Source organism: Flavonifractor sp. An10, from assembly GCF_002161215.1.
Lineage (GTDB): Bacteria > Bacillota > Clostridia > Oscillospirales > Oscillospiraceae > Flavonifractor > Flavonifractor avistercoris.
In genome coordinates this window covers 57672-112780 of record NZ_NFMB01000001.1, presented here as the reverse complement: position 1 = coordinate 112780, position 55109 = coordinate 57672, and the positions used below count along the sequence as shown (strand labels likewise).

Below are 55109 nucleotides of genomic sequence, written 5' to 3'. Positions count from 1 at the left end.
CTTGGAGATAGTCGCGCCCCCAGCGGGTAAGGTCTTTCATAATGCAAACGCCGATTTTCCCGTTTTCAACGTCCTCCATCATGCGGGAGTAGGCAGAACGGTCAAAAAATCTGCCGCTTTCATCGTCGTCGATGTAGTGCCGGATATTCGTCAGCCGCTGCCCTCTGGCGTAGTTCTCCAAAAAGATTTTCTGGTTCTGTATGCTGTTGCTCTCGCCGCCGTCCCTGTCCTCGTCCCCTACGGAAAGACGGGAGTAAAGGGCTGTGATTTTGTTGTAATCATTCATGTGCATATCCTCCTGTGCGTCCATGTAGAGTTCCTTTACACTTAAGATTATGCACTCCAACGCGCGGAACCGTATTCCATGCCTTTTCGGTATTTCTTCGCGTTTTTGCCTTTCATGTAAACGGCAAGCCGGATAATGACCGCCCCCGCAACGCCGATAAGCAGATCGGCGGGGTGCAGGCTCGGCGCGATACTGGAAAAGGCAGCGGCAAAGCCTGTACCAAGCTGCAAGAGTTTTTCGCTTGCGTCTGCGCCGGGGGTAAGGCGTATTGCTGCGCCTATCTTGTCAAAGAGATAGACAAAGAGCAGATAGGGGAGATTTGCCAGGATCAGTTTTTTCATGTTCATCGCTGCACGCTCCGATCCCTGGTTTTGACTTTCTCCCGGTCCAGTGTCCGGTGCTCCGGTTTCCGCTCCGCCTGTTCCTTCGCCTGCTCCAGCCGGTCCCGGATGGCGGGTTTTTCCTCCCGGCCCATCCTGCGGCCGGCAAACTCCTGGAAGGCCGCCGTGATGGCGTCCGCGTCCCGGCTCTTGAAAAAGACCAGGTAGCGGGGCTGCTCGGCGGCGGTGTCTTTCTTCAAGGCAAAATCCACATGGTATTTCTTCGCCACATGGGTAAAGGCCTTGATATTCTTGTCGCTGATCTCGATATTGGCAAGCCCGGCGTTCTGGGAGGCCAGCTGTTTGAGGGTCTGCTTTCCCCGGTATATTTTCGGCTGCCTGCTTTTCTGGATTTCCTCCAGGAACTTCTTTACCGCCTTTTCAAACACCTGCTCGCTCATTTTGGCCCCGTTGACGATTAGGGTCACGGTTTTGCCGGTTACTTCTTCCTGCATTTAACCCCTCCCTCGCTTACCGTCCCCGTACATGTCATGCTGTACCAGGGAGGAATAGTAATTGCTGATGGTGGACGGAGCGTTATACAGGGCCGCCAGCAGATACTTCTTGATGTTGCGGACATAAGTGGTGTTGTCCCGCATACAGTCCATGACATACCGTACATGGGAACTGTCCAGCTTCATAAAGCGGGATTTGACCACCTCCGCCGGGTAATCATCCCCGGCAATGCGGATCGTCTTTCGCGCGGAGCATACCGTATCCACGATCAGCTCCGCGATCTCGTCCAGCTGCTCCCGGTCGATGTGGTTATCCTGGATCAGATACTCATACTCGATGTTGTCCAGGATAATTTCACGATAGACCTCTCTGGCTCCCATCCCATCCGTTCCCATCCCTGTCCCTGCTGGGGGATGCCCCATAAGGGGCTGGGGATTTGATTGGATAGGATTTGATAGCTCCGTATTTGATAAATCAGTTATTGATCCATAGTTACTTGATTCTTTCGTATTTAATTGTGCGGGGTTTCCCTGTTCAGGTTTTCCCAATACAGGGTTATCCAAGACTGGATTTGCCTGAACTGGATTTTCCCGTCCAGGTTTTTCCCGTTCAGGTTCCGGCTGCCTGGGCTGCTCCAGGATGGTGTATTCGATAGCCCCAAGCTGCCCGTTGGCGTTCCGGACACGCTCCCGGATCACATAGCCCTGTTCCTCCAGCTCCCGCACCCCGGCGCAGATACTGTCCACGCCATCTTTGCAGATACGGGCAAGGCCCTTTGTGGTATAGTCCCATCCTTCCGGCAGGGAGAGCATGAGGGATAAAAGCCCTTTCGCTTTCAGGGACAGCGCCGTGTTCCGCAGATGGTGGTTTGACATGACCGTGTAATCACGGGTCTTTTCGATACGGAAAACCGCCATGCCGTTTACCTCCTTCCTCATGGATTGAAAAAGTGTTGATTTTCGCGGAAAATACCCTCTGTAATCTGCCGCCCTGTCCATCAGGGGAAAGAATATGGGCGGCTTTCATACCGCCGCCCACAGAAGGAAAAACAGAGGATTTTCCACCCCTTTTGACACATTTTTTAAGCCCTACAGCTCACGGTCACGCCGGTCATAGAGCAGATCGCCCCCGCACACCTTCGCATGGTTCCTGATCTTGATAAATCCCTTCTCCTGGTTCTCCAGGGCTTTGCCATAACCGGCTTCGGTTAGGAACAGACGCATTTTTTCTCCTTTCCATCCCATAGGGGACTCATGGGAGAGGACGTCAAAGACGATCATGTGCCGGGTGTCCGGGTCAAACCGTTCCAGGGCCATGATATCGTGTCCGGCCAGCTTCTGTGCCCCGGACTTCTGTCTGGCCTCCGCCAGCATTTCCCCGATGGTCTGGGGCTTCCCCGGCAGACGGTAATTTGCCTGGACCTCCCGGATCAAATCCATGCACTCGCTGTTTGACAGGGTGCGCAGCTTCGCCATGAGGCTTTCCGCCGTATCCCTGGTGGCCTGGTTCCTTGACAGGCGCCAGGTCATATAAATTTCATTCAGGACAGCGTTCGGGTCTGTACTCTCGATCTGGTACGCCATCCTCATTTCTGCTTCATTCAGTTTCATCTATCCGGCTCCTTTCCAAAAATGGGCACAAAAAAACGCCACAGGTTTTTGTACCTATGGCGTCAGTGTGGAGCAACAGAAAAGGGATACCATTGACGAAAACGGTATCCCTGCTCTGTAAACTTATTCAGTTTTAATTGTCGCATTGCCTGTTGCTGTCCACAAAGCCTTGATTTTACTGGTTTCTTGCTACCATCCTTATCAAAGCCTTGTATTTACAGGCTTTTTCGAGATAATCAGAGTTGTTGAAAATAATTGTGAATGCAAATACGGCTTTGTGATCCTATACGCAACAAATATCATCAGTACTCCAATATTTATTGCACATCATTCAAAGTAGAATATTTTGATATAGAATTAGCCAAAGCTCGTAGGCATACTCATTCTAATAATTATCAGAATAGATAAAATACCAATAGCGAAAACTGCTGACCAAACCCATAACTTTTTGGATTTCCAGTCAATCGTGCTTTTGGTGATTTTTTCAAAGATAATACCCATTACAATGGAGAATGTAAAGATACCGCCCCAAATAGCCCAACCGTAATGACCGTAACCGTATGCTGCTCCTGCGGGGTTTTGGCCCCCTAATTCACCAATAAGTAGTCCAAGCGCAAATCCTGCCAGTGTTGTAAATGAAAAATACTTTTTCCCAAACAATGCAGGGATTACGGATACCGCCATAGCAATCCAAAATATATTTTGATGTAGCAGCCAACCATATAAATAGCTTAACTGTGCTGGATCATCTCCAAATAGCCACCCTATTACACTTGTTTGCTGCCCAGTTGTACCGAAAATGCGTCCAACAAGATAGACAATGACATACCCAACGGCAACAACCAGTGTAAAAAATATATTCTTTTTTATTTTTTTACGGCGTTCTTCACGTTTCTTTTCTTGCTCCATTTTGTAAAGATAGTAAATCTGTTCCGCCGGTGTGTCCTTTTCTTCTTCATCGGAAGCTAACAGTATATCTACTGTCGTGCCGAATATCTCTGCCAGCTTGAAAAGATTCTCTGTGCTTGGGGCGGATTGACCTGTTTCCCACTTTGTTACTGCTTGTCGGCTTACACCGACAAACTCAGCCACTTTTTCTTGTGATAATCCAGAGCTTTTTCGTTGCTCCTTAATCCTTTCGCCTAATGACATATTCTTCACCTCCACCTATATTGTAGCGAAAGCGGCACTCTCATTCTACCAACTATTTAGCAACTATCGGTTGCATTCCAAAATTCGCATCAATTTATCACTTTAACCCTCTGACGGATATGTTTTTGAGCATTTTAGGATTAAGTTTATTATACCAAAGGGCTCATGAACAAATCTACATCATTTCAGCCTGTCAGCGGCATTGTTATCTCTGGCACACTGCCGCGCTGCTTCCCGCCGTTCCTCACTGTATGGGGCAGTTAGGCGGAAAGAGAAGCGGCCTTTCTCAATGCCGAACTCCTTTCTGTTCTCCTATTACTCAATAGTGGCATTTTCGAGTGGTTTCGGCCCTTGACTATCAGACTTCGATTACACAAATCTAGAATTTCATTTTGGATTTGTATAATCGCCATCGCTAAAAAGAATTGGCACAGGATTGCCCATACATTGGCGCAGTCCTGCCCTTTCGCCGTAAATCCAAATCTGCTATACTTGGTACAGTCAAAACTTTGTAATGCAGCCGTTCCGGTCGGGACGGCTGTTTTTCATTTGTAAGTAAAGGTGGTGGTTCACATTCATACTTTCCTGCAAAAAGTCCGCAGGACATTGAAGAGCGAACGGGGCGAGGCCAACTATTTCTCCACGGTGGTGTTCATCTTCATCGCCGTCATCCTGCTGGCCTTTATCATTGACCTGTTCGGCATCATCTCCACAAAACAGGAGTTAGACCATGCGGCAGATCAGATGGTCAAACAGATCCAGCTGTCCGGCGGCATCAACAGCGAGACCGACTCGCTCTTTGACTTTCTGTGCTCGGAGATCGAGGGGGCGGAGAATATCACATACTCCATCGATGCCACATACAAGACGCCTACGCCGTCCGGGATGTCCCGGGCCATCCAGCTTGGGACGCCCTTCTATATCACCATTGAGGGCGAGGCCAAACTGGGCGGCTTCTGGAACCTGGATCTGGTCAACATCACGGTGGTGGCCCGCGGCTCCGGCGTCAGCGAGCACTATTGGAAGTGAGGTGGCCTATGAAGCGTTTTCTTTCATGGCTGCGCCGGCCGCTTCGCAACGAGCGGGGCGAGATTACTTTCTTTGCCTGCTTCTTTGTAGTCGGGGTCGTCATGCTCATCTCTTTCCTGCTTCTGTACGCCTCGGTGCGGATCACCTGCATCAACATCCGCAACGGCGCCAAAATGGAGCTGAACAACCTGAGCGCCACCATCTATGCGGACACCTACCGCTCCCAGCGGGAGACCAACTTCGAGGAGTACCTGCGCACCCTCTATTCCAGCAATGACTATACGGAAATGCTGGAGGCCACTGTCGCCGGCGGCCTGGCAGAAAAGATCCCGCTTTCCACAGAGGACTATGAGGTATCCGACATCAGCCTGGAGTTCAATGTGGTGGGCGACCGGGTGGAGTATATCTTCTATTGTGATGTGGAGTTCTATGTGCGCATGTTCGGGCACAGTTACCCCACCATCACCCAGCGGGTGGAGCTGACCGGCTACCACAACACCAAATTTTAGCGGCGCTGTTGAAATTCCAGTCAGCTCCGCAGTATAGGCTTTATATAACAGCAAAAAGGAGTGTGGACACACATGAAGAAGTTTTTCCAATCCAAAGGCTTTATTGTTTCAATCCTGGCCGTCCTCTGCGTTGCCATTCTGGGCGTCTGCTGGTTTGTGAGCCGGGACCGCACGGAAGAATTCCAGCCGGATGAATCTCCTCCCAGCAGCACCAGCAGCGACTGGTCGGATGGCGGCGCACAGTCTGGCGACGGGAGCGGGGGCGCAGACGCCTATGCACCCGGCCAGTCTTCCAACGCCGAAGAGGAATATCCCAAGGTGACCTCAGAATCTGAGGGCGAGGTTGAAATCGACTTTACCGATACGGAGAAGCCGGATGAAACACCGCCCCCTGTGCCGGAAGGCAAGACGGAGATCGAAGATCCCGGCGAAGAGCATGAGGTCAATCCCGACCCGGCAGTACCGGAAGTCACTGCCCCTCCTGAAGAGGAATCCACTTCCAGCAATGAGCCGGCCCCCGGCTCCAGCAATGGCAGCGGCGCTGTTTATGATCCGGTGTTTGGCTGGGTAGTCCCCGGCGATGTGCAGCAGTCTACCGGCGACAGCGACGGTGATCTGAATAAGCAGGTCGGCAACATGGGCGGCTGACCACCTACAACTGAATATGGACTTGAAAGGCCGTCACAGGATTGTGGCGGCCTTCTTATTTTCAAAAAGAACGGAGCGTGATGTATTTGAAACGACTTCTCGCCCTCTTATGCAGCCTCGCCCTGGTGTTCTGCCTCGTTCCCTCCACGGCATTTGCATCGGGAGGCAACGGGAACATTGACGGTGGCGGCGGCGGGATGGGGCAAGGCACATCCTCAAACTTCTGGAATCCCGGCAACGATGGCGTGCGCATCACGGTTGTGGATGCGGAAAGCGGCGCTGCCGTGTCCTCACCGCTGGACTTTTCCAACCGGACACAGAAAAGCAGTATCCTCCATTTCGGCAAGGTCAACAAGCTGCAGTACCTGAGCGGCTCCGGCCTCTCCCTCCAGTCCGGGGTGGCCTATTCCTGCATCAAGCCCGCGCAGTCAATGCCCACCATCGTCAGCAGCAAAGGCCAGAGCAACATTGACGCCATCAAGCGGTACTTCTGCTCGGAGTACGCCTGCATGATGGTTGCCCAGGCTGCGGGCGTGGACTACGAGCGGATGATCGCCGGCGAATATAAGCTGCTGATCGAGCCCATCGCCTACTTTACCCACAACGGCCAGTATTACTGCATGACAGCCACTGAGGCTGGCCTTTACGATCAGATGTCCGGCGGCAACCTGCGCCGAACCATGACCTCGCTGACCCATAAGAACCTGCCGCTGTCCATGTTTCTGGAGTTCAGCGATCTTGGCATTTCCGCCTGGACCGGCAACACCACCGGGACGCAAAACAATTCCGACATCATCAATACACTTGGCGTCGGCATCGTCTGGTTTGATGAAGCCCCGCCCGAGGGTGAGATCGAGGCCCCTGATGTGGAGTACCGGGTGGATACCGATGTCATCACCTCTGTCACCCTGCGGACGGATACCGACCTGACGCCGGATAATCCCGCTTCGGTGACCTTCCATATCCTCGGCACCACCTATCGCGTCAACGATATCGTAATCCCCGCTGGCGATAGCCAGGTAGTCTGGGTCAAGTGGCATACCCCCACTACACCGCAGACAGTCACCATCACGGTATCCGTCAGCGGCGCCTATACTGCCCAGGATACCTTTGTGGCAAAGATCGTGGACCTGAACGAACATATCCCGCCCGACCCGGTAGCCACAGACACCAATCCCTCCTATACTGTGCCGTCCCTGCCCAATGAAACGCAGAAACTCACGGCCAACTGGGGCGTCTGGAGCTGCTACTGGGTGCCGGTATGGGTGTGGTGCGATCACGGGGAAGACGGTGGGCATTGGGTGGATGAAGGCTACTGGGAATATGAGTACACCGGCTATTCCGCCTCCATCAGCGGCGTCATGTCCCTGATGCCGGACGATATTGTGCCGACGGCCTCCGGAAAGTCCATGAAGAGCGGGTACGGCGTCAAGCAGGATGTGACCGCCACGCTCTCCACCGACGCGCCCACCAGCCACATCACCCATCCGCAGACGGCCTTTTCGGTGTTCCCGGAGTTCCAGTATGAAACCTATCTCCGCCTGCTGCAGCGAGTGTCCTGCGGCCGGAGCGCCAAATTCACTTTCCAGCCCAATGAGTTCTCTACTTACAGCCGGGAAGTGCACTTTACCCCCATCTGGTTCCCGGATGCGACGAACTACACCGTCTTCACCCAGGTCTGGGATACCTGGACGCCGGACGGGATGCTGAGTATCAACCTGAATGACTATGTTTCCATTGACGGGAGCCTCTATGATGACTGGTACACCAATCGAGAGTAATGTGTGGATGGCCTACCTGCTCACTGTTTTTCTGGTGGTGACGGGCTTTGCCGTCTATGACATCCTATACAGGCGGGTGCCCGACCGGGCGCTCGTCTTTTTTATCCCCCTGGCCGCGCTGGCCCCGCTGATCCAGGTCTGCTTCATTCTGGAGTATGACCGGACGCCTATTTTTATCTGGCCCGTTGTGGCCGAGGCTCTGGTGGGTGCGCTGCTGGGCTTCTGCATTCCGCTGGCCGCTGCTATGGCGACCGGCGGCAGCGGTATGGGAGGCGGGGATATCAAATTCTGCGGGGTACTGGGTCTGGTCTATGGCCCCTCCGGCATGGCCCTGGTATTTTTGGTAGCCGCCGGCTTCGCCATGCCGGTGGTGCTGCTGTATCGGCGGCTCTTGCGGGACAAACAGCCCACCGCGATCCCGTTTTTACCTTTTCTGGCCTGCGGCTGCTCTGTGGCGACGCTGGCTGAACTATTTTTATGACAGGAGAGATGCTTATGAAACTCAACAACCGATTTATCTTCGGCATTCTGTCCCTGGTTCTGGCGGCGGTCATCGCATTTGTGGCACTGCCCACCATTGCCCGGCAGACCAACGGCAAGACGGAGATCGTCCGCATCACCCAGCCGGTGCTGAAAGGCGAAAAGATCACCAGCGACAATGCCGAAGTCGTAGAAGTGGGCGGGTACAATCTCCCGTCCAATGTGGCCCACAGCATGGAGGATGTGGAGGGCCTGTATGTAACAGCCGACCTGGCCGCAGGCGACTATATCCTCACCAGCAAGGTCAGCACCGTACCTGTTTCCTCGGATGTGGCGCTCAACGATATTCCCTCCGGCAAGGTCGCCATCTCGCTGACTGTAAAAACGCTGGCCTCCGGCCTGTCGGATAAGCTGCAGCCGGGCGACATCATCCGCATTTATCACTTCCTGGAGACGGCGGAAGAGGTGCCGGAACTGCGCTTTGTCAAGGTGCTGTCGGTCACCGACTCTGACGGTATCAATGTGGACAACACCAAGGAGCCTACCGAGGACGAAGAGCCGCAGCAGTCTGCCACCATCACTGTGCTGGCAAGCCCGGAGCAGGCCCGTATCATTACCGAGATGGAAAATGACGGCGTGGCCCATGTGGCGCTGATCTCCCGCAACAACGACCAGCTGGCCGAGGAACTGCTGGCTGAGCAGGACAAGACGCTTCAGGAGATCTACTTCCCCGAAACACTGGTTGAAGAAAATGCTGAAAGCCAGGATGGCGGAGAAACTGCTGAAGGCGCCGCAGATAGCGAGTCCACAGGCGAAGCGGGCACCGAAAATACGGAAGGCGGTGTGGAAACAACTCCTGCGGACAGCATCCCGGAAGACGGCGAATAAAAATGGGCGGTGAACAGATTCACCGCCCGATTCCTCACTGCTGGGTAGAAAGATGATCCTCGTTAATCAGGAAAAGCTGTGGATTTTCTTTGCCCAAGTCAACAAGACGCTGGGTAAAACCGCTTTTAGAAAATATCCCAAAAATAGGCTGATAGCCTTTCCATACCTTTTGGATTTCGCCAGAAGCCTGCACCTTATCGCGGAGAGCAAAAAAGACAGGCGCATCCACCGGCTTATTGTGGTATTTGCACTCGCCGGCAAAGAATCGCTTGTTTTGATGGTCCACCGCCATCACATCAATTTCCGTATCGCTGTCCAAATCATTCAGCCAGTAAGCTCCGATCCGCGAGGGAACAAAGTCAATGGCACCTTCCCTGCAAAGGTCTGCAAAAATGGATCTGCAGACATCTTCATAGGCGAAGGCCACAAACTTCTGTACGAAGTCTTTTCGGATTTCATCCAGAACAATCTGCGTATTGTCCAGTTCCAGTTCCCCTTTATATGGATAGACATACCGGAACCAGAAACGCACAAAGTTATCAGAGATGAAATAAAGGCCTTTACGGGACTTCTCCGGATTTTTCTCCGTAACCGGCGTTTCCTTCACGACAAAGCCAAGGTCGCTGAGCGTGGAAAGATATGGCGTCAGCGCGGAAGTTTCTGTCCCCAGAGCTCCCGCAATTTTCCCCAGCTTGTGGTTTCCATCCGCCATCACGCGGATAATGGAAAAATAGTTGACAGCGGATACCACTTCATCTTTCAGCAGAAAGTTTGGTTCTTCATACAGAAAACCGTTCTTCGAGAGAACCGCAGACTCCACCTGTTCCAGCAGTCCTTCCTGATCGTTGAAAAACTCCAGATATTTGGGTACGCCGCCGGTAATCGCATATTGCTCCACCGCACGCTCAAAAGAAAGATGCTGAGCGGCATACACATCCGGGAACGACAAAGGCGCCAACCGGATCTGTGCAGTCCGGCGGCCATACAGGGGGCTGTCATAAGACAGCGCGTGTTTTTGCATCATTCCAATCAAGGAGCCGCAAAGAATCAGCATCACATTGCTGTCCTTGAGAACTTCGTCCCATGCGTTTTGCAGAATAGACGGGAACGCCGGATTGGACTTAACCAGATAGGGAAATTCATCAATAACCAGGACTTTCTTTTCCTCCGGCCGGAATTCCGCAATGATATGGAACAAATCCAGCCAGTCGGAAAAGGCTGCACGCTGCAGCAACGGATTCCGTGTTACCCGGGACACAACACCAGACAGCCGTTTTATGCTTTGTGATTCCACTTCCTCCGTTGCGAGAAAGTAGAATGCCAGCTTACTCTTGATAAATTCTTTAATTAGTGTTGTTTTTCCTACACGCCGCCTGCCGTAAATCACAACAAAGCTGCTGTCTTTTTGGTATTCCCTTTCAAGAGACTCCAGTTCTCGTTGTCTGCCGATAAACTTCATGTTAACGCCTCCTTTATCATAATTCATTTTATGATAATCTATCTTATATTATACATTTGTTTTGCAAAAAGTCAAGGGCATTCCACCCTTGGGAAAGGAGTTTCCTATGGGAAAAGTCATTACTGTCTGGGGCAGCCCGGGGAGCGGGAAAAGCATGTTTTCCTGCATCCTGGCAAAAGCCCTGACCCGCGACAAGCGGAAAGCCATCATCATCAACGCGGAGATCAGCGTCCCCATGCTCCCGGTCTGGCTGCCGGAGCAGATCATCCAGACCAACGCCTCGGTGGGGCAGGTCCTGAGCAGCGTGGAGATCGACACCACACTGGTGGCAAGCCATGTTACGGTGCTCAAAAGCTATCCTTTCATCGGCCTGATGGGCTATTCCGCCGGTGAGAATCCGCTGAGCTATCCGGAAGTCAAATATGCTATGGTACTCCAGCTGGTCAACGCTGCCGCAAAGCTGGTGGATTTCGTCATTCTGGACTGCAGTTCCAGCATGACCAATGTGTTCACTCCGGCAGCAATCGAGTCCGGTGATCTGGTCATCCGCCTGCTTACCCCCGACTTAAAGGGCGTCAACTATCTGAAGGCCCATCAGCCCCTGCTGGTAGATGGCCGGTTCCATTATGACCGGCACATAACTTTTGCCGGCATGGCCCGCCCCTTCCACGCTCTGGATGAAATGGGCTATATCATTGGCGGCTTTGACGGCCTTCTGCCCTATGGTAAGGAGATCGACCGCTGCGCCACCGAGGGCGGGATGTTCCAGGCCATCAAATACTGCAATCCCAAGTACACCGCCTCACTTAACAAGGTGCTGGACGCCCTGGAGCAGATGGAGCTGGCCGAGCAGGCGGCAGAGGATGCGGACGACGAGGACGAGTTCGAGGAGGATGACGCCGATGAATAATCTCAACGACATATTCTTCACGCCGGCGGCCAACCAGGACCTGACCTATGACCAGGTGCTGGAGGATGTGCAGCGGTATTTTGCTGAAAATCACGCCTCCACCATTGCCGAGGCCGGCGAGGGAAACGCCGAGCGGGCCACCACACTGCTCAAAGAGCTGATGGTACAGTACATCGTCAAGCGGAAATACGCCATTGAAGGGCTGACCACCGAGGAACTGTGTGAAAAACTCTACGAGGATATGGCCGGTTACTCCTTCCTCAAGAAATGGATCTACAAGCCCGGCATTGAGGAAGTCAACATCAACGCCTACAACGACATCGAGGTGATCGAGGCCGGCGGGCGCAGCATCAAGATCCCGGACAAGTTTTCCTCCCCGCAGCACGCCATTGATGTGGTGCGCCGTATGCTCAACGCCTGCGGCATGGTCATTGACGACACCATGCCCAGTGTGGTGGGATTTCTGGACAAAAATATCCGTATCTCTGTGGACAAGACGCCCATTGTGGACCCGGATGTAGGGATCAACGCCTCCATCCGTATCGTCAACCAGCAGACAGTCTCCGAGCAGAAGCTGCTGGATTCCGGCAGCGCCACCGCCGAGATGCTCCACTTCCTGATGGCCTGCATCCGGTATGGCGTCAGCGTGTGTATCGCGGGCTCCACCGGCTCCGGCAAGACCACCATCATGGCATGGCTGCTCTCCAATGTTCCCAACAACCAGCGCCTTATCACCATTGAGGAAGGTAGCCGCGAGTTTGATCTGGTCAAGCGGGATGAAAACGGAAATATCTTGAACTCCGTCATCCACCTTCTGACCCGGCCCAGCGAAAATCCGGCGCTGAACATCAACCAGGACTTCCTTTTGGAGCGGGTGCTGCGCAAACACCCCAATGTCATCGGCGTCGGCGAGATGCGGTCCGCCGCAGAGAGCCTGTCGGCCGCCGAGAGCTCCCGCACCGGCCATACCGTCTGCACCACCATCCACTCCAACTCCTGCAACAGCACTTACCGCAGGATGATGACCCTCGCCAAGCGCAAATACAGCATGGACGACGCCGTGCTCATGGAGATCATGGTGGAGGCCTATCCCATCGTGGTATTTACCAAGCAGCTGGAAGACCGTTCCCGTAAGATCATGGAGATTCTGGAGGGCGAGGACTACCGGGACGGACAGCTCATTTCCCACACGCTCTACAAATTTGAGGTGGAGGACAATGTGACCGATGAAAAAGGAGAGATCCATGTGGTGGGCCATCACCGGAAGGTGGGCCTGATCTCGGATACTTTGAAAAAACGGCTCCTTGACAACGGCATCTCCAATAAGGAGCTGGCGGAGTTCATGGACGCCCCGAAGGAGGTGGATTAAAGGTTGCAGTGGATCTACATCATTTGCTTTGCGCTGATCAGCGCGGGCCTCCTGGCCCTGTTCGGTGTGCGGCCGGGGGATTTTATCGACGCCCTGTTCCGCTCCCAGCGCAAGGCAGCTACCTTGTCTGACGAACTCAATGTCCTGATGGGTACGCCCGCCAAGGGCTTCTTCAACCAGGACTATGAGCTGAAACAGATTTTGAAAGGCACCGGCCGCTCCGACCGCTATGAGGCGGTCAAGCGGCTGTCGCTGATCCTGTTTGCGGTGGGCGCTGTGCTGGCGCTGCTCATCAACAATGTGTATATGGTGCCGATCCTGGGCATTGGCTTTTCGCTGGCCCCCATCTGGTATCTGCGCAGCACAGCCGCCAGCTACAAGAAGCATCTGAACGAGGAACTGGAGACCGCTATCTCCATCATCACCACCTCCTACCTGCGAACAGAGGACCTGATACGGGCGGTCAAGGAAAACCTGCCCTACATCAATGAGCCGGTGAAGGCCAACTTCGAGGCATTTGTGTACGAGGCGGAACTGATCAACGCCAACCTGACCAGCGCCATCAACTCGCTGAAGATGAAGGTCCCCAACCGGGTATTTCATGAGTGGTGCAACATCCTCATTCAGTGCCAGTCTGACCGCTCCATGAAAAACACACTGCCCACCATCGCCCAGAAGTTCAGCGATGTGCGAGTGGTGCAGTCTGAACTGGAGGCCATGATGCAGGGCCCGCGCCGTGAGGCCATCACGATGATGTTCCTGGTGGTCGCCAATGTGCCGCTGCTTTACTTCCTCAATGAAGACTGGTTCCATACGCTCATCTTCACCACACCCGGCAAAATTGCCCTGGCGATCTGCGCAGCCATCATTCTCTTTGCCCTGACGCAGATCATGAAGCTGAGCAAGCCCATTGAATACGGAGGTGACGGCGCATGACCCTTTTGGCACTTGTGGCGATCATCTTCTTTGGTTTTGCCACCTACAACCTGACCTGCGCCTTTGTGGATATTCCCACAAAGAAGACCTCCCGCATGATGATGCTGGCCCGCAAGCAGCAGGGCGTAAAGTCCGAGAAACTGCTGGATGTCTACATCACCAAAATCGCCGGACTGATCGCCCCGTACCTGAAACTGGATAAACTCAAACGGAACAAGCTGCAGCGGGCGCTGGATATTGCCGGTCTGGAACTGACGCCGGAGGTCTACACAGCCCGGGCTTGGGTCACGGCAGGCGCCGTCGGCCTCAGCTCTATCCTGATGGTGTTTCTGGTGCCGCTGATGGTTCCCGTGCTGATCGGGCTTGCGGTGGCGCTGTGGTTCTCGACCTATTACAGCGTCTTCGATTTCGTTAAGAAGCGCCGCAAGCTCATTGAAAGCGAGATCCCCCGGTTCGCCCTGACTATTGGGCAGAACCTGGAGAACGACCGGGATGTGCTGAAGATCCTTACCTCTTACCGCCGGGTAGCGGGCAAGGACTTCGGCGCGGAGCTGGACCAGACCATTGCCGACATGAAAACCGGCAACTATGAGAATGCCCTGATCCGTTTTGAAACCCGCATTGGCAGCCCCATGCTGTCCGATGTAATCCGCGGCCTGATCGGCGTGCTTCGCGGCGACGACCAGCGGATGTACTTCAAGATGATCTGCTTTGACATGAGGCAGATCGAGCAGAACAATCTGAAAAAGGAAGCGGCCAAGCGCCCCAAGAAGATCCAGCGTTACTCCATGATGATGCTCATTTGCATTATGATCATCTATCTGGTGGTCCTCTGCACCGAGGTCATGAGTTCCCTGGGCGCTTTCTTCGGCTGACAGGTATCCGCCCACGCCTCTGGTGTGGGCTTTCCATATACCCGCTCCCATCCGGGGGCGAATCTACGATGGAGGTGATGTTTTGTACCGCAGTGGGTTCCCATAGCAGCCGCTATGCCGGCTGCCTTCCATCCATTTCCCCAGGGCCGACCTGCTCTCAGGCCGGTCCTGAACCTATCGTCTGAACAGGAGAAATCCATGTCGAAGAAAAAATATATTCCGCCTGACGGCGAAGATGTGCGGCGGCGCCGGTTCCGGTGGCTTTTGCGCCAGAAGCCGAAAGCGTATCCGGACAGGCCCCGCTCCAACAAAAACAGCCTGCTCAAGCCTATCCGCCGGTCCTGACCGGCCATAACCATACCCAAATCCAATATCACATTTACAGGAGGTATTTCCATGAAGAAGTTTACCAGCTGCATCTGCAGCAAAGCGAACGGCCTCGCGCTTCGGGCCCGTATGGCGCTCTCCAACCAGCGCGGCGATTTCTACATCTCTGATGCGGTCAAAATCATCATCGCCGTTGTGCTGGGCGCCCTGCTGCTGGCGGCCCTGACCCTCATCTTCAACGATACGGTCATCCCCCGGATCACGCAGGAGATCGAGGGCCTGTTCGGCGCGGCCAACTAAGGGCTTGTTCGCTTAAATGCCGTCAGCGGGGATCAGCTTGTGGACATCCACAGCTGGTCCCCGCTTTTTTATTTTCTCAAAAAACGAATAACGGAGGTAGAGGATGAAAACATCCTGCAAATTTTATTCCTTTCTGCGGGCCGTCCGTGGGAACTGGCGCAATGCCATCTTTGTCAGCTGTGGCTGCGATGCCTGTATGTATGGCCGGGAGAAGCCCTGTTCCGGATTCCTGCTGACAGTGGATGAGTGTGGGCAGGTCATGCTTCTGCCTGCGGAAACCGTACATGAGCTGACCGGTGAGGAAGTAGAGCCCACCGAGTGTAGCGATGTCCTGTCGCACCGCTCTTTTGACGCCGCTTTTTCCAAGTACATCGAATGGCATGCGCCGAACTCTTCCGCATGTACGCTCAGGCAGCTTTGTCTGGACCCCAGCTGCAGCCAGAACAGCTGATTTTTACACAGAAAGACGCCATCGCGCCGCCTTTGGCGCGTCTTTGGAGGTGATGATTTTATGATGAAGCAAAAACAGATCAAATGTCCTTATTGCCATGCCAATGCCTCTCTCCGCCCTGCCAGCGTGGTTTACGGCTTGAACCGCCGGTCCCAGGGGAAATTTCTCTATCTCTGCGACCGCTGGCCCGCCTGCGATGCCTATGTGAGCGCCCATGACAGGACGCACCGGCCTATGGGAACTTTGGCAAATGGAGATCTCCGACACAAGCGCATTTTGGCGCACCGGGCATTGGAGCAGCTGCAGCAGAGCCGGCACATGGAAAAATGGGAGGTCTACATCTGGCTCCAGGCAAAGCTGGGGCTGGATGAACGGCAGGCCCATATCGGCCAGTTTTCCGAATGGATGTGCGATGAGGTCGTCCGCCTCTGTAGGCAGGCCTCAGCTCCTCCCGCCGCCGGACAGGCGGCAGCCTGACGGGAGGTGAGCAAATGACCAGCCTGACAAAACAGCAGCAGGAACTCGTTGCTCAAAACCTGCCAGTGGTGCATTGGGTGATCTGCGACTATATCCATGTGAATCCGACTATCTGCGGCCTGGAGTACAGCGATCTGTTCCAGGAGGGGTGCGTCTGGCTCTGCAAAGCCGCGGCCACCTATAAGGACGATGGGCGGGCACAGTTTGCCACCTACGCCAAAACGGTCGTAAAAAACGGGCTTCTGTCCTATTGCCGGACGATCTGCAACAGGGGCAAGATGTTCAGCCGGCTCATTATTGGGGAGCATGGGGAACTGGCCGCCGACGGTGAGGCCCTGGAGCCGCAGTCCGACGCTTTTGACGCCCAAGTGTCCCTGATGGAAACGCTGTCGCTTCTGGAGACCAGCAAGCAGGACTATGACGGTGTGGCCCGGCTTGGGATTGAGGCTCTGGCGCTCAAGCTCCAGGGGATGCGGGTCACGGATATTGCGGAACTCTACCAGGTTCCGCCCTCTCATGTGGGTGCATGGATCTCGCGCTCGGTCGCCAAACTGCGCAGCGACCCCCGCTTTCTGGCAAGCCTGCTTTGAATCTGTTGAAAACCACGGCCTTCCCGCAGTAAAGGATATATAAAAGGAGGCATTGATCAATGGAACAGAAAACCTTATATACTGCTATCGGCCGTCTGGAGCGGGAAACCAATGGCTGCGGCCGGTCCTGCCCGGTCATCCGCCTTGGCGGTCAGCCCTACATGGTGGATATGCAGGAGCTGGTTGTTTGGACTGCCCTGAATTGGCGGATCTCCAAGTGGGAGGATATTTCTTTTCAGTGCGATAAGCTGGCCTCATCTATGGGCGGTGCTGTCAGCCGGCCCTGGGATGACTGCGTGAACCGCCTGCTTACCCGCGGCCTGCTGGTTTCCGGCTGCGGGGAGACCGAATACGATGCGCTGTATGATCTATTGAGTTCCCTGGGCATCATTCCTACCAGCGGCTCTGCCCTGGTGCGCGGCGTATCGTTTATGAAGCTGGTATTCAGCCGTCGGGTTTCAGTCGGGCAGGCGCTGAAGCTGTTTCGCAAAGACCGCCGGACCGACTATGAATCCCGCGTCATGCGGCTTTCCCGGCAGGCCCTGCTTTCCACTGCTGAAATCATCAAATGTGTGGAGCAGGATGTCTTCTCCCTCCCCAGTGAGCGGGTCCTGATGGAGAAGGTGTATGGCGACAGCGAGACCACCTGCCAGAATATCGCCAGCCTGATGAAGAACAGCCGGAGCAGCCAGGCTGTAACGCTGGCCGTTGCCAACCTGTATCTGCGCCAGCAAATCATTTTTGAAAGGATCAGCACATGAAAAACCAATGGAGTCAATTTCCCTTTGTCCTGCGCCGCAAGATCCTGCTGACATTTCTGGCCGGAGTCGCCAGCATCGCAGTCAGCCTTGTTATCTTCACTGTCGCCGCAGACCGCATCCTTCTGGTGCTGGGTGGATTCATTTTTGCCGCTTCTCTGGTGCTGGGCAGCAGCCTGTGGCGCACCGCCGCCCGGGGCCGGTACGAAGTGGTGGAAGGAATCTGCGCCGGCGTCAGCACCCCTATGTTGCGTCGTTACCGCAAGATCCAGCTGATTGATGAACAGGGTGCGGAACGCACCTTGCTGTTGAGCAAAACTGCCAAGTTCCAGATTGGCGTCCGCTACCGCTTTTATTTTCAAAAAGGGAGCCGGCCTGCCGTCGGAAACGACTATCTGGACGCTGCCCTCTCCACCAATAGTTTTCTTGGATACGAGGTACTGGAGAACGCAGCATCCTGTGATGAAGAGCTGGAAAGCAGGGAGCAAACACCCCATGAGTAAGAAATAGGGATACGGCACCAAAGCCATAGCTTCAGTGCCGTATCCCTCTATTTTTGACAGTCTTATAAAAAAGCAAATGATCTTGCAGAAAATTGATTTCTTTTTCCTATTTAATAGGCGGAATACTTAAAAGGAGGTCCATCCCAATGTATAAGCCCCACACCATTGAGCAATACAAAATCCAGCGTTTTCTGGACGACACCTTTGCAATGGAGCATTTCCTGGTCTCACCGCTGTCCCGCACCTCGCTCTTGCTGGAGGATGAAACCGGCGAGCAGCTTGCTTTCGGCTTTTTAGATGACGAAGTGCGTGAGATCCCGCTCCCTCCGCCGGCCGACCTGGAAAAAATCAAAGATTTCATCCGGCGCTTCCGGGCCCTCAATCCCAAACCGCGTCTGCGTACTTTTGAAGATATTACCCGCTGGTGGCTGGACCACCCCAATCCCCTGACCTACCAGCAGGCCCTTGGGCTGTCGGAGGAGCTCTACCGCCATTTTCTTTCCCACCCCATGATCGACGAGGAAGACGCCTATCGTCTGGCTTCTTCCGGGCTTGTCAGTGAAGATGATTACCGGGATATTCAGCTCTGGTATCTCGATGGCAACACCATCTCCCACTGGCTCGGTCCCTTCGGCGTGGATGGGACAGGCAATCTCTATCGTCTGATATTCAGCTACGGGACGCCGGCAGCCCGAGCACTCAAATTCTATCTGCTGGATGATTACTACCGCGACATGAACCATATATTGTGATTCGCCTCGCTTAAATATCTATATATAGTATAATACCACTTGACAAACACAAGATATAGTGCTACACTTATCCTGTAATTGATTTTTGTGCGTTTCCCCTTGTGGGATACAGACTTAGCTTCTGTACCGCAGATTAAAAATCTGCATTGCACACGCAGTCAAGGTTGTATGCTGTATCAAGTGTCAGTGGTATTGCCGCGCCCTTTCGGGGCTGGTATCCGCTGGCACTTTTTATATATAGATATTAACGCCAGAGGCGAAGAAAGGAAGTGTTATGGCACAAATCGTTGTATTTGGCCGAGTCATGCACGAGCTTGTCCCGAAAGAGGGCCAGTCAAAACAGCAATATGTCTGTTTCGACCTGATGGAGCGTTCCGGCAACACCCCGCCGGACTACTACCAGGTATGGGCCCGCGGTGACGATGTTACCCGGCTCATGCGGCTCAAGGTCAAAAAGGGAAGCATGATCTGGCTCACCGGATCGCAAAAACTGGTGGATGTTCGCCAAAAGGACGGAACCACAGTCAAGAAGCTGAAAATATGGCTGACGGACTTTGGATTTCTCCCCGGGCAGTCCTCCAAAGCAAAATCCGAAAGTGGACAGCATGACCCTGACGACGCGGCGCCTGTTCCGTCACCTCCCGAGGTGATGAACGGCGACCGTGAACCCCTGCCGGAATAGCTCCCGGCATCCAAGAGGGACCGTATCAAGTTTTCAGAATGATCTGAAGCTTGGTGCGGTCCCTCTTTTTTTGTTTTCAGGCAAAATTCTAAAGGAAGGACGGTAAAGAAATGAGTAATGACAAAGGACTTTTGAGCGGCAGCATCACCATTTTGATCGGTGCTGTCATTGCCATCATGGCTCTGGTGCGCGGGCCGTGGCAGGCGTGGCTGCTGATTGGGGTATTCACCCTTTGGGGGCTTTGGGTCGTTCTGATCCTCCTGCTCCCGTATATGCAGCAGGCCAAACGCCGCCGGCAGCGCCAGCAGAGAGAGCGCCGGCTGCACGCTGAAGGCATTTCCCAGAGCACATTCCAGGTCCCGGAACTGGAGGAACCTGTTTCAGACGACCTGCTGCTCCGTTATGCCAACCATCGGATTCTGGCCTATCTGCGCTCGTCGTATGCTGACGCCTGCTTTGAGTGGTGTGAAAAACGGCCGGCAGAGCTGATCCGCACCAACGGAACTGGGCGTATCCGGCTTCATAATGTAGATGGATTCGACCATGCAGACATCACATTCGGCCAGGACGCGACTATCAAGTGTGACCTGCTCAAAATCGTGCCTCTGTCCAAGGCTGGCACAGAACAGGGCGATGAGGCCAATATCCCACCCAACAAGCAGCCCATTGACCCGCGCATCTGGTACGAAAACTGTGGGCGCGAAGTCATGGAAACACTGATCGCCGACCTGAATTCCCGTGGACACAGCAAGCTCACATTGCGGGAAAACGGCGACATCTGCATCCAGCAGGACGATGAACTGGTGCCGCAGGAACATCTTGCGAACTTTCCCGCGAAGGTCTACTGGCCCCGCTTGGTGGAAGTGTTTGAAAGCAAGGGCCTGTCGGCTGAAACCACGGCGCAGGGCATCCAGGTCTCCTGGTGACCGCCATCACCCAGAGAGGGGAGTGAAATCACAATGAAATCAGGGATCAGTCTTGTAGACATGGCAAAGGAGATCCAGCGCCAGGCTGATTTGAAAGCCGACTATATGCTGGACACCCGCAGCCTTCGTCTGGAGCCTTTTGACTCGAAGCTGTACCTCAACGCCTATGACCAGTCCGGTGTCCCGGCGCTTGAACCGCTGGAGGTTAATTCCATTGCCCACCGGCAGATCGGCACACACCTGAAGATCCCGGCAGCCTACTATGACAAGATGATGGAGGAATATCCCCAGCTGCTGGCGCAGAATGTGAACGCCTGGTTCCAGCGGGAGCCCTCTGTCCGTATGATCCGCACCATTGAGGGTACGGCACGGGCATTTTTAAGCAACCGCTACCGGCGCATTGACAACCTTGATATTGCGAGTATCGTCCTTCCCGTCCTTCAGGATATGGAGGGAATGCACTTTGAGAGCTGCCAGCTCACGGAAAGCCGCATGTATATCAAGGTAGTCAACACCCGCCTGGAGGCCGAGGTCGTGCCTGGCGACATCGTTCAGTCCGGCATCATCATCAGCAACAGCGAGGTGGGACTCGGTTCGGTGAACATCCAGCCGCTGGTCTACCGGCTGGTATGCAGTAACGGTATGGTAGTCAACGATGCCCAGACGCGCCGCAACCATGTGGGCCGCGTCAACGAGGCTTCGGAGAACTATCAGCTGTATTCGGAAAAGACGCTGGAGGCCGACGACAAAGCCTTTGCCATGAAGATCCAGGACACGGTGCGGGCCGTGGTAGACGAGGTGCGCTTTACCCGTGTAGTCAACATGATGCGGGAGGCCAAGGAGGCTCGCATGAATACCACCGATGTCCCCGGCATTGTCAAGCTGGTCAGCAGGGACTTCCATATCACTGATGAGGAAAGCTCCGGTGTGCTGCAGCGGCTGATCGAGGGCAACGACCTGACGCTCTATGGTTTATCCAATGCGGTGACCCGCCACAGCCAGGATGTCCCGGACTATGACCGGGCGACTGCACTGGAGGGCATCGGTTACAACATTCTCTCCATGCCGGCAAGGCAGTGGAGCCGTATCAACCAGCTGGCCGCCTGAGTGGCTGCCAACCATCCAATTTTAAGGAGGAACGAACTATGTACGAACAGAACACTTCTATGATGAACACTCCTGAGCGGAACACTTTCCTGCTCCCTGCGATGGTGGAGGGTGATTTCAGCAGCGATGAGATCGCGGAGGATGCGGACGGCCTGCAGATGATGAGTTTCCAGCGGGTGAAAATTCCCGCCGGCGGCGCCCTGCAGTTCGAGATCCCCACGGAAGACCCCGACAATCCGGATTATGCCCGGACCCTGGAAGGAGTCATTCTCTACAATCATTCTGCCTATACCCTGTGGTCGGAAGGCAGCGAGTATGACGAGGACACCAAGCCTCTCTGCTCTTCTGTGGACGGCAAGACCGGCATCGGGGAACCGGGCGGCGCCTGCGCCACCTGCCCGATGAACGCATACGGTTCGGCCAGAGACGGCGGCCGCGGCAAGGCCTGCAAGAATATGCGGGACATCTACCTGCTGCGCAGCGGCGAGTATATGCCTCTGCTGATTTCTCTGCCGCCTACCAGCATCAAGCCGTTCAAGGAGTTCCTGAACCGGGCCTTTGTCTACCGCCGGCGCGCCACCTATGGCAGCCTGATCCAGATTGGGCTCAAGAAGGAGAACAATGGCAGCAACGACTACAGCGTTGCCACTTTCCGCCTTGTGCGCGACTTCCAGGGCGAGGAACTGGCTCAGATCCGCGCCTATGCCAATGGCTTTAAGGAGCAGATTAAGGCTATCAACATCCAGCGGGCCCTGATCAACGAGGAGCAGCGTGCCAACGACTGCGACTATGTAATCCCGGAGTCCGCTACGGCGCCCGGCAGCCCCGATGGGAGCTATGTGGTCGGCGAGATCAACGGCAGCTACGAGAAGCTGCCTGCGTAATGAGTTTTGTTGCGGCCTCAGCTGCATGACATGTCATCAAGGGATACCTTCGGCTCTCGCCGGGGGTATCCCTTTTTTGCTTTAGACTGGAGGAAATATATATGTTATGTGAAGTACCGTTAACGAAGGAGCAACAGGAGTTTGCCGCTGAACATCACGGCTTGGTCTACAAATTTTTGAACGACAACCACCTGCCGGAAGACGAGTTTTATGATGTCGTCATTTTCCCTTACCTGAAGGCAGTACGGGATTACTGCGATAGCACATCTGCCCAAGAGTATTCTTTCAGCACAATCGCCATAAGGCAAATGAGGTTTCGCCTCTATGACTATTTCCGTAGTCAAGAACGCCGCAAGCGCAACGCTGAAATCCTCAGCATTCACATTGGCCTGTACCCGGACGGAGTGCCCCTGGAGGAACTGCTGCCGGCGCAGGATGATCTGATGCAGGAATTTGAGATGAAGCAGCTGCTTCACGACCTGGCTGGCCGTGTCTCCAGACAGCAAATGAACATCGTCCGTATGAAGGGCTGCGGCTACGGCATCCGTGAGATCGCCAGCCACGAAAAACTCCCCATGAAACGTATCAAGGAGCTTCTGGAAGAGGTTCGCGCGGTGTTCCTGGAGTTGTGCTATGAGTAGATGCCTGTCGTCCCTGGCAGGTCAAAGTTAAAATTGAATGGAGGCTGATTATTATGACGAAATCGAAAAAGTCCATTGTAATGCACGGAATGCTTTTGTGCCCGCTGGTTCTCGGCCACTGCGCCTTCCTGCGTGCCAACGGCTCCGACTACCGGACCTCGCCCGTTGTGGCGATCCATCAGCAGTCCGGGGATCTGGTGCATTTCGAAACGCTCAACTCCAACTACTTCCTTTCGATGGATCCTTTCCCGCTGGCGGCCGCCAGCCCGCTCCCGACGGTTCTGGCCGCGTGCGCGTAGAGAAGTCAAAACAATAAGGGGTAATGCCCCATAGGTCCCGGCCGTGGCAGGCACACTTGTCTGCCGCGGCCTTTTTTATGGAGGAATGTATGGAACAATCCAAAACCCTTGCTGTTTCCGTAAGCGCCAAGGAGTTTGTCACATACCAGTGCAGCCAATGCGGCCATTGCTGCCGCCGCATTGAGGGCTGTGTCATGGTGGAAAGCCTGGACGCCTACCGGATGGCAAAACACCTTCGAGAGCAGCATTGCGGTGTCCGCAGTACGGATGATGTGCTTCTCCAATACTGCGAGCCCACACCGCTCACCGATGAAGGGTATCCCATTTACACACTCAAAACGGTTGGAGCAGAAGCATCCTGTGTTTTTCTGCAGGGCAACCAGTGCAGTATCTATGCCGCCCGCCCTCGAACCTGCCGCCTTTACCCGTTTTCGGCGGGGCCCGGTGAGCGCGGCCGGGATTTTGAATACTGCCTCTGTTTTGATGATAACCAACAGTATCACTTCAGCGGCGGGAAGGTGCTTGTCAAGGACTGGCTGTACCGAAACTTTCCCCGGGAAGATAAGGAATTCCTGAAACAGCAGTACCGGGCCATCCCGGAAATCGGCAAGCTGATGCGCCGCATACCAGAGGAACTGCGCCGGGCATCTGTGTTCAAGATCTTGTTCTATCACTATTACAACTTCGACCTGGATCAGCCGTTCCTGCCCCAGTATGAACAGAACAACCGCAGCCTGCTGCATGATCTTCGTCAGCTGGCGCTTCTGGACTGAGGCGGCGCCTATGATGTACGCACTGGAACACTTTTCAGCGCAGGGAACCGGCGGCCGCCCATGTCGATGCTGGATACAGTACGCTATCTGCGGAAAATATGAAATTTTAGAAAAGGTCTGCCAAAACCAGCGCCGGCCGGAGGAATGGCGGGTAATTTCTCTGGCAGCAGGCGTACCAGAAGAAAGGAGTGCCGCATGAGTACCAACCAATACCAAGAGATGCGCAACCGCCAGCAGGCGGAAGTAAACGCATTTCCCATGTTCTTTGCTTTTAATAAACAGCAGTTTGCTGAAGGAATGCGCAAGCTGGGCTTGTCCCCCTCGGACACCCGCCAGGTATGCAGCATTTTTGGAGGCGGCTACTGCCGTAAAAGCGATGTCGCAAAACTGAATGAAATGTTCACCCTACACCGAAAAGAGCTGGAAGATGCCATTGCCGGCGACAAAACCGGGCAAGGTTTTATCTGTGATATGTTCCTCCAGGAGTTGGAGAACCATGAGTACAGTTATACCGGCGATGTGCAGGAAACTCTTGATGCTTTGGGCATTACGGCCCAGTATATGGAGGCTGTTCCGCAACTGCTGGATGGCCTGGCTCTGGCCTGTGAAAAGGCTATGCAGCACGATTGTTTCGACTGACCCAGAAAGAAACCATGCCCCACCGGGGTCCGAATCAACAGCCGCCGCAGCTCATATGCCGCCGGCGGGCTTTTCATTGACAGGAGGTGCAATCTTTGAATTTTCACGAAACGATATGCGGCCGCCGCTTTTTTGACGCCCAGCTGCCCCATCTCACCAAGGCCCTGGAACGCATTGCCGATGGCCTTACCCAACCAAAAATGTCTTTGCCGCATGGCATGACTATTGAGCCCAATTTCCTGCATGACCTCTATTACGGCGAGTACGAACCGAGTGTTTTTAAGGAGCAGGACAAAAAGCAGCAGGTACTTAACCACACAGTATCTGCGGCTGAGACCGCCCTACGCGGGGAACTCTCCAAAACTCCTGCAGCTCTGGCAGCTTTCGAGGTGTACCAAACGGCCGCCGGTGAGCGCAACAGCGCTGTGATTGAACAGGCTTTTGAGTCTGGATACCGTACTGCCATGCAAATGCTTTTTGCTGGGCTGGTATCTGCTCCGCCGGAGGACCACGCCAATGGATGAACAGCAGCACAACGCTTTAGAATTGCCAAAAGGATTATACGAGCCTGTGCTCCGGCAGCCGATGGAGTTAGACTTCCTGCTGGGGCAGGAACTCTCCCTTTGCTTTCATGATTTGGACGGCTCCCATGTGTTCAAGACCTGCTATGGCGATATCTGCAAAGCAGTCAATGCCTTACGGGACTATGCACGGCTGCTGGAGATGGCCTGTGAGCAATGGGACCTGACTGGTTTCCATCGTGCCCTTTATGAGTATCATGCGGAAAAAATGAGGGAAATTGCAGGCAAATTTCAGGCCGGCATCGGCTATGACTATGACGCTGCCATGGAAAAATGCCGCAGGAAAAAGAAACGCAAGAAGAAGGAAGATGATTTTGGTGAGGATGCTCTTGTTCTGGCCTTCAAGCGGACAAAGCAACCCGCCGAGCAGATGAAGGAGGCAGATACTGATGTTGATGACTCTCCCTGGGAAGAGGACGAAGACGAACAGGAAAGTGACGACTGATCACAACACGACCCGCCCCAGCGGGTATCGGGATCGCCAGTCTGGTAAGCTGCAAGCCTACCGCTCTTTTGCTGCCACTCATTTGCATGTGTATGAGCGGTGCCGCCATTTTCGTCGCGGATAACTGAACGATTTTTTGATCTGCGGGGCTAGGGCATTGTACCCAGCCCCACCCCACAAAAAGGAGGGAGCAATGATGATTTATCATCAGCCTGGAGAAGAATTTTGGCATGAGGGTGTCTGCTACAAAGTCGGCGGACGCATTGTTGCCAATGAAGCGAGCGATTACGCAGGGCTCTTCGGAAATATCCTTGAAATCCGCACCGAGGATGACCGGGAGACTGACAACGACACGCCGGACATCTACTGCGCGTTTGAAGCGCCGGTGCTCTCTGCGGACCGTCTTGCGCTGGAGCAGACCTTTTCACAGCTTTACCGTGAGCAGAAACACATCGAGGATCTTGGCCTGGATATGGTCATTATGGGGCCTGAAATGATTGTTCCCCTTGAGCATCCTGCCCAGGTATATCCCACAGGGACGCTCTATGTAGTCGCCGTCCACTGGGCTACCGATGGGGAGTATGGTTCCTATGAAGCGATCTTCACGGAGCGCACCGATGCCCTACATCAATTTCACAATGATCTTCGGGAAGAATTTCTGGCTGGAAGCATTCCACGCTGGAAAGAAAGCAGCCAATTCGTCGAAGAAGAGTCTGACAACAGCTATGAGTGCTATCTGGACGGCGAATACTGTGAGAACCATTTTTCGATTGCGCTGGAACAGCGGGCGCTGCCTCTTTCCCCTGCATTTTGCCGCAGCACGGCAGAATTGTACCGCGCAGAATGCCTGCGGGATGATTTCAGGGAGCATATTGAGAACTGTGACGATTTTCAAGAGCTCTCTGACACACAGAAAGAAGCACTACTGCGTTCCCCCAATTTGCCGCAGCGGATCGCCAACCAGCTGGAACACAGCTGCGCCTACGGTGAGGCTTACTGGCAGGCGGTGTCCGATGTGGCACGCACTCTGCTGAAAGAGTTGCGCCAGCAATCCGCAGGACATAGCCCCTGCTGACGCTGTGACACATAAATCATAATAGATTGGAGGTTTGACTACATGGACGAAAAAGAAAAGAAACTGCGTGAAGACCTGGAATTCCATCTGGATACGCTCCGGCGCAACCTGGAGGTCGTTTCGATGGAAGATCTGAAAGCGAAATACGCAAAGCCATTCAAAGACCTGAAAGATAACATCTGTAAGACTGCCACCGCATACACTCAGTACATTTCCCTCGGTGGTATCCGCGTCAAGAGCCACTACGGCGACGAGGCCGTGAAATACATAAATGAGGCAATCAAAGATACTCCGTACCTGAAAAAGATCTCCGAGGCCGCCTTTGAGCGACAGGACATGGATGAGATCGCGGCACTGGCAAGGCAGCTCCGTGAAGTAGTTTTGCAGAGCCTGCATGTGTTCAGCCTGCCGCTTTTCTGCCTGTATGTTCCTACGGAGTGTATGAATGACTACCACACTCCCCCGGAGATCTATAATGATGTCACTTCACAGGTCTTGCGGAACGGGGAATGGCAGCTTGCGGAGCATATCCGCCCCGGAGAACTGATTCCTGTGCAGATTATTTATGAGGTGCCTGCGCCGTCTGAGGAAGCGGCATGAAGCGGCCGCAAAAATACTTGAGCAGCGAGGCTCACGGCTATTTACAGGAGGCGGAGGCCTGCTCCCTGATCCTCAAAGACCTGGAGCGCATATCCGCCAAACTGCAGCGGCGAATCGATAAAGAGGCCGCCGCAAGGCAAGCTGACTTTGAAGCCGCCATGCAGTACCACAGCGAGGCGGAAATTCAGGATGCTTACGGCTGGGAGTTCATCACTGAGGCACAGTATCATGCCTATTTAGATCTGTTCCGCCGTGGCAGAGAAGCAATAGAAAACCATCCTCCCACCATCTCTGAAATGGCGCTCGCCATTATGCGGAAGGTCATTCGTGATTTAGAATCAGACAAACGGGAATATGAGTTTTCCGCTCTCACACCGGAGCAACAGGTCGTGGAACTGCAACGCGCAGAACAGGCCCGAAAGGAATGGAAGGCACATATTGCCCAGCTGCGGGAGAAACAGGGCCGTGTACTCAAATCCGAGGATTTGGAGGCTTCACATCCTTAGTTTTCCTGCGCCAGCCAAATGCTCTGCCAAATAGGCAGAGGCCATCATTACAAAGGGATCGGCAAACCGTACCGCTACGGTCTGCCGGTCCCTTTCTTTATAAAGGAGTAGAATATGAAGAAAAAACCATCTCACCCAATGCTGAGGAAATACACCGTAACGATTGAAGAACAGATCGTTCAGGAGTTTCCCGTGGAGGCTTATGACCTTTCCCATGCGCTGGAAACAGCCGAAGCTGCCTACAAGCAAGGGGAATTGGTGGTACAGCCCTCAGCACCGACTACCCGCCTGATCATGGCACGGCACAACAAGACCGGAAAAACAACCGGATGGAGAGAATTTTAACCATTACCACAAGGGAGAGATAAATATGAACTTATGGCATGACAAGTCCTATATTTCGCCTTCAGGACCGGAATGGGTCGAACGGGGCTACGCTATGTACGATGTTCATTCCGTGCGCTTTCAATTTGTCTATACGGAAGAACAGAAGAAAGCCAACCGCCGTGCGCATACAGCGGCTGATGAGGGCCAAGCCCTGGTTATGGCTGCTGAGGTACGAAATTCTATTATGGAGCCCGTTATGGACGCCATCGCCCAAAATTTCGTCTGCTATCAGTATGAGGATACCGAGCCGGCGCCTTTCGGGAGCTGTCAGTGGGATCTCTTCTTCTGGTGCAATGATTTCAGCAATACGCTCCACGGCTGTGGCCTGTCCGGACGGGATTACTCCTACTTTACATTGAGTTTCAATGAGAATCAGACCGTGGAAAAGCGTGCCGAGGTCTGCTGGCGGCTGCTGCAATTTCTGGAACACCGCTGCCGGAAAAACCGCAATCTGGATGTTGCCGTCCAGTACAGCATCTGGTACGACCATGAGAAGATCGAAAAAGATGCTGACCGAATGAAATGTCTGCTGGCGGGCTGCAGCTGCACCTATGGCAGTAAGGACGGGAAATTCCTGTTTGATGATGGCATTTTCTGCTTCCGTCCCAAGTACGCCAAGCGGCAGCTCTATCGTGTTTCTGATTCCGAGGTTCTTGCCCTGTGCTGGAAACTAGGCCTGACAGACGATGCTGCTGATGGCAGCCCTCTCGCAACGGGGAGGCACAGCGCATGAAGTACAGAGAAATCTATGCCGCATTGGCAAAGCAAAGGATGGATGTCCCGGGGTTCCGCTTTTTTGAAAGCACAGTTGATGCGGCCTGATGATTGCATCAAAAGGGCAAGCAATGCCCCAATACCATTTTAGACTTCAAAGAAAACGGGGGTGTTTTGGACACCCCTACACACTGCCCTTACCGGCAGGCCTATCACGAGGACCGGCAGGCTGTGCTTTACAGTCTGCTGGCCCTTGTTTTTGGAGGAAATCATGAAACCAATATCCTTTAGTATGAAAGGAACGGAATATGCCCTGACCATCAAGATTGCCACCTATCCGGAGGGCAATCTCGCCATCAAACTCTATCAGGAAAGCTTCGGCCAGTTGGTATTCTGGGACAGCCTCACGGTCAATCTGGGCGGCCTATGTCCCAAAGATTGTGGATATATCAATATCAGGTCCGCTGGCAAACGCTTTTACGCCTGGATCAAGCGTAATGGCCTGGGAGAACGCACCGGACAGGTTCGATTGGAGGACGGCGTAGAATATGTGGAATACCTCTTCAATGCCAAAAAACTAAAAAAACTGGACCCAGAGGGTTATACCTACTACGAGCGGCGCTTGAAGGGAGAACTCGGCCGGCGATATGAGCGGCTATATCAGGCGCTTCGGCGGCTGGCAAACTACATTCCGGATTTCCACTACACCGATTACAGCGGGTGGCGCGGGCTGCAAAATTCCCTTGGCGCGCCCCCACTGCGGGTCGAGGCCGAAGATCCGTCACATCACCGGCGCTTCACTTTTGAGCAGCGCGGAATTATCCTGCGGACTACGATCACAGACTGCGACACCAATCTTGCGCGGAGCAGTTTGTATCGCCGCCGGGAGGATATGGCCGCCGATCTGCTGGCGTTGTTTCAGGGCGAGCTGCCCGCTTCTATCCCCTGGTCCGAAGCCCGCCGCAGAGAAAGCGACGCAAGGCATGACCCGCCTCTTGCTCAGACATTCAAAGAAACAGCCGAAGCCCGCCAGCGGGCAGCAATAAAGAAATCCAGAAGGAGGAGCACAAAATCATGAAAATCAAATTATATCCCAAAGACCTGTTGGAGACTGCCTGGCGTAAAGATAAAAAGCTGTATGCAGACGGCGATGCTGTAAAGCCGCCCCAATGCCTGCGGTGCGGCGCCCCTCTGGCAGCCCACCTGATGGTCAATGCCCTCAGCCGCTATGCGGATGTGCAGATCTGTGAAGCCTGCGGCATGGACGAGGCCCTTCGGGATGCCGCCCATGCTCCTTTGCCCCTTACAGAATGGGATGCGGTGAAGCGCGGCAGACTTCCGGCCTCTGAAAAAGGGCGCGTATGCTATTTGGATACCATCTGCACCTTTGAGGAAGTATTCCGGCACACCGATACACCGCCTATGCAGCTTACTGGCCGGCCCGTCAGCGAGATCGCCTACTCCCGCTCGGATTATGACGGCCATCGGTGGTGGACAACTTGGCACGATGGACCTGGGAAAAAGGCAGCGCCGGAGCTGGTGAAGGAGATCGACGATTTCCAGAATGCCCTGTTCAAGCTGCCTGCCTTCAAAAAGCTGAATACTATGCGGCGGTTCTGCAGGTACGCGCAGGCCACCAGCGAGGCGACGGAGTTCAACCTCTATTCCGAAACAGATCACTTGTATATTTGGATTCGGATGATCACCCGGTTCCGGGATTACAATGTCTATGTTCACTATTACGATAAGGCGGCTGTTGGAGGTAAGTAATGCGGCTGAGATACTACGACAAGCATGGTGCAGAAATTCAAGTCGGAATGCTGCTGCGCCATGATGGCGGCGCTATCGAGCGCGTCCTGGAGGGCGTCAATAGCAACGGAGACATCACGCTTGGCTTTGAGGCATCTGCCTCTGAAATTTATCCGCTGAGTGAGTTCAACTTGAAAGAATGGGAAATTGCGGCAGAGTAATTTTGCCGCAGTGAGGCCGCAGGTTGGGGATTTCCCGGCCTGCGGCTTTTCAGTTCTTTTGTGATTCCTTGTATTCTTGAAAAGGAAAAAATAATACGCTGTAGCCTCCATGACAACAAGCTCTTTTTCGTTCATGGAGTCTAAAAGTACATCAATGTGTTTCCGGCAACTGTCTCCGCCACGGTTGCCCTCCGTATAGAAAAACTGGTCTACGGATATATCGAACAGCGTGACGAGCTTAAAAAACAGGTTGAAGCTGGGGTGCTGGCCTTTGTTCTCAATGTTCATAATGGTTTTGTCAGTCTTGCCGACCAATTCCGCAACATAGGCTTGCGTCCAGCCCTTTGCCTCTCTGGCCTGTTTCAGTGCCAGACCGAGCCCATGAAAGTCAAACCTTCTTTCATCTTGGTACATTTTCATATCACCCTATATCATTGTACATTTCGGGTTGAATTATGAAAATGAAGTGAAATTTGATATGAGGTGATATTTTATTTCCCGTCAGAGGGGAGGTTCGCCCTTGTCCTATTTCAGACCAGGAATTATAATAGAGACATCTGATAATTGATTTATAGATTATGTCGGAAAGGAAAACCGATTGGCAAGGAGCATAGACATGGAAAAAATTTTTAGTATTTTAATCATCGAAGATGACGTGCCACTCAACGACATGACAAAGCGACTTCTCACCCAACACGGCTATTATGTAACTTCTGCCTACTCGGGGAGCGAGGCGCTTCTGTTGATGGAGAAAGGCACTTTTGACTTAATTTTACTTGATCTGATGCTGCCCGGCATACCGGGAGAAACAGTATTGGAGAAGATAAAAAGTGCGATGGATATTCCGATTATCGGTGTGTCCGCTAAAACGGATATAGACAGCAAAGTGAACCTCATACGAAACGGCGCAGATGATTACATCACAAAGCCATTCGACAATCAAGAGCTGCTGGTTCGGATTGAAGCGGTGCTGCGGCGCTTTCAAAAATCCTCCGGCCTCAATAATGGCAAGACGCTTCATTTTAAGGACTTGTCCCTTGATACAGAAGCTATGGAGGCTAAAATCGGGAATACCCCCATTGCTTTGACACGGTATGAATATCTGATTTTACAGCTTTTGATGTCCGCACCCTCAAAAGTATTCACAAAGAACAATATCTTTGAAAGCGTGTGGAATGAAAATTTTATCGGGGACGATAACGCAATCAATGTCCACATTGGAAATCTCCGCAAGAAGTTTGCCAAAGTCAATCCAGAGGAAAAGTATATTCAGACGGTTTGGGGCCTCGGTTTCAAAATGCAGGGCTAATCCTTAGAGAAATCTTATAAAATTTGCACGCCGATCTGCTACAATAAGACGATGTGGAAAGGGGATGATTTTTTGGGGGCTGCTTTGGAAACATCCGGGTTGACCTATGTTTTCCCGGACGGAAACGGGATTAAAAATATCACATTTCAGGTAATGCGTGGAGAAATCTATGCACTGTATGGCGGTCATAACGCAGGAAAATCTGTACTGTTGCAGGCCATTATTGGCACACTCCGACCTCAATCTGGTACTCTCAAATTATTTGGCAATATAGACTATCAGCAGGAGCGCCGCCGGATTGGATTTGTACCCCAAAAATCTGTGACAATCGGCTCTCTGCCACCGGCTGATATGCTACACTATTTTTCTTCTGCTTTTGGAAGTACAGAAAGCCGTTTTTTAGATATATTGCATCTGAACCTGAAAGAAAAAAAGGCGGTGCGGCGATTGCCATTATCGACCCAGCGTTTAGTGAATTTAGCGGTTGCCCTTTTGGGAAATCCAGATATGATAATTCTGGACGACCCTTTTTCCGGGCTGGATAAGGGAGAATGTGAACACCTGCTTTCTGTTCTGACCTATCTGCATGAAATGAACCATACCACGCTTCTAATCTCTGGACAAGATTATACGCTGCTTTCCCGGCTTGCATCCCAATATGGCGTGATGGCAGATGGCAAGCTGCTTTGTGAGCTTACGGCTGGGGAATTGAAAGAGAGCTGCCAGCGGTGCATAAAGATAAGAACCCCGCAATTAGAACGGGCTATTACGATTTTAAGCCAGCGGTTCCCAGATTTTGAAGTGTTGGGCCATGACCTGATTAGAATTTTTCATTGCAATGAGCAATCCGGGGAAATCAATACGCTGCTGGTTCATTCCGGGATAGAGGTATCGGAAATCTGGCTTGCCGGTATGGAGCCGACCGACTATCTTTTGAAAATGACAGGAGGTGCAAAGAGTGATCCAGACGATACAAAGTGAGTTATTCCGTATCCGCAAAAATCGCCTGTTTTGGGCCTGCCTCGCACTGGCTGCTTTTTTTGTCTTTGCGCTTGCCCTGACATTTTATCATAATTCGGTAAATGGTATGCTTCCGGCTATATCACTGGTTTCGTTCACGGAGTTTCTATTTTCAGATTACAGCCTGATTTTTCCGTTGACGCTCTTTTTGTGCCTGTACTTTACAGAAGATTTTCATACCGGCACATACAGTATCGCACTTTCTAAAGGAACAAGCAGAGTACATCTATTTTTTGGAAAACTACTGGCCTCATGGATTGGCGTTTTGTTTTTTCTGTTTGTATGTTTTGGTGTTGCATATTTGTCCATTTTGATAATGGGAGCATCCCGGTATGACATAGACTATTCGTTTTCTGCAATCGGAGCCTTTCTTCTGCTTCAATGTCTGTGCTTTTTAGGGTACACCGCATTTCTCAATCTGCTAAGTTACCTGCTCCGGCATCGGCTAATTGTCACGATTGCCGCATTTTTTCTGCTGGGGGTTTTGTATCTATACCTCACAAAGATAAGCACAGCATTGGATATGGATTATTCGCTCTACAAGTATTGGGTGGTAGGGCTTTCCCATAGCTTGCAGATCAATACCTTTGGGGAGAATTTAATGCCCATTTTGATTACGCTGGTAGTATATTTGTTTTTACCGACAGCCGTTTCGTTCTCCTTGTTTCAAAGGCTGGATTTGCGCGGTTTGGAAAGGCGGTGATGGCCGCATGATTGTGTTATGTATCTTGCTGGCAATGCTTTCCCTGTTTTTGTTCCTGAAACTGATTTATCAGCGGAAACTGGTTCGGAAAATCAAAAAGCAGATTGATTTTTTGACAGACCGGGATACGCAAACAGAAATCATGGTGGAAAAAACGGATAGGCCAATACAGGATCTGGCTACAAGTATCAATCATCTTCTGAAAAAATATCGCAGCATGGGTCAGGAAATCGAACGGAGCGATACCCTGTTCCGGGATACTATCACCAGTCTGTCCCACGACTTGCGAACACCACTGGCAACAGCAAACGGCTATATCCAGCTCTTACAGGAACAGGATTTAACCGGGGATCAAAAAGAATATGTAATGATTGCGGAAGAAAGAATTTCCGCTGTAAAGCTGCTTCTCGACCAACTGTTTGAATTTGCAAGGATTGAGGCCGACGAGCTGAAATTGAATTGCAGGAATACAGATATACACAGTGTACTTCGGGATGTTGTCGCCTCATACTATGGCGATTTTGAACAGAAAAAATGCGTCCCCCATATCGTCATACCAAATTCACCGGCTATCATTTGGGGCGATCCAGATGCCTTGACCCGGATTTTCTCAAATGTGGTTTATAATGCGCTTGTTCACGGGGAGGGAAATTATCAGATCACCGCAGCGTTAGAAGAAGCTCAAACGGTCATAACCGTTAAAAATGCGTCGAGCAGTATTCAGCAGGAAGATATTCCCCATTTGTTTGACCGTTTTTACACCACCGACCAGTCACGGACAAAAAAGACAACCGGGCTGGGGCTGGCAATCGCTCAAAGACTTGTGACCCGTATGGGCGGGCAAATCTCGGCTTCTCTGCAAAACGGTATCTTTGCAATTCAAATCGTGTTTCCCATTGTCAATTTCTAAAGGGCTGCTTCGGCAGCTCTTTTTTCATCCTTAGACTTTCCTTAGACTTTTCTCAAACAAATCCTAAACCTCTTTGGTAAAGTATGAGCCATAGGAGGTACAAACAATGGTTAAAGTAGCTTTAGTAATTTCACTCATCGCCTTTGCGGTGTGCCTGCTCATGGCCTTGAATGGCATATTGAGCGATGGCCTAAAAGGGCTAAAACAGAGATCAAAGCCCATCGGGATTTCATTTTTGATTTATGCTGTGGCCTTTTTACTTTTCATCTTTTTTCAATAACGGAGGAATTTCATGCTGCAAATCAAAAATGTAAATCTGAATGTTGGAAATACTGCCTTGCTGTCCAACATCAACCTGACTTTAGAGCAAGGAAAAATCTATGGTGTTCTGGGGCCAAACGGGGCCGGTAAAACAACACTGTTTAAGTCCATGCTGGGCCTGACCGCCTTTTCGGGAGAAATCCTCTCAGATGGGCAACCCGTTTCCAGCAGATGTTTTGGAAGTTTGATTGAATACCCGGCTTTTTACCCCCGGCTCACCGTAGAGGAAAATTTGAAGCTCCACGCGCAGTATTTAGGTCTGAAACAGCCAAACATTGAAGCGGCGCTCAAACAAGTAAACCTGCTGGACGCCCGGAAAAAGCTGTTCTCTCAACTTTCTTTGGGGATGCGCCAACGGCTGGGAATTGCCCGCGCCTTTTTAGGCAATGTTCAATATTTGCTGCTGGACGAACCTACCAATGGCCTTGATCCGATGGGGATAAAGGAAATCCGGCTGCTTCTGAAAGAACGCCTGAAATCGCCCCAACACTGTATTTTGGTATCAAGCCATAATCTGACGGAGATTGCCGCCGTCACGGATGTTCTTATTTTCATTCGTGGCGGAAAAATCATCAAGATTGTAGAAAACGATTATAACGAAAAGGAACTGGAAGCACTGTATGAGGATATTATGACTTCCGGCCAGAGGGAGGAAGCATAATGGGAATGTTGATTAAAAACGAGTTTTACAAGTTGAAGCGGGAATGGTTTATGGTATTTCTTCTGCTGTTGTCGCTTCTTCCCATCATTACCGGCGGAGCAGGAGCAGTTTTTAACGACAGCACAAAATCGCTTGCTGACCTGTTCTTCTTTATGAATAACCAGTTTTCCATGTTCTTCCCAATGGTGATCTTCATTTTGATTGGTTCGCTGTTTTATCAGGAATACAAGAACAAAACTTACATCAACTGGATTACCTACGGTTTTTCAAAGAAGAAGCTCTTTCTATCGAAAGTCGCTGTCAGCATCGTTATCGGTATCGGCTTCGCGGCTGTCTTATTTATCGCATTTGGCCTGCTTGTGATGGTACTCAATGGAGCTGGCAGGTTGCCCGGAGGTATTTCCCTGTTCCTCAATCTGGCAATCGGGTTTGGAATTGAAGCTGGTGTTGTCGTTTTGATAACTACCTGTTTAGGGGCAATCGTTATCAACTTGAGCCGCAATATCATTGTAACAAGCGTTGTAGGGGTTATATATGGCTTTGCATCCTGCCTGTTTATCGGTTCAGAAAGTGGCTTTATCATTCCGGGCAGCTTCGCATATCGTGTGTCCATGTTCTTCTCGGATAAATCTACTTACTATGAAGCCCCTGTACCGGCCACCATCGGCGGATGTATCAGCATTGTACTTTGCCTTATCGTGATGTTTCTGGTTGGATTGATTGTCTTTTCCCATAAGAAAAAAATCGAAAATTAACTGCTGCCGGACGACGGCAAAAGAAAAAAAGCCGTCGTTCAGCAGTCTTTTCCCCTGCGCCTAATACACTACGACGGCTCATAAGGAGGCGTCAGGATGGAAAAGACCATCATTATTCGAATAACGAATCCAACAAAGGCACAAGATGCTTTGCTCCAGCGGCTCGTGCGAGCATTTCGGGCAGAACATATTGAGGTTCAAGAAAACACTGCTTTTACTTTATTATCTGGAAATCTACAAATCGACCCGCAACGCAGGCTGGTATGGCAGTCCGACCAGACGGTGGACCTGACCCCGATGGAGTTTGACATTCTGCTCCTGCTGGCCCGCCGGCCAGGGCAGGTGTTCTCCGCCCGCCAAATCTATGAGGCTGTCGCTACGGACTCTTTTGATGCCAGCTGGACCGGGATCTCCAGCATGATCTACAAGCTCCGGCGCAAGCTGGGGACTGGCATCATAGAAACAGTGCGGGGACACGGTTACAAATTCATCGTCCCAGGCACCTCACCAAAATGAAGCAAGCGCACAACGGATTTTTCTCCGCTGTGCGCTTCTTTTTGTGATTACTTTCTTTTCTCCATGATAAATTCACAATCCCATGATATACTTCGATTGGGTGATTACAAATGAAACGCATTTTAATTGTGGAAGACGAGCCGGATATTCAGGAGCTGCTGCGCGCCTACCTGGAGGATGCCGGCTACCAGACTGCCGTGGCTGGGGATGGCGTGGCAGCCCTGGCTCTGTTTGGCGGGCAGACCTTCGACCTGGTTCTATTGGACCTGATGCTCCCGAAAATCGACGGCTTTGGGGTCTGCGAGCTGATCCGCCAGCAGTCCCAGGTCCCTATTTTGATGCTCACCGCCCTGGATGGGGAAGAATCGCAGCTCCGGGGTTTCGGTATGGACATCGACGACTATGTGACCAAGCCCTTCTCCATGCCGGTGCTGCTGGAAAAGATCCGGGTCATCCTCCGCCGCCGTGGAACCGCCGGGGAGGACAGCCGCCTGCGGTACCGGGACCTGACTTTGGATCTGGACACGCGGGAGGCCCTGCTGGACGGCCGGCTCCTGGACCTGACCGCCCGGGAGTTTGAACTGCTCCACACCTTTCTGGCCGCGCCGGGCCGGGTGTTCACCCGGGAGATGCTACTGGCAAAACTATGGGGCTATGACTTCTATGGGGACGAACGGGTGGTGGACAGCCACATCAAAAACCTCCGCCACAAACTGGGGCGGAACTATATTGATACTGTAAGGGGGGTGGGCTACCGTGCTGCGAAAGAGGATCACTGAAAGCCTGACAGCCCGGATCTTTCTCATTACCGCCGGCGTCCTGCTCGCGGCCGGGGCGGTCACCTTCAGCTTTATCGCCTGGGCCTCCCCCAGCACCTATACCGCCGTAGTAAATGATGACCTTACCGCTCAGGTGGATGCCCTGGTGGGGAAACTGGCGGACACGACTCCTGCGGACTGTGGCGAGCTGCTGGATGACTTTGTGCTTACCTCCGGGGCCAACGCCATGCTGGTGGGGCCGGACGGGCGCCTGGTGGACACAGGGGCCAAGCTGACGGTGCAGGCTGTGTATGAGGATGATACCATGATTGTCACCACCTCAGAGCAGGAAAGCACCGTCGGTTATCACAGCCAGGACATCCGGGAAGGCGATACGGTAGCGGTCACCATGTCGGAGCAGGCTACCATTACCGCCGAGGTGGTGTTTGCAGGCCAGAACGAGAGCTATACCCTCTATGTCACCCCGCGGATCGAAGTGGAAAATCTGGCGGTGCGGGCGCTGATCCAGATAGCCCCCTGGCTTTTGATGGTGTTATTGGTATTTTCTCTGCTGTGCGCCTTGATTTACTCCCGATACATCACCCGGCCTATCGTGCGCATGAGCGGGATCGCCGGGAAAATGGCGGAGCTGGACTTCCACTGGGAATGCGGTGAAAAGCGCAAGGACGAGATCGGCAAGCTGGGCCGCAGTCTGGATCAGCTTGCCCGGCGGCTGGACACCGCTCTCACCGACCTGGAGAACGCCAATCGGGCGCTCCGGGGTGAGGTGGAACGGGAACGGGAGCTGGACCGCCAGCGGATGGCCTTCTTCAACGCCGCCTCCCATGAGCTGAAAACTCCGGTGACCATTCTGAAGGGGCAGCTCTCCGGCATGCTGGAGGGGGTTGGCGTCTATCAGGACCGGGACAAGTACCTGCTTCGCTCGCTCCGGGTAACGGGACGGATGGAAAATCTGGTGCAGGAGATGCTGGCGATCTCCCGTATGGAAAGCGGCTCTGTGGCTGTGAAGCGGGAGCCCGTGGAGCTGTCCGCCTTGATCGAGCGCCAGCTTGCCCTGGACGCACCTCTTCTGGAGCAGCGGAACCAGCGGCTGGTAAAGGATCTGACGCCGGGGATCGTTGTCATCGGGGACGCCTCTCTGCTGGGCCGGGTGGCAGGCAATCTGCTCTCTAACGCATCCCTCTACTCGCCGGAGGGGGCGGAGGTGCGGGTGTGGTGCGGCCTGCTGGACGGCCGCCCAGCTCTGACGGTGGAGAACACCGAGGCCCACATCTCGGAAAAAGCCCTGCCTCATCTGTTTGAGGCATTCTACCGGGAAGAAACCTCCCGGAACCGGGCTACAGGTGGCAGCGGCCTGGGGCTGTATCTGGTGAAAATGATTTTGGCCCGGCATGGAGCGGAATGTACCATCGAAAATACAGAGGACGGGGTGCGGGCTGCGGTGCGGTTTGAAACGGACGCTGTTTCTGGACTTGCCGCCGGGAATATGATAGGATAAGCATAGATGATCCAATGAAAGTGAGGGTGCCTGCGGAACAGACGATTTTGATTCACACCTGTGGCTACAAGGCAGATATCTGGAAAAAACATCTCATTTTTGGATTGCCGGAAAGGGCATCCTGCGCCCGGTTCATTGAGGAGGTGAACGAATGAAGCGCGGACTTGATGCGGCTCCATGCAAGGCTTGAGCTGGATGGCTTGTATGGAGCAAACGGAAATACCCCATCCCAATGGCCTTGCATGATGAAACGGGAAAACAATCATGCAAAGGAGTATTGAGATGAATTACAAAAAGGTTGATTTCAGCACCTGGCCGAGAGGCGATCTGTTTCAGTTTTATATGGACCACATGCGAGTGGTCATGAGCCTGACGGTGGACATGGATGTGACGCCGCTAGTCCGGTTCGTCAAGCAGCGCGGCATGAAGTTCTATCCGGCCATGATCTGGGTGGTATCCCGGGTGATCAACGCCCATGAGGAGTTCAAACTGGGCTGGGACCAGGATGGAAACCTGATCCGCTGGGACTTTGTTTCCCCCAGTTATGCCCACTTCCACCCGGAGGACGGGAACTTCACCAAGCTGGTTACGCCTTACATGGAGGACCTGCCGGCATTCCACGCCCGTTTTCTGGAGGACCGGGAAAAGTACCGGGAACTCCGGGGCGTGGTGGAAGGGCAGCCAACGAATCACTTCGATGTGTCCTGTCTGCCCTGGGTTCGCTACCGCCACTTCGATGTCCATGTGTTTGACCAGGGGGACTTTCTGGCCCCGGTGGTCACCTGGGGCAAGTACGAGGCGGAGGGCAGCAGGCTGGTCATACCGCTGACCATGAACATCCACCACGCGGTGGCGGACGGGTTCCACCTGTCCCGGTTCTTTACCGAGGTACAGGAACGGATGGACCGTATGGCCGCAGACAGTCCACAGGCTGAGGACGGAGGTGAACAGGTTTGAAACGCGCAATTTTATATGTCCACGGCAAAGGCGGCAGCGCCGGGGAGGCAGACCGCTTCCGGGCCGTCTGCCCCGGTTTCGACGTGCTGGGGGTGGACTACCGGGGGGAGCTTCCCTGGGAGGCGGCACCCCAGATCGCGGCCGCCTATGACGAGGCCCGCCGGCAGTATGAGCACATCATTCTCCTGGCCAACAGCATCGGGGCCTATTTCACCATGCTGGCCCTGGGGGATCAGGCGCCGGACAGGGCGCTGTTCGTGTCGCCGGTGCTGGACATGGAACGGCTGATCCTGGACATGATGGCCTGGGCCGGTGTGTCGGAGCAGGCGCTATGCGAACGGGGAGAGGTCCCCACAGACTTCGGGGAGACCCTGTCCTGGGCGTACCTGTGCTATGTGCGGGAGCATCCCATCGCTTGGCAGGTCCCCACGGAAATCCTCTATGCCGGGGGCGACCATCTGGTGTCCCGTCAGAGTGTGGAGCAGTTCGCGGCGGAGCACGGCGCCGGTCTCACCGTCCTGGAGGGCGGTGAGCACTGGTTCCACACAGAGGAACAGATGGCCTTACTGGATAGCTGGGTGAAAAAACATCTTTTATAGTGTTAGAACGGGGCAGGCCGGTGGCCTGCCCTGTTTTCTGCCTTTCTCCATACAAATCACAAATTCCCTCCATCTTCGCTCCATATTGCCCTGGTATTCTTTCCTCATCCCAAGCAGAAAGGAATCCAACAATATGGAAATCAAGATTCAAAATGTCAGTATGACCTACCCCAGTGGGAAGCAGGCCTTAAAGGGGCTGAACCTGGAGTTAAAATCCCCCAGCCTCATCGGGCTGCTGGGCCCCAACGGGGCGGGCAAATCCACCCTGATGAAGCTGCTGGTGGCGGCCCTGCAGCCCACCGGAGGGAACATCCTGCTGAACGGGGTGCCGCTGGCCAAGGTCGAGAGCCATCTGAAAGCCAGCCTCGGCTATCTCCCCCAGGACTTCGGTTTGTTCGATGAATTGACGGTCACCCAGTTTTTAGACTACATGGCCGCACTCAAGGGGATTGCGAATCCCAAGGCCGCGATCCAAAAGACAATCCAGGCGGTCAATCTGGAAGAAAAGGCAAAATCCAAGATCCGCACCCTCTCCGGCGGCCAGCGCCAGCGGGTAGGCATCGCCCAGGCCCTATTGGGGAATCCCCCCTTCCTGATCTTTGACGAGCCCACCGTGGGACTGGACCCGGAGGAGCGCATCCACTTCCGCAACCTGTTCTCCCGCACAGCCGAGGAGCATCTGGTGCTTCTCTCTACCCACATCATCGAGGATGTGCAGTCGGTGTGCGACCAGATCGTGGTCATCCACCACGGGACCATCCTGTTCACCGGCACGCCGGAGCAGTTGATCCAGTCGGCTGCCGGCCATGTGGGCATCTTTTGGGAGAAGGATGAGACGCTGGAGCAGGGGCTGCACATCACCGCCCGGGTGAACACCAGTCAGGGCATCCGCTGCCGGGCCGTGGCGGACAAGCTGCCGCCCTATGCCCAGGCGGAGGAGCCCTCTTTGGAGGATGCTTACCTCTATCTGATCTCCAGGGAGGCGGTACAATGAAGACAATGCGGCTCTTTCCCCTGGAACTGAAGCGGCTGCTGCAAAGCCGCCTGACCTGGCTGATGATGGCTTTGGCGGTCCTCTCCCCGGTGCTGGGGCTGGTACTCTACAAGCCCGCCACATCCACCACCATGCTCTCCATGTATCTGGCAAACCCCGCGATTGCCGGCGGTGTGGCCGGCGCCATCCTCTTCGGCCTGCTGACCATCTTTGAGCTGGACCGGGCCTGCCGCAGCCGGGTGGACATTCTCACCGACGCGGTGGTGTCCCCTCTGACCACAGCCCTGACCCGACTGCTGGCCCTGCTGACGGCCGCGGTGCTGACAGTGGGCCTCACGATGCTGGTCTGGCTGCCCATCAGCGCGGGGCTGATCGGCGCCGTGTTCACCGGCGCAAACTATGTGCTGGCCTATCTGCTGTTTATGGGGCTGGCGCTGCCCCTGGGCATCCTGGCGGCGGCCGCAGCCTACCAGTTCACCCGGCGGGCGGATCTGTCCATCGTCCTGTTTATCGCCTTCTGCGCCCTGAGCCTGACGGTGTGGGCAGCGGAATGGCAGTTATGCTGGCTCAACCCCTGCGTGTGGGCTTTGTCCGATGATTTCTCCAACCTCCGTGTGTTCCGGTCGGTGGCCTGGATGCGTTTCACCTGGCTCCTTGCACTGGCCGGGGTCTGGACAATCTCCTATCTCTGCATCCGGCAATATGGGAAGGGCGTGTTCGGCTCCCTGGCCCGGAGCGCCCGGCGGTTCTACCGCCCGGTGATCGCCCTGGCGCTGCTGATCTGTTCCGGCGCCGCCTATGCCGCCCAGCCCTTTATCGACCACAGCAACCCGGATTTAACGGTGATGTCCTTCTATGAGATCCCCTATGCAGAGGGCGTCACCTTTGTCCGCCGCACCGCCCAGGTGTTTCCGGACACCGATGCCGGCACCGTGACGGGCCGGGCCTCCTACCAGTTCCGGAACACCTCCGGCCAGGAGCAGAGCATCTCCTTCGGCATCAACCCTGGCTACGCCATCTCCAATGTGAAAGCCAACGGCGCTGATGTTCCCTTCACGGTAAGCGACTACCAGGAGTATAACGAGGCTCTGCTGGAAGTCACCATTCCCGCAGAGGAAGAAGTGGAGCTGACCATGGAGTACAGCGGCTTCCCCCAAGAGAGCCTGCCCACCATGCAGGGGGGCAAGGAGCTGAGTGACGAATACCTCTGCCTGGAGAACTCGGCCCTCTCGCCCCGTGTGATGAATGTCATGCCCGGTGATGCCGGCTATCCCGCTGAAATTGAGATCACTCTGCCGGAAAATATGCTGGCGATCCCCTTCGGCTCCAGCGAGGCGGAGGTCGTCGCGGAGCACGAGGACGGCACCAGAACATGGCGGTATGAACACAACGGCGCCGGCGGCATTCTCTACGCCGGGGACTATATCCGGGAGGACATCGAGGCCGGCGGCATGACCATTGAGTTCTACTACGGCCGCAAGCATCAGGCTGTCATGGAGGCTGCCGAAGCCGTGGACGCGGTGAAGGAAGTAGTTGACTACTGCACCGAGCATTATGGCTCCCTCTCCTTCGGAACCGGGGAGACCCTGAAGCTCATCCAGAGCCGGGTGGCCGGCGGCGGCTACGCCACCACCGGGGCCAGCCTGCTGGATGAGGCGGACTTTACCGCCGCCAACCTGGGGAACGCCGAAAAGGGCGGCGGCGCCGGTGAGGTCATGATCCACGAGCTGGTCCATCAGTGGTGGGGCCTGGGCAATATGTTTGATACCTCCGAGCCCACCAGCCCCTGGTCCGCCGAGGGCCTGACCGTCTACACCACCTACCGTATCGTCAAGGAACTATACGGCGAGGACTATGCCCAGGAGCATTATGTGGATCAGTGGCAGAAAGCGGTAGATGACTACTACCTGAACTTCTATGTGCGCAATCCTGAATATCTGGAGATGCTGCCGGAGCAGGTGCAGCTTGCCATCTCCAACAGTCTGTCTCAGGTTCGGCAGTACAATGAGATGCCCCTGAAAATTTGGAAAGCGGAGCAGTTGGTGGACGGCGAGGAGGCCATGGATCAGATCCTCCATGACCTGTTCAACCGGGAGCTGGACCCCATGTATCCCTATCTGACCTACCAGGAATTTTTGGATGCCTGCGGGCTAACGGAGGAGGATTTGAACCTTGCGTAAGATTTTTCGATATGAATGCCGCAGGCTGCTGTGGAACAAGTTTTTTATCGGGCTGGCGGTTGTGCTGCTTCTCTACGGGGCGCTGGTGCTCCATGCCGTGACCATCCTGGGGGTATCCCACACCGCCCCCTTCTCCCCCTGGAGCTTTGGGGATTATCTCTCCCGCATGCTGCCTTTGCTGTGGATCGGGATGCTGTTCTTTCTGACCTTTTATACCTCGCCCAAGGCCCGGCGGGCGGCGGTTCTCATGGACGCTACGCCGATGCCGTCCAGGCAATATGCTTTGGTCCGGTGCGCCGCGGCCCTGACGGGGGGCGTGTTGCTGAGTCTGCTGTGCATGGGCGAGGCGGCGGTGTTCTACGGCCGTATGTTCCACTGGTACGGCTGGGGGAGTCTTCTGCTCCCGGCTCTGGCGACCCTTCTGCCCGCCCTTGTGTTCGCACTGGGGAGCGGCTGGCTACTGGGGCAGATCCGGCCCTGGCTGGTGTATGTGTGGATGGCGGTACCCTTCCTGTGTATGGCCTTGCCGTTGCCCGACGCCCTGGGAATCTGGAACGGACATTTTTTCAGCAGGTACCCTCTAGCACTTGGTACTTTGGACCCCGCCTTCTTTATGCCGGCCGCAGTTCTGATCGTTCAGTGCATACTGTTGGCCGCGGGCATCGTCCTGTTGATGGTTCGCCCCGCACGATCCAAAAGATAATAAGCGGGCGAAGTTTGAATGACTGGAGGTGAGCTGCTTGGGAAGTTTATAATTCTATCGTTTAGGGACGATGAAGAAGCCCTTTTTAGCAAAGCAATATCGGCCTTTGCTTCAGTCGCAGACTTGTCCACAGTGGCCGCCTCCGCAGACGCACTGCTGCTCTTTGGCTCGTTGCAAATCGACCCGCATCGCAGGCTGGTATGGAAGTCCGGCCAGGCGGTGGAGCTGACGCCGATGGAGTTTGATATTCTGCTTCTGCTGGCCCGCCGGCCAGGGCAGGTGTTCACTGCCCGCCAGATCTATGAAGCCGTCGCCGCGGACTCCTACGATGCCAGCTGGACGGGTATCTCCAGCATGGTCTACAAGCTCCGCCGCAAGCTGGGGGCTGGTATCATCGAAACCGTTCGGGGCCACGGCTACAAATTCGTCGCCCCAGACACCTCACCAAAATAAGACAAGCGCACAACGGATCTTCTTCCGCTGTGCGCTTCTTCTATTCCTCACGCCGGTAATGCGGCTCCGGCACATAGGGCTCCTTCTGGTATTTGCGATATTTTTCCGGTACTTCGGCAGGCTCCTCCAGGCTTTCCGCACTGTAATCAATCGGCTCATCACAAACAGCGTCCAGCAAAATGCGCTCCAAATGCTCAAATTCTGAAAACTGATCCAGAGAGGCCATCACAAAGGAATCGCGGACATAGCCGGCACTGGCAGCCATCAGCTCCTGATCCATAAAGTATCCATGATGCTCCACAAAAAATGTCATCATCATTATAACCGTTCGGGTATTGCCCTCCCGGAAAGGATGCACCTGCCAGATTGGCGGAAAGAGGCTGGTAAGCTGATGAACAAATTGTTCCCGGCTGATACCATCCCAGCGAGTATTTCCCAGCCGCCGAAAAGCCTCGTCGAGATCTTCCTCTATCCTGTCGTCGTTGCTGTACCAAACGCTTCGGCCTGCCAGCAGCTTCTCCCGCTTCTCGATATTGATGATGCGGTACTGGCCGGCCCATTCGTAAATGTCGCCAAATAGGGTCCGATGGATCTCCCGCAGGCCATTTGGAGAAAAGTCCTGAAAGCCCTGTTCGTATAACAGCATCATATTGGCTCTGGATTGCTCAGCCTCGATGCGATCCAGTGTTTGCTCATTTTTGATGCCCAGCTTGTTTTTCAAGACAGGCACATCTTCATACAGGTACGGGTCAGACACGGCTCTGGCGCTCCTGCTCCGCGATCCGGCGATGATGTGCCAGCAAAGCCTGCTTCATCTGTTCGCCCGTCAGCTCACCGCGGGCCCAGCTGGCAGACAGCGACCGTGCATAGCTGGAAATCGGCGCGCCCTCAATGGCGTTGATCGCGTCGGCCGTCTTGACCGCTGCAATCCGTTTCTTTTCCAATGGACTCATCGCGCCTTCACCCCCTTCATTGATTTTAGTATAACACAGAACAGGCCTGTTTCCAATAGGCCAGGCTAATGCAAATCTTGCTGAATTAGCAGCGGGTCTCAATGGTTTCCTGCTCGGTGGTGCCGCCGGTGGACGGTTGGTACTCAATTTTGAAAGTTTGGATCAGAGTGGCTCGATGAGTATAAAAGCATAACGCTTTTTTGCTATTTCTCTTGATGATTTTTTCCATAATCAATCAATGTACCTATAACAATTCCAATCAACATTCCAATACCCGCACAAATAGGAATAGCAAAAAGATTTTGCAGAAACGCCCATCCCAATACACCCATGCAACCACCGACAATAAATCCTGTTAATAAGCCAATAGTTAAGTATCTATTGTTTTTCATATTGCTATATCCCCCTAAATTGAGCTTTGTCGTTGGCTTCATTATACTATGACCGGCTACCTTTGGGAATAGATGAATTGTAAACTTGCTGAACGGGAACAGCTTGCAGCGCAAGGTGTTCCCGGGCGGCAAGTCAATTTTTAAGCCCACGGGAAAGACCCTGAGACAGCGATCTCAGGGCCTTTCTCATAGACTTAAATCCGGAACAGGTCAATCGCCCGCATCAGCGTGATGCACAGCTCCTGGTACAGATCCTCGTCCAGTCTGCCGTTGATCACGGCATACTTGAGCAGCAGGGGCCGGTACATGAGTAAAATGCTTGTGATGGCCTCATGGTCACCGTCCTTGGCTCGCCGCAGCATCTGTTCAAATGTCATATCCGTTCACCCCCTCGATGCTCTTCTTCAACTTCCGAATGGCCCGGTAATACACCGCAGCCGCGCCCTTATACGACAATCCCAGCTGCACGCCGATCACATCGAATGGGCGCTTGTCCAGCACACGGGCAAGGAACACATACCGTTCCCGCTCGTCCAGCTGTTTCAAGGCATACAGGAGCGCACCGCTCTCAATTTTCTCCCAGAGGGGCAGCCGCTCCATCACTTCCTGCTCCAGCGTCTGGCTCACGGCAAAGATCGTATCCGTCAAGGTCTCCTGATTGCTGTACGCATAAAGGGCCTTCAGATAATCCCGCTGGGTTCGTCTGACTGCCTGGATTAAGTAACCTGTAAACTTGATTTGCAGTTCTTCCTCTGCTCGTCCATTATTTCGTTGCCACATGGCCTTATCCTCCAAATAGTTCAAGAATTTTAAGGGAATTCTTGAACCTTTGGCGGAGACCGACACCGAACTAACGGGCGTCTTGCCTTGCCATATAAAGAAACGCGGCCGGCCGCACACCGCAAAGGTGAGCTGCCGGCCGAGTGATACACATAAAGAAGTCCGTCATGACTTCCGGCGCCCGCAGGAGGAGGCTTATCGCTCGATTTGCGATGTTCCCGCCTACTCCCGTGAAAAGGGCGGCGGAAGAACCGTATTGTAAAGTAAGCTGTGTGTCGAAATGTAAGCAGATGGACGAACCTCTTTATGTGCATGATCCATCTTTCCATCATGCACTTCTGGCTCCCTGCCATCTGGACCATACTTTGCACACGAGCCCGCCGCTGCTACCAGCAGGCGGCGGACCTGCCAATCATCTTAGGTGCAGTGTTGTTCCAAAAACTTTGTTGCTTTTTGTCGGAATATATAAGAAAAGGCGGCCTCATTCTCTCTGGAATAAGACCGCCTGTTGTAACTTGAAATTACCTCTGCTGTTTTGATTTCTCCGTCTCATAGACATCCCTCCCGTTCTTTCTATCTGTTTATGGTTTCAAAACGCCATATTAAGTGTAAATGTCAAAGATCGCTGGATTTTGACTGAACGACAATTTTTCCCATCAGGCGGTTATTTTCATCAAAATCTTGCAGCTTCAACACAGAGAAAAAGGGCGGGCAAAGATCTGTTTTCTCTGCCCGCTCCTTCTAAACAAGATTTATCCCTGATGCTTGACCTTCAAGTGCTGAAAGCTGTCCTCGCTGATGGCGTGCTCCATCCGGCAGGCGTCGGCCTCTGCTGTCTCCTGATCCACGCCGGCTTCTATGAGCATTTCCGTAAAAAAGCAGTGTTTCTCATAGGTTCGCTCAGCCACCTCGCGGCCCACATCGGTCAGACGAATGAAGCCGTCCTCATCCCGTTCAACAAATCCGCCGGCCTGCAGCGTTGTAATGGCATGGGTGATGCTCGGTTTGGTGAATCCCATGTGCCGGGCCACATCTACGGAGCGTACCATACCGAGTTTCTTTTGGAGAACAAGGATGGTTTCCAGGTAGTCCTCCCCGGACGGAGTTATTACGGGCTTCATAAACTCTTTGCGCTCCTTTGCCTGTTTTTGTTGCAATTCTTCCCATGCTTCACGAATAATCAAAGAAAACACCTTGGCACGCCCCCTTTCAAGAATAATAGGTTCTGATGTTTATGCAAAAGAAATCACTTTAGTTTCCAGCCACTTGCCAGTTCACGCTGTTTCCAAAAACGACTATAAATTCCATCTTGAGAAATCAGTTCTGCGTGCGTTCCTTTTTGCGCCACTTTGCCATCCGATATAACGACAATCTGATCGGCATTTTTTACTGTTGATAAGCGATGTGCAATGGAAATCAGTGTTTTTCCCTTTGTAAGCTGTTCAATCGCTGCCAACAGTTCATGTTCATTCTCCGGGTCAACGCTGGATGTTGCTTCATCCAGGATAATGATTGGAGCATCTTTCAAAATGGCTCTCGCTATGGAAATACGCTGCTTTTCACCGCCAGACAAAGTAGAGCCACCTTCACCCACCTTTGTGTTATATCCTTCGGGCAAAGATACGATAAAGTCATGGCATTGAGCCTTTTTTGCTGCCTCCACGATTTGCTCATGGCTTGCATCAGGATTGCCAAAGCGAATATTATTCTCAATGGTATCATTGAAAAGGTAGACGCTTTGAAAGACCATGCTGATATATTGCATAAGGCTATCAGCAGTGTAATTTTTTACATCCTGCCCGTCCACAAGAACCTGACCTTCTTGAACATCCCAAAAGCGGGCAATCAGGTTGCAAAGGGTTGTTTTACCTGATCCAGATGGCCCCACAATCGCGCAGGTAGTTCCCTGTGGGATAAGCAGAGAAACATGGTCGATTATTTTTCGGGACTTTTCATATCCGAAAGATACATCCCGAAGCTCAATATCAAACCGTTTCGGGACAAGTTTATTTGATGTTGTGTCCATCTGCGGGATGTTAGTAACTTCTTCAAGGCGGTTTAAGCCAGCGGTGACGACACGGGAAAGAAACGCACCATTTCCCATCTGCTCCATTTCGGAAAAAATGATAAAGGCGCTGACAATCACCATGAGGCACCACGGCAACGATAAACTTCCCGCCAGATACAAAAGAACGGCGGCTAACATCAAAACACTGCCGGTTATCTTGTAAACAGCAGAGTACCATTTCATCAAAGCCATAGAAGCGTGTTCCTGTGCAAGATCAGCTTCTTTCTTTTTGCGAAAAGAGGCATAAACGGCATTTTCGCTACCATCCGCTTGGGAAAAGGCACGAAGCACCGCAATTCCCCGGATATATTCCAACGCCTGAGTCGTCATATCTTCTTGCGCCGCCAATACTTTCGGCGCGTGTTCCCTTGCAACTTGTCCAATAGCATGAAGAATTAAGATGCCGACAATGGAACCTGCAAGGGTGATTACTGCAAAAACAGGAACGGAAAATAGAAAGAAAACGATCATTACCAGCGCCATCAACGCTCCGCTGGTCAGATCAGTGACCGCCATCATGGAATATTGTTCCAACTCCGTTACTGTCGTTGTAAGTACATTCTGAATACTTCCCAAACGCTGCTCAGAAAAATATCCCATAGGTGCTTTTCGCATGAGGGAGCCGACATGAAGTCTGTAATCACGGAATATATCAAAGCCTTTAGCACTCATGGAAATATCCATAAGCCACTGAAAAAAGAAACGGCCCAGCACACTGATACACAAGACAGCAAAAGCTTTCCAGATTACATCCATTGTCAGGCTGTCCAGATCAGAGGCAACAATATAAACCGCCCATAAAACCATTGCCATACATACGCTTTTCAGGAAATTAAAGAGGATGCCCAGCAAGATTTTTGATTTATGCTTTCCCGCCAGATTGAGTATTCTTTTAATCATAGCAACCATTGCCTATCCCTCCTTCTTTTCCAGATTTGATGCTCCGACATACTGCTGCCACATTCGATGATACAGTGGACACTGTTCCAGTAATTCTTTCTGTGTTCCTCTGGCAATAATATTTCCCTTATCAACGACAAGAATTTGCTCCGCATTTTGAATAGTAGAAAGCCTGTGGGCGACAACCACAAGAGTTTTGCCGTGAACAAGACGCCCAACAGCCTCTTGGATTTGAGCCTCGCTTTCGGGATCAGCGTAGGCAGTTGCCTCGTCCAAAATGATAAGGTTTGACTGTTTCAGCATAGCCCTTGCAATCGTAATGCGCTGGCGTTCGCCCCCTGAAAGCCGATCTCCCGCATCACCGGCAAAGGTATCATACCCTTGCGGCAATTTCATAATAAAGTCATGGCAGTTTGCGGCTTTGGCCGCAGCCTCTACTTCCTGATCAGACGCTTGTGGGTTTCCCATGCGAATATTCTCTCGAATAGACTTATTAAACAAAAAGTTATCCTGCGCCACATAGCTGATTTCCTGCATCAGCTGATCGAATGGAATGTCTTTTATGTCCTTTCCACCATAACGAACGATACCGGAAGTCGCATCCCAAAATCCAGCCATCAGCTTTGCAATCGTTGATTTGCCAGAGCCGGAAGCCCCAACGATAGCGGTCATAGTTCCTGGTTTTGTCTGGAAAGATATGCCATGAAGCACTTCTTTGGTATCGTTATAGGAAAACGAAACATTCTCAAAAGAATATGCACTTCCGTCAAATTCAACTTTCGCATCCGGCCGTTTTTGTTCCGGCGTTGCGAGGAAATCTTTGACGGGCTTCAGATTGGCGGTAATCGTTGTCAGCATTTCACCGGCACTTGCCAGCTTCATCAAAGGCGCAATCGCACCAATGGGGATGATAATGCACGCAACAAGGATCGGAAGTGAAATCTGCTGGTTCATATAGAGGTATGCACCAATGGGCAGACTTCCCAGCATTGTCGATGGAAGAATTGCTTTTACCGCAGCCATCCAAAACCAGCATTGCCGCCACCAATCAAGCGTACTGTCATGGAAAAAGTTCACTGAATTAGAAAACTTGCCAAAAGATGCTCCTGTACGGCTAAAGGCTTTTATGACCTGGATGCCTCCAACATATTCAACCAGCGCTGCGTTCATTTCGTTTCCGCTACGCAGATAGGTTTCCATTTTCTCACCATATCCGCGAAGCATCCCGAAAATAAAAGGGATGCAAAGAGGAATTGTAATGAGTGACGCCAATCCCATGCGCCAGTCCAACGCAAACAACAAAACAATGCAGGCTGCCGGAGCTGCGATATTTGAAGGGATTTCGGGGATAAAATGCGCTATCGCATCTTCTAATTTTGCAACATTATCTACGATGAGATTTTTATATACGCCGGATGGCGTTTCCAGCATGACACCCATTGGAACCTTTCGCATTTTTTCTGCAATCGCACACCGAATATTGCACAAAATGGTAAATGCAATCTTATGGCTGCGGCTGGATGCAACAATACCGAGCAGAGTTTTGAGGATGATACCTGCTGCGGCAATTCCGGCCCAAATCAGTGTACTATGTATCGTTGCTGTACCTGCGAAAACTTCGTTGGCAAGCATGGCGGCGGTCAAATAGGGGAGCATACCAAATAACTCTGACAGAACTGTCAAAATTACAGACAGCGACATCTTTCCCTTGGCATCGCCGGAAAACTCAAAAAGAGTTTTTATTGGATTATCTTCTTTCTGCTTCATAAAGCCCCTCCTTCCTCAGAACCGAAAAATTGTTGAACACGCTGTCCGTTCTGTGTATCAAACGGCCCATACCATTTCACAGTCCCATCCTCAATAAAAATGAAATAGTCACAGCATTCTGCAATCAATTCCGGGTCATGGGTAATAATCAGCGATGTTTTCCCTATGGCGCTTAATTTCTTGAGGCAATTTGAAACCTCCAACATATGCCGATAGTCCAAACCGCTTGTCGGTTCATCAAAAACCATAATTTCTTTTTTTGATGCAATGGCACTTCCAATCGCCACGCGCTGTTTTTGTCCGCCAGATAACGAAAGGGGATGGATACTTTTTAATGCAATTAAATCCATATCATGCAGGATCTCATCAACTATTTTTTCACGCTGAGCATCGTCCGTATGTTCCACGCTTATGGAAATTTCATCTTCAACGCTTTCTGTAAAAAGCTGATGATTGACATCCTGCATAACCAGATAGCATATTTTCAGCCGCTGCCGGTTGCTGTATGTTCTACTTCCGAACGAGAATAAACCTCTTGCCCGTTTCTCAAGCCCGCACAGGCAACGGGCAAAAGTCGTTTTTCCAGCTCCATTTTCCCCGATAATTCCAACAATCGCACCTTTCGGAATAGATAAGGCCGGTATTTCAATCCCAACGCCATCCTTGTAATGAAACGATAAATCTTTCACAGAATAGCAGTCCGAACTATGCGGTGTTCTGGCATTGGAGCCAAAAGACACTGGCGATATGGATCGTAGCCCACGGCGTTTGATTTCATCTGCTGACAGGCTCCAGAATGTATCAGCGGGCATATCTTCTTTGATTTCTCCATCGTTCATATAAACAACCCGATCTGCCACACCCTTCAAATAACTAAGCCGATGTTCAGCAACAATAACGGTCTTTCCCTGGGCTTTCCATCGCATGATAATATCTTTCAGCATCCAGATTGAGCGCCAGTCCAAATTAGAAGTGGGTTCATCCAAAACAAAAATGTCCGGCATGGGAATGGAAACTGAGGCACAGGCTATCTTTTGCTTTTCACCGCCAGACAGATGGAATAGATTTCGCCCAACAAGTTCTCCAATTCCAAATTCATTGATTGCGTTTTCTAAATACTGGCTGATTTGCTCAACAGGTACAGCCAGATTTTCACATCGAAAAATCAGTTCACTGGTAGAGTCAATATTAAAAAATTGTGTGCGCGGGTTTTGAAAAACAGAGCCAACCTTGCGGGCTACCTTATGGATCGGCTGCTTCGAGATGTTTTCTCCATTAAGCAGGACTTCACCAGTGAGCTGCCCCTCATAAAAGCTGGGAATAAGGCCATTCAATAGCCGTGTGATTGTTGTTTTTCCGCACCCTGATCCTCCACATATAAGGACAACTTCTCCATCGTGAATAGATAGATTTACATTCGTAAGAGAATTGTCCTGTTCGCTGTCCTTATAGCGGAAGGACACATTTTTCAGTTCGATCATCGTGCCCCTCCTTAAAACAAGTAATAGAGAATAAGCGCAGCGGTTAACAGAACCATCAAAAGGATGTCCAACCCTTTGATCTTTATTTTGCAGTAATTACTTCTTTCCGTATCCACGCCGAGGCCGCGTGCAACGGCGGCAGCGGATAGTTCGTCACCAATTTGCACAACAGAAGCAATCAGCGGTACGAGCCTGTATTCCAACATGGCAATCGGCCCTTTACTAATTCCAATACCGCGCATTTTCATTGCATCCTGAATACTGTGGTACTCGTCCGCCACCGTAGGAAAGAAGCGAAATATCACAGCGAAGGGAATTGTGATTTTTCTGGTAATGTGCATTTTTTCCATCGCCGCCACAAACTCGCTGACTTTTGTTGTCTGTAAAAAACTCATGGCGATAAACAGGGTGGGCATCATACGAAGCACCACCTCGACTAACAAGCGAATGATAATACCTAAAAGGCTCATTCCAGATATGTACGCCAGTAGCCCATTTGCCCCATAAGCGGCACAATAGGCCACCGCATAAACCGCGGCAAGGCCGGGCCTCCTGATGTTTATCAACATCAGGAAAGCCAGCCCTGCAAACACGATTTTCAAAATGGTATCAAGTTCGCTTTCAGACGATGGAACCATGACAAGACTGAACACCATTAAGGTATATAGTTTTGTCCTTGGGTCAAGATTGATAACGGCTTGCTGCGTATTCGTTGATACCTTCCCACTCATTATGCAATTCCCGCCCGTTTGAAATGCTTATTCAGGACAGCGCGGCCAATCAAAGCGCCGATGACACCGCCGACAGCAGTTGCAAGAATGACAACTGGAACCATATAGCCCTGCACTAAGGCTGCGAGGCCATCTGCAAAGGCATCCCCCTGGCTGGCACGGTACATTTCAACATAAGCATCGCCCATGATAAACATGGGAAGCTGTGTCCCGACCTGCCAAACACTGAAAACTGCATAGCCTGCCAGCATCGCTTTCCAGCTTTTATATTTTCCAGCCTTCATAATGACATCTGCCAGCAAGCCAAAGACAATGCCGGTAATCAGAGCGTAGTATCCATATCCCATCAGGAAAAAGATAAGGCCCAGAAGCACACCCATGATTGTCACGAGGCCGAAGGATTTTACCTTCGTGTAGAAAAGGATGCAGGGTATGCCTGCAATGATCGCTGTCAGCACAGGATAAAAAACAGCCATCACCGGAACAAAGCCGGTCATTGCACACACATAGAAGATCACAAAATA

At 52.7% G+C, this 55109-nt stretch carries 67 protein-coding genes and 2 pseudogenes (2 of these 69 cut by a window edge); 50 read left to right on the top strand and 19 right to left on the bottom strand.

The window, feature by feature from the left end:
* From B5E42_RS00630 to B5E42_RS00605, 6 genes and pseudogenes are all read right to left on the bottom strand, one after another.
* A protein-coding gene (locus B5E42_RS00630; RefSeq protein ID WP_087235949.1) for a MobA/MobL family protein crosses the window boundary here: on the bottom strand, nucleotides 1-310 show its beginning. Its footprint begins 1688 nt before the window's first position; the window shows 310 of its 1998 coding nt (coding positions 1-310); the start codon lies at nucleotides 308-310; its stop codon lies beyond the left edge, outside the window.
* A gap of 32 nt (nucleotides 311-342) precedes the next feature.
* A pseudogene (locus B5E42_RS00625) lies at nucleotides 343-633 on the bottom strand (type IV secretory system conjugative DNA transfer family protein); the annotation flags it as partial.
* Nucleotides 630-1121 (bottom strand): PcfB family protein, encoded by a 492-nt coding sequence (locus B5E42_RS00620; protein ID WP_087235946.1) that lies wholly within the window; start codon nucleotides 1119-1121, stop codon nucleotides 630-632. The pseudogene B5E42_RS00625 and the gene B5E42_RS00620, both read right to left, overlap by 4 nt.
* Entirely contained in the window at nucleotides 1122-2039 is a 918-nt protein-coding gene (locus tag B5E42_RS00615; RefSeq protein WP_087235943.1) for a DUF6017 domain-containing protein, read from the bottom strand.
* A gap of 171 nt (nucleotides 2040-2210) precedes the next feature.
* Nucleotides 2211-2525 carry a DUF5720 family protein gene (locus B5E42_RS20015; protein ID WP_343214168.1) on the bottom strand — a complete coding sequence of 105 codons (315 nt, stop codon included), beginning with the start codon at nucleotides 2523-2525 and terminating at the stop codon, nucleotides 2211-2213.
* Nucleotides 2526-3089: 564 nt separating this feature from the next.
* The gene (locus B5E42_RS00605) at nucleotides 3090-3884 is read right to left on the bottom strand and encodes a helix-turn-helix transcriptional regulator (RefSeq protein WP_087231487.1); all 795 of its coding nucleotides are present in this window, start codon (nucleotides 3882-3884) and stop codon (nucleotides 3090-3092) included.
* Between the two features lie 606 nt (nucleotides 3885-4490).
* On the opposite strand from B5E42_RS00605, the gene B5E42_RS00600 reads away from it, so the two are divergent.
* The 6 genes from B5E42_RS00600 (at nucleotide 4491) to B5E42_RS00575 (ending at nucleotide 9219) form a co-directional block, all read left to right on the top strand.
* A complete protein-coding gene (locus tag B5E42_RS00600) occupies nucleotides 4491-4913 on the top strand; it encodes a DUF4320 family protein (RefSeq protein ID WP_227603392.1) in 423 nt (140 codons plus the stop codon).
* Between the two features lie 8 nt (nucleotides 4914-4921).
* Nucleotides 4922-5422 (top strand): hypothetical protein, encoded by a 501-nt coding sequence (locus B5E42_RS00595; RefSeq protein ID WP_087231484.1) that lies wholly within the window; start codon nucleotides 4922-4924, stop codon nucleotides 5420-5422.
* Between the two features lie 72 nt (nucleotides 5423-5494).
* Nucleotides 5495-6070 (top strand): DUF6550 family protein, encoded by a 576-nt coding sequence (locus B5E42_RS00590; RefSeq protein WP_087231481.1) that lies wholly within the window; start codon nucleotides 5495-5497, stop codon nucleotides 6068-6070.
* Between the two features lie 80 nt (nucleotides 6071-6150).
* Complete coding sequence (locus B5E42_RS00585) at nucleotides 6151-7851, top strand: hypothetical protein (RefSeq protein WP_087231479.1); 1701 nt, start codon at nucleotides 6151-6153, stop codon at nucleotides 7849-7851.
* Complete coding sequence (locus tag B5E42_RS00580; RefSeq protein ID WP_242962716.1) at nucleotides 7826-8332, top strand: prepilin peptidase; 507 nt, start codon at nucleotides 7826-7828, stop codon at nucleotides 8330-8332. The genes B5E42_RS00585 and B5E42_RS00580 overlap by 26 nt, the downstream gene beginning before the upstream one ends.
* Before the next feature lie 14 nt (nucleotides 8333-8346).
* Nucleotides 8347-9219: an RcpC/CpaB family pilus assembly protein gene (locus B5E42_RS00575; protein ID WP_242959222.1), complete on the top strand. Its 873-nt coding sequence runs from the start codon at nucleotides 8347-8349 to the stop codon at nucleotides 9217-9219.
* Nucleotides 9220-9253: 34 nt separating this feature from the next.
* Here B5E42_RS00575 and B5E42_RS00570 read toward each other — a convergent pair whose 3' ends face one another.
* Nucleotides 9254-10678, bottom strand: a complete 1425-nt coding sequence (locus tag B5E42_RS00570) for an ATP-binding protein (protein WP_087398884.1) — start codon at nucleotides 10676-10678, stop codon at nucleotides 9254-9256.
* Between the two features lie 106 nt (nucleotides 10679-10784).
* Between B5E42_RS00570 and B5E42_RS00565 the strand changes: the two genes are divergently transcribed.
* From B5E42_RS00565 to B5E42_RS00430, 28 genes are all read left to right on the top strand, one after another.
* A complete protein-coding gene (locus B5E42_RS00565; RefSeq protein ID WP_087235932.1) occupies nucleotides 10785-11588 on the top strand; it encodes a hypothetical protein in 804 nt (267 codons plus the stop codon).
* Entirely contained in the window at nucleotides 11581-12957 is a 1377-nt protein-coding gene (locus tag B5E42_RS00560) for a CpaF/VirB11 family protein (RefSeq protein WP_087235930.1), read from the top strand. The genes B5E42_RS00565 and B5E42_RS00560 overlap by 8 nt, the downstream gene beginning before the upstream one ends.
* A 3-nt stretch (nucleotides 12958-12960) precedes the next feature.
* Nucleotides 12961-13893: a hypothetical protein gene (locus tag B5E42_RS00555; protein WP_058963712.1), complete on the top strand. Its 933-nt coding sequence runs from the start codon at nucleotides 12961-12963 to the stop codon at nucleotides 13891-13893.
* On the top strand, nucleotides 13890-14768 hold the full coding sequence (locus tag B5E42_RS00550) for a hypothetical protein (RefSeq protein WP_087235928.1): 879 nt from the start codon (nucleotides 13890-13892) through the stop codon (nucleotides 14766-14768). The genes B5E42_RS00555 and B5E42_RS00550 overlap by 4 nt, the downstream gene beginning before the upstream one ends.
* Nucleotides 14769-15164: 396 nt before the next feature.
* Nucleotides 15165-15395 carry a DUF6133 family protein gene (locus B5E42_RS00545; RefSeq protein ID WP_087235926.1) on the top strand — a complete coding sequence of 77 codons (231 nt, stop codon included), beginning with the start codon at nucleotides 15165-15167 and terminating at the stop codon, nucleotides 15393-15395.
* A gap of 103 nt (nucleotides 15396-15498) precedes the next feature.
* Nucleotides 15499-15846, top strand: a complete 348-nt coding sequence (locus tag B5E42_RS00540) for a hypothetical protein (protein WP_242959225.1) — start codon at nucleotides 15499-15501, stop codon at nucleotides 15844-15846.
* Between the two features lie 60 nt (nucleotides 15847-15906).
* Nucleotides 15907-16323 carry a zinc-finger-containing protein gene (locus B5E42_RS00535; RefSeq protein WP_087235924.1) on the top strand — a complete coding sequence of 139 codons (417 nt, stop codon included), beginning with the start codon at nucleotides 15907-15909 and terminating at the stop codon, nucleotides 16321-16323.
* A 14-nt stretch (nucleotides 16324-16337) separates the two neighbouring features.
* Entirely contained in the window at nucleotides 16338-16913 is a 576-nt protein-coding gene (locus B5E42_RS00530) for a sigma-70 family RNA polymerase sigma factor (protein ID WP_087235922.1), read from the top strand.
* A 59-nt stretch (nucleotides 16914-16972) separates the two neighbouring features.
* Entirely contained in the window at nucleotides 16973-17674 is a 702-nt protein-coding gene (locus tag B5E42_RS00525) for a hypothetical protein (RefSeq protein WP_006573859.1), read from the top strand.
* Complete coding sequence (locus tag B5E42_RS00520) at nucleotides 17671-18174, top strand: hypothetical protein (protein WP_087235920.1); 504 nt, start codon at nucleotides 17671-17673, stop codon at nucleotides 18172-18174. Before B5E42_RS00525 ends, B5E42_RS00520 begins: the two co-directional genes overlap by 4 nt.
* Before the next feature lie 146 nt (nucleotides 18175-18320).
* Nucleotides 18321-18926 carry a hypothetical protein gene (locus B5E42_RS00515; protein WP_087235918.1) on the top strand — a complete coding sequence of 202 codons (606 nt, stop codon included), beginning with the start codon at nucleotides 18321-18323 and terminating at the stop codon, nucleotides 18924-18926.
* Nucleotides 18927-19200: 274 nt separating this feature from the next.
* Complete coding sequence (locus B5E42_RS00510) at nucleotides 19201-19608, top strand: single-stranded DNA-binding protein (RefSeq protein ID WP_087235916.1); 408 nt, start codon at nucleotides 19201-19203, stop codon at nucleotides 19606-19608.
* Between the two features lie 110 nt (nucleotides 19609-19718).
* Nucleotides 19719-20534 (top strand): hypothetical protein, encoded by an 816-nt coding sequence (locus B5E42_RS00505; protein WP_087235914.1) that lies wholly within the window; start codon nucleotides 19719-19721, stop codon nucleotides 20532-20534.
* A 33-nt stretch (nucleotides 20535-20567) separates the two neighbouring features.
* A complete protein-coding gene (locus B5E42_RS00500) occupies nucleotides 20568-21641 on the top strand; it encodes a DUF932 domain-containing protein (protein ID WP_087235912.1) in 1074 nt (357 codons plus the stop codon).
* Between the two features lie 38 nt (nucleotides 21642-21679).
* On the top strand, nucleotides 21680-22525 hold the full coding sequence (locus tag B5E42_RS00495; protein WP_087235910.1) for a hypothetical protein: 846 nt from the start codon (nucleotides 21680-21682) through the stop codon (nucleotides 22523-22525).
* A gap of 101 nt (nucleotides 22526-22626) precedes the next feature.
* A complete protein-coding gene (locus tag B5E42_RS00490; RefSeq protein ID WP_087235908.1) occupies nucleotides 22627-23166 on the top strand; it encodes a sigma-70 family RNA polymerase sigma factor in 540 nt (179 codons plus the stop codon).
* Between the two features lie 53 nt (nucleotides 23167-23219).
* Nucleotides 23220-23465, top strand: coding sequence for a hypothetical protein (locus B5E42_RS00485; RefSeq protein WP_087235906.1), 246 nt, complete (start codon nucleotides 23220-23222; stop codon nucleotides 23463-23465).
* A gap of 89 nt (nucleotides 23466-23554) precedes the next feature.
* Complete coding sequence (locus tag B5E42_RS00480) at nucleotides 23555-24238, top strand: YkgJ family cysteine cluster protein (protein WP_087235904.1); 684 nt, start codon at nucleotides 23555-23557, stop codon at nucleotides 24236-24238.
* Nucleotides 24239-24433: 195 nt separating this feature from the next.
* A complete protein-coding gene (locus B5E42_RS00475; RefSeq protein WP_087235903.1) occupies nucleotides 24434-24877 on the top strand; it encodes a hypothetical protein in 444 nt (147 codons plus the stop codon).
* A gap of 95 nt (nucleotides 24878-24972) precedes the next feature.
* Nucleotides 24973-25401 (top strand): DUF6809 family protein, encoded by a 429-nt coding sequence (locus B5E42_RS00470; RefSeq protein WP_087235901.1) that lies wholly within the window; start codon nucleotides 24973-24975, stop codon nucleotides 25399-25401.
* Nucleotides 25394-25903, top strand: coding sequence for a hypothetical protein (locus B5E42_RS00465; protein WP_006573873.1), 510 nt, complete (start codon nucleotides 25394-25396; stop codon nucleotides 25901-25903). The genes B5E42_RS00470 and B5E42_RS00465 overlap by 8 nt, the downstream gene beginning before the upstream one ends.
* A 196-nt stretch (nucleotides 25904-26099) precedes the next feature.
* Complete coding sequence (locus tag B5E42_RS00460; protein WP_227603412.1) at nucleotides 26100-26978, top strand: hypothetical protein; 879 nt, start codon at nucleotides 26100-26102, stop codon at nucleotides 26976-26978.
* 42 nt (nucleotides 26979-27020) lie between these two features.
* Nucleotides 27021-27578, top strand: coding sequence for a decarboxylase (locus B5E42_RS00455; protein ID WP_087235899.1), 558 nt, complete (start codon nucleotides 27021-27023; stop codon nucleotides 27576-27578).
* The gene (locus B5E42_RS00450; RefSeq protein WP_087235896.1) at nucleotides 27575-28084 is read left to right on the top strand and encodes an adenylosuccinate lyase; all 510 of its coding nucleotides are present in this window, start codon (nucleotides 27575-27577) and stop codon (nucleotides 28082-28084) included. Before B5E42_RS00455 ends, B5E42_RS00450 begins: the two co-directional genes overlap by 4 nt.
* Before the next feature lie 114 nt (nucleotides 28085-28198).
* On the top strand, nucleotides 28199-28429 hold the full coding sequence (locus B5E42_RS00445; protein ID WP_087221820.1) for a hypothetical protein: 231 nt from the start codon (nucleotides 28199-28201) through the stop codon (nucleotides 28427-28429).
* A gap of 25 nt (nucleotides 28430-28454) precedes the next feature.
* The gene (locus B5E42_RS00440; protein ID WP_087235895.1) at nucleotides 28455-29204 is read left to right on the top strand and encodes a hypothetical protein; all 750 of its coding nucleotides are present in this window, start codon (nucleotides 28455-28457) and stop codon (nucleotides 29202-29204) included.
* Nucleotides 29205-29456: 252 nt separating this feature from the next.
* Entirely contained in the window at nucleotides 29457-30263 is an 807-nt protein-coding gene (locus B5E42_RS00435) for a DUF4313 domain-containing protein (RefSeq protein WP_087235893.1), read from the top strand.
* Nucleotides 30260-30955, top strand: coding sequence for a hypothetical protein (locus tag B5E42_RS00430; RefSeq protein ID WP_204217825.1), 696 nt, complete (start codon nucleotides 30260-30262; stop codon nucleotides 30953-30955). Before B5E42_RS00435 ends, B5E42_RS00430 begins: the two co-directional genes overlap by 4 nt.
* Nucleotides 30956-31251: 296 nt before the next feature.
* Here B5E42_RS00430 and B5E42_RS00425 read toward each other — a convergent pair.
* A pseudogene (locus B5E42_RS00425) lies at nucleotides 31252-31575 on the bottom strand (helix-turn-helix transcriptional regulator); the annotation flags it as partial.
* 196 nt (nucleotides 31576-31771) lie between these two features.
* Between B5E42_RS00425 and B5E42_RS00420 the strand changes: the two are divergent.
* The 16 genes from B5E42_RS00420 (at nucleotide 31772) to B5E42_RS00345 (ending at nucleotide 45513) form a co-directional block, all read left to right on the top strand.
* The gene (locus B5E42_RS00420; protein WP_058963734.1) at nucleotides 31772-32464 is read left to right on the top strand and encodes a response regulator transcription factor; all 693 of its coding nucleotides are present in this window, start codon (nucleotides 31772-31774) and stop codon (nucleotides 32462-32464) included.
* Between the two features lie 99 nt (nucleotides 32465-32563).
* A complete protein-coding gene (locus B5E42_RS00415; protein ID WP_242966963.1) occupies nucleotides 32564-33445 on the top strand; it encodes an ABC transporter ATP-binding protein in 882 nt (293 codons plus the stop codon).
* Nucleotides 33423-34187, top strand: coding sequence for an ABC transporter permease (locus tag B5E42_RS00410; RefSeq protein WP_058963735.1), 765 nt, complete (start codon nucleotides 33423-33425; stop codon nucleotides 34185-34187). The genes B5E42_RS00415 and B5E42_RS00410 overlap by 23 nt, the downstream gene beginning before the upstream one ends.
* A 7-nt stretch (nucleotides 34188-34194) precedes the next feature.
* The gene (locus B5E42_RS00405) at nucleotides 34195-35097 is read left to right on the top strand and encodes a HAMP domain-containing sensor histidine kinase (protein ID WP_058963736.1); all 903 of its coding nucleotides are present in this window, start codon (nucleotides 34195-34197) and stop codon (nucleotides 35095-35097) included.
* A 106-nt stretch (nucleotides 35098-35203) separates the two neighbouring features.
* The gene (locus B5E42_RS00400; RefSeq protein WP_058963737.1) at nucleotides 35204-35377 is read left to right on the top strand and encodes a hypothetical protein; all 174 of its coding nucleotides are present in this window, start codon (nucleotides 35204-35206) and stop codon (nucleotides 35375-35377) included.
* A 12-nt stretch (nucleotides 35378-35389) separates the two neighbouring features.
* A complete protein-coding gene (locus tag B5E42_RS00395; protein ID WP_058963738.1) occupies nucleotides 35390-36079 on the top strand; it encodes an ATP-binding cassette domain-containing protein in 690 nt (229 codons plus the stop codon).
* Entirely contained in the window at nucleotides 36079-36834 is a 756-nt protein-coding gene (locus B5E42_RS00390; RefSeq protein ID WP_058963739.1) for an ABC transporter permease, read from the top strand. Before B5E42_RS00395 ends, B5E42_RS00390 begins: the two co-directional genes overlap by 1 nt.
* Nucleotides 36835-36930: 96 nt before the next feature.
* Nucleotides 36931-37350, top strand: coding sequence for a winged helix-turn-helix domain-containing protein (locus B5E42_RS00385; RefSeq protein ID WP_058963740.1), 420 nt, complete (start codon nucleotides 36931-36933; stop codon nucleotides 37348-37350).
* Nucleotides 37351-37460: 110 nt separating this feature from the next.
* The gene (locus B5E42_RS00380; protein WP_058963741.1) at nucleotides 37461-38129 is read left to right on the top strand and encodes a response regulator transcription factor; all 669 of its coding nucleotides are present in this window, start codon (nucleotides 37461-37463) and stop codon (nucleotides 38127-38129) included.
* A complete protein-coding gene (locus B5E42_RS00375) occupies nucleotides 38107-39627 on the top strand; it encodes a HAMP domain-containing sensor histidine kinase (RefSeq protein ID WP_077138511.1) in 1521 nt (506 codons plus the stop codon). Before B5E42_RS00380 ends, B5E42_RS00375 begins: the two co-directional genes overlap by 23 nt.
* 282 nt (nucleotides 39628-39909) lie before the next feature.
* On the top strand, nucleotides 39910-40584 hold the full coding sequence (locus B5E42_RS00370; RefSeq protein ID WP_077138512.1) for a CatA-like O-acetyltransferase: 675 nt from the start codon (nucleotides 39910-39912) through the stop codon (nucleotides 40582-40584).
* Nucleotides 40581-41183, top strand: a complete 603-nt coding sequence (locus tag B5E42_RS00365) for an alpha/beta hydrolase (protein ID WP_058963742.1) — start codon at nucleotides 40581-40583, stop codon at nucleotides 41181-41183. Before B5E42_RS00370 ends, B5E42_RS00365 begins: the two co-directional genes overlap by 4 nt.
* A gap of 133 nt (nucleotides 41184-41316) precedes the next feature.
* Nucleotides 41317-42177, top strand: coding sequence for an ATP-binding cassette domain-containing protein (locus B5E42_RS00360; protein ID WP_058963743.1), 861 nt, complete (start codon nucleotides 41317-41319; stop codon nucleotides 42175-42177).
* Nucleotides 42174-44357, top strand: coding sequence for a hypothetical protein (locus tag B5E42_RS00355; protein ID WP_087235891.1), 2184 nt, complete (start codon nucleotides 42174-42176; stop codon nucleotides 44355-44357). Before B5E42_RS00360 ends, B5E42_RS00355 begins: the two co-directional genes overlap by 4 nt.
* Nucleotides 44350-45060 (top strand): hypothetical protein, encoded by a 711-nt coding sequence (locus B5E42_RS00350; RefSeq protein ID WP_058963746.1) that lies wholly within the window; start codon nucleotides 44350-44352, stop codon nucleotides 45058-45060. Before B5E42_RS00355 ends, B5E42_RS00350 begins: the two co-directional genes overlap by 8 nt.
* 18 nt (nucleotides 45061-45078) lie before the next feature.
* Complete coding sequence (locus B5E42_RS00345; RefSeq protein WP_087235889.1) at nucleotides 45079-45513, top strand: winged helix-turn-helix domain-containing protein; 435 nt, start codon at nucleotides 45079-45081, stop codon at nucleotides 45511-45513.
* 40 nt (nucleotides 45514-45553) lie between these two features.
* Here the strand turns inward: B5E42_RS00345 and B5E42_RS00340 are convergent, their stop codons facing one another.
* From B5E42_RS00340 to B5E42_RS00290, 11 genes are all read right to left on the bottom strand, one after another.
* Complete coding sequence (locus B5E42_RS00340; RefSeq protein WP_087235887.1) at nucleotides 45554-46270, bottom strand: Fic family protein; 717 nt, start codon at nucleotides 46268-46270, stop codon at nucleotides 45554-45556.
* Nucleotides 46263-46466, bottom strand: coding sequence for an antitoxin VbhA family protein (locus B5E42_RS00335; protein ID WP_006573901.1), 204 nt, complete (start codon nucleotides 46464-46466; stop codon nucleotides 46263-46265). The genes B5E42_RS00340 and B5E42_RS00335 overlap by 8 nt, the downstream gene beginning before the upstream one ends.
* 203 nt (nucleotides 46467-46669) lie before the next feature.
* Nucleotides 46670-46858, bottom strand: coding sequence for a hypothetical protein (locus B5E42_RS00330; RefSeq protein WP_087221920.1), 189 nt, complete (start codon nucleotides 46856-46858; stop codon nucleotides 46670-46672).
* Between the two features lie 194 nt (nucleotides 46859-47052).
* Nucleotides 47053-47235, bottom strand: a complete 183-nt coding sequence (locus B5E42_RS00325) for a helix-turn-helix domain-containing protein (RefSeq protein ID WP_006573903.1) — start codon at nucleotides 47233-47235, stop codon at nucleotides 47053-47055.
* On the bottom strand, nucleotides 47225-47638 hold the full coding sequence (locus B5E42_RS00320) for a sigma-70 family RNA polymerase sigma factor (RefSeq protein ID WP_242962714.1): 414 nt from the start codon (nucleotides 47636-47638) through the stop codon (nucleotides 47225-47227). Before B5E42_RS00320 ends, B5E42_RS00325 begins: the two co-directional genes overlap by 11 nt.
* A 752-nt stretch (nucleotides 47639-48390) precedes the next feature.
* Nucleotides 48391-48759: a metal-dependent transcriptional regulator gene (locus B5E42_RS00315; protein WP_087236623.1), complete on the bottom strand. Its 369-nt coding sequence runs from the start codon at nucleotides 48757-48759 to the stop codon at nucleotides 48391-48393.
* A 125-nt stretch (nucleotides 48760-48884) separates the two neighbouring features.
* The gene (locus tag B5E42_RS00310; protein ID WP_087235883.1) at nucleotides 48885-50615 is read right to left on the bottom strand and encodes an ABC transporter ATP-binding protein; all 1731 of its coding nucleotides are present in this window, start codon (nucleotides 50613-50615) and stop codon (nucleotides 48885-48887) included.
* Nucleotides 50616-50618: 3 nt separating this feature from the next.
* On the bottom strand, nucleotides 50619-52373 hold the full coding sequence (locus B5E42_RS00305) for an ABC transporter ATP-binding protein (protein WP_087235881.1): 1755 nt from the start codon (nucleotides 52371-52373) through the stop codon (nucleotides 50619-50621).
* Nucleotides 52370-53854, bottom strand: coding sequence for an energy-coupling factor ABC transporter ATP-binding protein (locus B5E42_RS00300; RefSeq protein ID WP_087235879.1), 1485 nt, complete (start codon nucleotides 53852-53854; stop codon nucleotides 52370-52372). The genes B5E42_RS00305 and B5E42_RS00300 overlap by 4 nt, the downstream gene beginning before the upstream one ends.
* Before the next feature lie 11 nt (nucleotides 53855-53865).
* Nucleotides 53866-54585, bottom strand: coding sequence for an energy-coupling factor transporter transmembrane component T (locus B5E42_RS00295; protein ID WP_087235877.1), 720 nt, complete (start codon nucleotides 54583-54585; stop codon nucleotides 53866-53868).
* Nucleotides 54585-55109, bottom strand: the 3' portion of a protein-coding gene (locus tag B5E42_RS00290) for an MptD family putative ECF transporter S component (RefSeq protein WP_087235875.1). It continues 72 nt past the right edge of the window; only the last 525 of its 597 coding nucleotides appear in the window; its start codon lies off the right edge, out of view; its stop codon occupies nucleotides 54585-54587. Before B5E42_RS00290 ends, B5E42_RS00295 begins: the two co-directional genes overlap by 1 nt.

What these genes read in the sequence shown, in the direction of transcription:
- B5E42_RS00325 (WP_006573903.1), bottom strand. Translation starts at nt 47,235, where the DNA reads ATGACATTTGAACAGATGCTGCGGCGAGCCAAGGACGGTGACCATGAG.
- B5E42_RS00620 (WP_087235946.1), bottom strand. Translation starts at nt 1,121, where the DNA reads ATGCAGGAAGAAGTAACCGGCAAAACCGTGACCCTAATCGTCAACGGG.
- B5E42_RS00385 (WP_058963740.1), top strand. Translation starts at nt 36,931, where the DNA reads ATGGAAAAGACCATCATTATTCGAATAACGAATCCAACAAAGGCACAA.
- B5E42_RS00510 (WP_087235916.1), top strand. Translation starts at nt 19,201, where the DNA reads ATGGCACAAATCGTTGTATTTGGCCGAGTCATGCACGAGCTTGTCCCG.
- B5E42_RS00550 (WP_087235928.1), top strand. Translation starts at nt 13,890, where the DNA reads ATGACCCTTTTGGCACTTGTGGCGATCATCTTCTTTGGTTTTGCCACC.
- B5E42_RS00575 (WP_242959222.1), top strand. Translation starts at nt 8,347, where the DNA reads ATGAAACTCAACAACCGATTTATCTTCGGCATTCTGTCCCTGGTTCTG.
- B5E42_RS00570 (WP_087398884.1), bottom strand. Translation starts at nt 10,678, where the DNA reads ATGAAGTTTATCGGCAGACAACGAGAACTGGAGTCTCTTGAAAGGGAA.
- B5E42_RS00540 (WP_242959225.1), top strand. Translation starts at nt 15,499, where the DNA reads ATGAAAACATCCTGCAAATTTTATTCCTTTCTGCGGGCCGTCCGTGGG.
- B5E42_RS00580 (WP_242962716.1), top strand. Translation starts at nt 7,826, where the DNA reads ATGACTGGTACACCAATCGAGAGTAATGTGTGGATGGCCTACCTGCTC.
- B5E42_RS00485 (WP_087235906.1), top strand. Translation starts at nt 23,220, where the DNA reads ATGACGAAATCGAAAAAGTCCATTGTAATGCACGGAATGCTTTTGTGC.
- B5E42_RS00400 (WP_058963737.1), top strand. Translation starts at nt 35,204, where the DNA reads ATGGTTAAAGTAGCTTTAGTAATTTCACTCATCGCCTTTGCGGTGTGC.
- B5E42_RS00345 (WP_087235889.1), top strand. Translation starts at nt 45,079, where the DNA reads ATGACTGGAGGTGAGCTGCTTGGGAAGTTTATAATTCTATCGTTTAGG.
- B5E42_RS00515 (WP_087235918.1), top strand. Translation starts at nt 18,321, where the DNA reads ATGTATAAGCCCCACACCATTGAGCAATACAAAATCCAGCGTTTTCTG.
- B5E42_RS00360 (WP_058963743.1), top strand. Translation starts at nt 41,317, where the DNA reads ATGGAAATCAAGATTCAAAATGTCAGTATGACCTACCCCAGTGGGAAG.
- B5E42_RS00480 (WP_087235904.1), top strand. Translation starts at nt 23,555, where the DNA reads ATGGAACAATCCAAAACCCTTGCTGTTTCCGTAAGCGCCAAGGAGTTT.
- B5E42_RS00525 (WP_006573859.1), top strand. Translation starts at nt 16,973, where the DNA reads ATGGAACAGAAAACCTTATATACTGCTATCGGCCGTCTGGAGCGGGAA.
- B5E42_RS00605 (WP_087231487.1), bottom strand. Translation starts at nt 3,884, where the DNA reads ATGTCATTAGGCGAAAGGATTAAGGAGCAACGAAAAAGCTCTGGATTA.
- B5E42_RS00390 (WP_058963739.1), top strand. Translation starts at nt 36,079, where the DNA reads ATGGGAATGTTGATTAAAAACGAGTTTTACAAGTTGAAGCGGGAATGG.
- B5E42_RS00460 (WP_227603412.1), top strand. Translation starts at nt 26,100, where the DNA reads ATGATTTATCATCAGCCTGGAGAAGAATTTTGGCATGAGGGTGTCTGC.
- B5E42_RS00310 (WP_087235883.1), bottom strand. Translation starts at nt 50,615, where the DNA reads ATGGTTGCTATGATTAAAAGAATACTCAATCTGGCGGGAAAGCATAAA.
- B5E42_RS00490 (WP_087235908.1), top strand. Translation starts at nt 22,627, where the DNA reads ATGTTATGTGAAGTACCGTTAACGAAGGAGCAACAGGAGTTTGCCGCT.
- B5E42_RS00430 (WP_204217825.1), top strand. Translation starts at nt 30,260, where the DNA reads ATGAAAATCAAATTATATCCCAAAGACCTGTTGGAGACTGCCTGGCGT.
- B5E42_RS00295 (WP_087235877.1), bottom strand. Translation starts at nt 54,585, where the DNA reads ATGAGTGGGAAGGTATCAACGAATACGCAGCAAGCCGTTATCAATCTT.
- B5E42_RS00305 (WP_087235881.1), bottom strand. Translation starts at nt 52,373, where the DNA reads ATGAAGCAGAAAGAAGATAATCCAATAAAAACTCTTTTTGAGTTTTCC.
- B5E42_RS00395 (WP_058963738.1), top strand. Translation starts at nt 35,390, where the DNA reads ATGCTGCAAATCAAAAATGTAAATCTGAATGTTGGAAATACTGCCTTG.
- B5E42_RS00455 (WP_087235899.1), top strand. Translation starts at nt 27,021, where the DNA reads ATGGACGAAAAAGAAAAGAAACTGCGTGAAGACCTGGAATTCCATCTG.
- B5E42_RS00475 (WP_087235903.1), top strand. Translation starts at nt 24,434, where the DNA reads ATGAGTACCAACCAATACCAAGAGATGCGCAACCGCCAGCAGGCGGAA.
- B5E42_RS00505 (WP_087235914.1), top strand. Translation starts at nt 19,719, where the DNA reads ATGAGTAATGACAAAGGACTTTTGAGCGGCAGCATCACCATTTTGATC.
- B5E42_RS00520 (WP_087235920.1), top strand. Translation starts at nt 17,671, where the DNA reads ATGAAAAACCAATGGAGTCAATTTCCCTTTGTCCTGCGCCGCAAGATC.
- B5E42_RS00585 (WP_087231479.1), top strand. Translation starts at nt 6,151, where the DNA reads ATGTATTTGAAACGACTTCTCGCCCTCTTATGCAGCCTCGCCCTGGTG.
- B5E42_RS00330 (WP_087221920.1), bottom strand. Translation starts at nt 46,858, where the DNA reads ATGAAAAACAATAGATACTTAACTATTGGCTTATTAACAGGATTTATT.
- B5E42_RS00315 (WP_087236623.1), bottom strand. Translation starts at nt 48,759, where the DNA reads ATGAAGCCCGTAATAACTCCGTCCGGGGAGGACTACCTGGAAACCATC.
- B5E42_RS00500 (WP_087235912.1), top strand. Translation starts at nt 20,568, where the DNA reads ATGAAATCAGGGATCAGTCTTGTAGACATGGCAAAGGAGATCCAGCGC.
- B5E42_RS00445 (WP_087221820.1), top strand. Translation starts at nt 28,199, where the DNA reads ATGAAGAAAAAACCATCTCACCCAATGCTGAGGAAATACACCGTAACG.
- B5E42_RS00560 (WP_087235930.1), top strand. Translation starts at nt 11,581, where the DNA reads ATGAATAATCTCAACGACATATTCTTCACGCCGGCGGCCAACCAGGAC.
- B5E42_RS00615 (WP_087235943.1), bottom strand. Translation starts at nt 2,039, where the DNA reads ATGGCGGTTTTCCGTATCGAAAAGACCCGTGATTACACGGTCATGTCA.
- B5E42_RS00535 (WP_087235924.1), top strand. Translation starts at nt 15,907, where the DNA reads ATGATGAAGCAAAAACAGATCAAATGTCCTTATTGCCATGCCAATGCC.
- B5E42_RS00380 (WP_058963741.1), top strand. Translation starts at nt 37,461, where the DNA reads ATGAAACGCATTTTAATTGTGGAAGACGAGCCGGATATTCAGGAGCTG.
- B5E42_RS00405 (WP_058963736.1), top strand. Translation starts at nt 34,195, where the DNA reads ATGATTGTGTTATGTATCTTGCTGGCAATGCTTTCCCTGTTTTTGTTC.
- B5E42_RS00530 (WP_087235922.1), top strand. Translation starts at nt 16,338, where the DNA reads ATGACCAGCCTGACAAAACAGCAGCAGGAACTCGTTGCTCAAAACCTG.
- B5E42_RS00355 (WP_087235891.1), top strand. Translation starts at nt 42,174, where the DNA reads ATGAAGACAATGCGGCTCTTTCCCCTGGAACTGAAGCGGCTGCTGCAA.
- B5E42_RS00595 (WP_087231484.1), top strand. Translation starts at nt 4,922, where the DNA reads ATGAAGCGTTTTCTTTCATGGCTGCGCCGGCCGCTTCGCAACGAGCGG.
- B5E42_RS00320 (WP_242962714.1), bottom strand. Translation starts at nt 47,638, where the DNA reads ATGTGGCAACGAAATAATGGACGAGCAGAGGAAGAACTGCAAATCAAG.
- B5E42_RS00545 (WP_087235926.1), top strand. Translation starts at nt 15,165, where the DNA reads ATGAAGAAGTTTACCAGCTGCATCTGCAGCAAAGCGAACGGCCTCGCG.
- B5E42_RS00440 (WP_087235895.1), top strand. Translation starts at nt 28,455, where the DNA reads ATGAACTTATGGCATGACAAGTCCTATATTTCGCCTTCAGGACCGGAA.
- B5E42_RS00590 (WP_087231481.1), top strand. Translation starts at nt 5,495, where the DNA reads ATGAAGAAGTTTTTCCAATCCAAAGGCTTTATTGTTTCAATCCTGGCC.
- B5E42_RS00335 (WP_006573901.1), bottom strand. Translation starts at nt 46,466, where the DNA reads ATGAGTCCATTGGAAAAGAAACGGATTGCAGCGGTCAAGACGGCCGAC.
- B5E42_RS00370 (WP_077138512.1), top strand. Translation starts at nt 39,910, where the DNA reads ATGAATTACAAAAAGGTTGATTTCAGCACCTGGCCGAGAGGCGATCTG.
- B5E42_RS00495 (WP_087235910.1), top strand. Translation starts at nt 21,680, where the DNA reads ATGTACGAACAGAACACTTCTATGATGAACACTCCTGAGCGGAACACT.
- B5E42_RS00450 (WP_087235896.1), top strand. Translation starts at nt 27,575, where the DNA reads ATGAAGCGGCCGCAAAAATACTTGAGCAGCGAGGCTCACGGCTATTTA.
- B5E42_RS00565 (WP_087235932.1), top strand. Translation starts at nt 10,785, where the DNA reads ATGGGAAAAGTCATTACTGTCTGGGGCAGCCCGGGGAGCGGGAAAAGC.
- B5E42_RS00435 (WP_087235893.1), top strand. Translation starts at nt 29,457, where the DNA reads ATGAAACCAATATCCTTTAGTATGAAAGGAACGGAATATGCCCTGACC.
- B5E42_RS00420 (WP_058963734.1), top strand. Translation starts at nt 31,772, where the DNA reads ATGGAAAAAATTTTTAGTATTTTAATCATCGAAGATGACGTGCCACTC.
- B5E42_RS00465 (WP_006573873.1), top strand. Translation starts at nt 25,394, where the DNA reads ATGGATGAACAGCAGCACAACGCTTTAGAATTGCCAAAAGGATTATAC.
- B5E42_RS00300 (WP_087235879.1), bottom strand. Translation starts at nt 53,854, where the DNA reads ATGATCGAACTGAAAAATGTGTCCTTCCGCTATAAGGACAGCGAACAG.